54 protein-coding genes and 1 pseudogene (2 of these 55 only partly in view) are annotated in these 57,671 nt (G+C 44.0%); 19 read left to right on the forward strand and 36 right to left on the reverse strand.

The genetic code is table 11. The features are described from left to right. Positions 1-1,129: the 5' portion of a TonB-dependent hemoglobin/transferrin/lactoferrin family receptor gene (locus tag ATB76_RS04075; RefSeq protein WP_061034695.1), read on the reverse strand. Its footprint begins 1,043 nt before the window's first position; the window shows 1,129 of its 2,172 coding nt (coding positions 1-1,129); its start codon is at positions 1,127-1,129; the stop codon falls past the left edge of the window. A 235-nt stretch (positions 1,130-1,364) separates the two neighbouring features. Between ATB76_RS04075 and ATB76_RS04080 the strand changes: the two genes are divergently transcribed. Further along, on the forward strand, positions 1,365-2,252 hold the full coding sequence (locus tag ATB76_RS04080; RefSeq protein WP_045405336.1) for a LysR substrate-binding domain-containing protein: 888 nt from the start codon (positions 1,365-1,367) through the stop codon (positions 2,250-2,252). Between the two features lie 156 nt (positions 2,253-2,408). Here ATB76_RS04080 and ATB76_RS04085 read toward each other — a convergent pair whose 3' ends face one another. Further along, a complete protein-coding gene (locus tag ATB76_RS04085) occupies positions 2,409-5,042 on the reverse strand; it encodes a bifunctional acetate--CoA ligase family protein/GNAT family N-acetyltransferase (protein ID WP_061034696.1) in 2,634 nt (877 codons plus the stop codon). A 236-nt stretch (positions 5,043-5,278) separates the two neighbouring features. Here ATB76_RS04085 and ATB76_RS04090 point away from each other — a divergent pair, with 236 nt between their 5' ends. From ATB76_RS04090 to ATB76_RS04110, 5 genes and pseudogenes are all read left to right on the forward strand, one after another. Then, positions 5,279-5,848 carry an SPOR domain-containing protein gene (locus tag ATB76_RS04090; protein WP_061034697.1) on the forward strand — a complete coding sequence of 190 codons (570 nt, stop codon included), beginning with the start codon at positions 5,279-5,281 and terminating at the stop codon, positions 5,846-5,848. A 151-nt stretch (positions 5,849-5,999) separates the two neighbouring features. Further along, entirely contained in the window at positions 6,000-6,989 is a 990-nt protein-coding gene (locus ATB76_RS04095; protein ID WP_038877884.1) for a D-alanine--D-alanine ligase, read from the forward strand. A 128-nt stretch (positions 6,990-7,117) separates the two neighbouring features. Next, positions 7,118-7,501 (forward strand): DUF3319 domain-containing protein, encoded by a 384-nt coding sequence (locus tag ATB76_RS04100; protein WP_038870724.1) that lies wholly within the window; start codon positions 7,118-7,120, stop codon positions 7,499-7,501. 4 nt (positions 7,502-7,505) lie between these two features. Beyond that, on the forward strand, positions 7,506-7,817 hold the full coding sequence (yciH, locus tag ATB76_RS04105; protein WP_038870723.1) for a stress response translation initiation inhibitor YciH: 312 nt from the start codon (positions 7,506-7,508) through the stop codon (positions 7,815-7,817). Between the two features lie 450 nt (positions 7,818-8,267). Next, positions 8,268-8,607, forward strand: a pseudogene (locus ATB76_RS04110) (phage protein); the annotation flags it as partial. Here ATB76_RS04110 and ATB76_RS04115 read toward each other — a convergent pair. Together ATB76_RS04115 and ATB76_RS04120 are read right to left on the reverse strand one after the other, a co-directional pair. Next, complete coding sequence (locus ATB76_RS04115; RefSeq protein ID WP_061034698.1) at positions 8,608-10,308, reverse strand: AAA family ATPase; 1,701 nt, start codon at positions 10,306-10,308, stop codon at positions 8,608-8,610. Between the two features lie 516 nt (positions 10,309-10,824). Then, the gene (locus ATB76_RS04120) at positions 10,825-11,544 is read right to left on the reverse strand and encodes a hypothetical protein (RefSeq protein WP_061034699.1); all 720 of its coding nucleotides are present in this window, start codon (positions 11,542-11,544) and stop codon (positions 10,825-10,827) included. 517 nt (positions 11,545-12,061) lie between these two features. On the opposite strand from ATB76_RS04120, the gene ATB76_RS28060 reads away from it, so the two are divergent. After that, a complete protein-coding gene (locus ATB76_RS28060) occupies positions 12,062-12,448 on the forward strand; it encodes a hypothetical protein (protein WP_146075610.1) in 387 nt (128 codons plus the stop codon). A 178-nt stretch (positions 12,449-12,626) separates the two neighbouring features. Here the strand turns inward: ATB76_RS28060 and ATB76_RS27080 are convergent, their stop codons facing one another. From ATB76_RS27080 to ATB76_RS04160, 9 genes are all read right to left on the reverse strand, one after another. Continuing rightward, positions 12,627-12,782 (reverse strand): YoaH family protein, encoded by a 156-nt coding sequence (locus tag ATB76_RS27080; protein WP_080774323.1) that lies wholly within the window; start codon positions 12,780-12,782, stop codon positions 12,627-12,629. A 42-nt stretch (positions 12,783-12,824) separates the two neighbouring features. After that, complete coding sequence (locus ATB76_RS04125) at positions 12,825-13,946, reverse strand: conjugal transfer protein TraF (protein ID WP_038877386.1); 1,122 nt, start codon at positions 13,944-13,946, stop codon at positions 12,825-12,827. 59 nt (positions 13,947-14,005) lie between these two features. After that, a complete protein-coding gene (locus tag ATB76_RS04130; protein ID WP_038870714.1) occupies positions 14,006-14,887 on the reverse strand; it encodes a DUF2861 family protein in 882 nt (293 codons plus the stop codon). A gap of 9 nt (positions 14,888-14,896) precedes the next feature. After that, a complete protein-coding gene (gene vxrB, locus ATB76_RS04135) occupies positions 14,897-15,559 on the reverse strand; it encodes a response regulator transcription factor VxrB (protein WP_038870712.1) in 663 nt (220 codons plus the stop codon). Next, positions 15,534-16,955 (reverse strand): sensor histidine kinase VxrA, encoded by a 1,422-nt coding sequence (vxrA, locus tag ATB76_RS04140; protein WP_161625078.1) that lies wholly within the window; start codon positions 16,953-16,955, stop codon positions 15,534-15,536. The genes vxrB and vxrA overlap by 26 nt, the downstream gene beginning before the upstream one ends. Positions 16,956-17,175: 220 nt before the next feature. Next, the gene (gene pntB / locus ATB76_RS04145) at positions 17,176-18,570 is read right to left on the reverse strand and encodes a Re/Si-specific NAD(P)(+) transhydrogenase subunit beta (protein ID WP_038877385.1); all 1,395 of its coding nucleotides are present in this window, start codon (positions 18,568-18,570) and stop codon (positions 17,176-17,178) included. A gap of 12 nt (positions 18,571-18,582) precedes the next feature. Next, on the reverse strand, positions 18,583-20,139 hold the full coding sequence (locus tag ATB76_RS04150; protein WP_061034700.1) for a Re/Si-specific NAD(P)(+) transhydrogenase subunit alpha: 1,557 nt from the start codon (positions 20,137-20,139) through the stop codon (positions 18,583-18,585). Between the two features lie 435 nt (positions 20,140-20,574). After that, a complete protein-coding gene (locus ATB76_RS04155) occupies positions 20,575-20,856 on the reverse strand; it encodes an HlyU family transcriptional regulator (RefSeq protein ID WP_038877383.1) in 282 nt (93 codons plus the stop codon). A gap of 50 nt (positions 20,857-20,906) precedes the next feature. Next, on the reverse strand, positions 20,907-21,275 hold the full coding sequence (locus tag ATB76_RS04160) for a late competence development ComFB family protein (protein WP_038870703.1): 369 nt from the start codon (positions 21,273-21,275) through the stop codon (positions 20,907-20,909). A gap of 255 nt (positions 21,276-21,530) precedes the next feature. Between ATB76_RS04160 and ATB76_RS04165 the strand changes: the two genes are divergently transcribed. Further along, a complete protein-coding gene (locus ATB76_RS04165; RefSeq protein WP_061034701.1) occupies positions 21,531-22,775 on the forward strand; it encodes a GGDEF domain-containing protein in 1,245 nt (414 codons plus the stop codon). 45 nt (positions 22,776-22,820) lie between these two features. Here the strand turns inward: ATB76_RS04165 and ATB76_RS04170 are convergent, their stop codons facing one another. From ATB76_RS04170 to ATB76_RS04180, 3 genes are all read right to left on the reverse strand, one after another. Beyond that, positions 22,821-23,795 carry a Solitary outer membrane autotransporter beta-barrel domain gene (locus ATB76_RS04170; RefSeq protein WP_052486864.1) on the reverse strand — a complete coding sequence of 325 codons (975 nt, stop codon included), beginning with the start codon at positions 23,793-23,795 and terminating at the stop codon, positions 22,821-22,823. A gap of 129 nt (positions 23,796-23,924) precedes the next feature. Next, positions 23,925-24,887 (reverse strand): Solitary outer membrane autotransporter beta-barrel domain, encoded by a 963-nt coding sequence (locus tag ATB76_RS04175; protein WP_104030005.1) that lies wholly within the window; start codon positions 24,885-24,887, stop codon positions 23,925-23,927. 23 nt (positions 24,888-24,910) lie between these two features. Further along, positions 24,911-25,870: a diguanylate cyclase gene (locus tag ATB76_RS04180; RefSeq protein WP_038877400.1), complete on the reverse strand. Its 960-nt coding sequence runs from the start codon at positions 25,868-25,870 to the stop codon at positions 24,911-24,913. Between the two features lie 184 nt (positions 25,871-26,054). Here ATB76_RS04180 and ATB76_RS04185 point away from each other — a divergent pair, with 184 nt between their 5' ends. Further along, positions 26,055-26,492: a DUF3069 domain-containing protein gene (locus ATB76_RS04185; protein ID WP_038870697.1), complete on the forward strand. Its 438-nt coding sequence runs from the start codon at positions 26,055-26,057 to the stop codon at positions 26,490-26,492. Between the two features lie 74 nt (positions 26,493-26,566). Here the strand turns inward: ATB76_RS04185 and modC are convergent, their stop codons facing one another. From modC to ATB76_RS04205, 4 genes are all read right to left on the reverse strand, one after another. Further along, positions 26,567-27,673 (reverse strand): molybdenum ABC transporter ATP-binding protein ModC, encoded by a 1,107-nt coding sequence (gene modC, locus ATB76_RS04190; protein ID WP_061034702.1) that lies wholly within the window; start codon positions 27,671-27,673, stop codon positions 26,567-26,569. Then, on the reverse strand, positions 27,670-28,359 hold the full coding sequence (modB, locus tag ATB76_RS04195) for a molybdate ABC transporter permease subunit (protein WP_039977772.1): 690 nt from the start codon (positions 28,357-28,359) through the stop codon (positions 27,670-27,672). The genes modC and modB overlap by 4 nt, the downstream gene beginning before the upstream one ends. An 11-nt stretch (positions 28,360-28,370) precedes the next feature. Then, positions 28,371-29,123, reverse strand: coding sequence for a molybdate ABC transporter substrate-binding protein (modA, locus tag ATB76_RS04200; RefSeq protein ID WP_061034703.1), 753 nt, complete (start codon positions 29,121-29,123; stop codon positions 28,371-28,373). 90 nt (positions 29,124-29,213) lie between these two features. Beyond that, positions 29,214-30,665, reverse strand: coding sequence for a cobyric acid synthase (locus tag ATB76_RS04205; protein ID WP_061034704.1), 1,452 nt, complete (start codon positions 30,663-30,665; stop codon positions 29,214-29,216). Between the two features lie 163 nt (positions 30,666-30,828). Here ATB76_RS04205 and ATB76_RS04210 point away from each other — a divergent pair, with 163 nt between their 5' ends. Both ATB76_RS04210 and ATB76_RS04215 read left to right on the forward strand, forming a co-directional pair. Then, positions 30,829-31,200: a NirD/YgiW/YdeI family stress tolerance protein gene (locus ATB76_RS04210; RefSeq protein WP_038877375.1), complete on the forward strand. Its 372-nt coding sequence runs from the start codon at positions 30,829-30,831 to the stop codon at positions 31,198-31,200. A gap of 166 nt (positions 31,201-31,366) precedes the next feature. Continuing rightward, positions 31,367-31,897 carry a hypothetical protein gene (locus tag ATB76_RS04215; RefSeq protein WP_038870690.1) on the forward strand — a complete coding sequence of 177 codons (531 nt, stop codon included), beginning with the start codon at positions 31,367-31,369 and terminating at the stop codon, positions 31,895-31,897. A 95-nt stretch (positions 31,898-31,992) separates the two neighbouring features. On the opposite strand, the gene ATB76_RS04220 is transcribed toward ATB76_RS04215, so the two are convergent. The 3 genes from ATB76_RS04220 to ATB76_RS04230 all read right to left on the reverse strand — a co-directional run bounded on the left by ATB76_RS04220 (position 31,993) and on the right by ATB76_RS04230 (position 34,883). Continuing rightward, entirely contained in the window at positions 31,993-32,670 is a 678-nt protein-coding gene (locus tag ATB76_RS04220) for an ATP-dependent zinc protease (protein ID WP_038870689.1), read from the reverse strand. A gap of 12 nt (positions 32,671-32,682) precedes the next feature. Continuing rightward, positions 32,683-33,870 (reverse strand): amino acid aminotransferase, encoded by a 1,188-nt coding sequence (locus tag ATB76_RS04225; RefSeq protein ID WP_061034705.1) that lies wholly within the window; start codon positions 33,868-33,870, stop codon positions 32,683-32,685. A 155-nt stretch (positions 33,871-34,025) separates the two neighbouring features. Then, complete coding sequence (locus tag ATB76_RS04230) at positions 34,026-34,883, reverse strand: AraC family transcriptional regulator (protein ID WP_061034706.1); 858 nt, start codon at positions 34,881-34,883, stop codon at positions 34,026-34,028. A gap of 152 nt (positions 34,884-35,035) precedes the next feature. Between ATB76_RS04230 and ATB76_RS04235 the strand changes: the two genes are divergently transcribed. Further along, on the forward strand, positions 35,036-36,421 hold the full coding sequence (locus ATB76_RS04235; protein ID WP_039977765.1) for an MATE family efflux transporter: 1,386 nt from the start codon (positions 35,036-35,038) through the stop codon (positions 36,419-36,421). Between the two features lie 120 nt (positions 36,422-36,541). Here the strand turns inward: ATB76_RS04235 and nrdG are convergent, their stop codons facing one another. Next, on the reverse strand, positions 36,542-37,012 hold the full coding sequence (gene nrdG / locus ATB76_RS04240; protein ID WP_045420358.1) for an anaerobic ribonucleoside-triphosphate reductase-activating protein: 471 nt from the start codon (positions 37,010-37,012) through the stop codon (positions 36,542-36,544). 84 nt (positions 37,013-37,096) lie between these two features. Then, on the reverse strand, positions 37,097-39,217 hold the full coding sequence (gene nrdD / locus ATB76_RS04245; RefSeq protein ID WP_061034707.1) for an anaerobic ribonucleoside-triphosphate reductase: 2,121 nt from the start codon (positions 39,215-39,217) through the stop codon (positions 37,097-37,099). Between the two features lie 308 nt (positions 39,218-39,525). On the opposite strand from nrdD, the gene ATB76_RS04255 reads away from it, so the two are divergent. Continuing rightward, positions 39,526-40,389: an endonuclease/exonuclease/phosphatase family protein gene (locus ATB76_RS04255; RefSeq protein ID WP_061034708.1), complete on the forward strand. Its 864-nt coding sequence runs from the start codon at positions 39,526-39,528 to the stop codon at positions 40,387-40,389. Here ATB76_RS04255 and ATB76_RS04260 read toward each other — a convergent pair. The 3 genes from ATB76_RS04260 to ATB76_RS04270 are packed head-to-tail and all read right to left on the reverse strand — an operon-like array spanning position 40,386 to position 41,561. Then, positions 40,386-40,826 (reverse strand): YeeE/YedE family protein, encoded by a 441-nt coding sequence (locus ATB76_RS04260; protein WP_061034709.1) that lies wholly within the window; start codon positions 40,824-40,826, stop codon positions 40,386-40,388. The genes ATB76_RS04255 and ATB76_RS04260 overlap by 4 nt on opposite strands. Positions 40,827-40,840: 14 nt before the next feature. Continuing rightward, positions 40,841-41,257 (reverse strand): YeeE/YedE thiosulfate transporter family protein, encoded by a 417-nt coding sequence (locus ATB76_RS04265; RefSeq protein WP_346393696.1) that lies wholly within the window; start codon positions 41,255-41,257, stop codon positions 40,841-40,843. A gap of 10 nt (positions 41,258-41,267) precedes the next feature. After that, the gene (locus ATB76_RS04270) at positions 41,268-41,561 is read right to left on the reverse strand and encodes a metalloregulator ArsR/SmtB family transcription factor (RefSeq protein WP_005435229.1); all 294 of its coding nucleotides are present in this window, start codon (positions 41,559-41,561) and stop codon (positions 41,268-41,270) included. Between the two features lie 151 nt (positions 41,562-41,712). On the opposite strand from ATB76_RS04270, the gene ATB76_RS04275 reads away from it, so the two are divergent. After that, complete coding sequence (locus tag ATB76_RS04275) at positions 41,713-43,416, forward strand: FAD-dependent oxidoreductase (protein WP_061034710.1); 1,704 nt, start codon at positions 41,713-41,715, stop codon at positions 43,414-43,416. A gap of 66 nt (positions 43,417-43,482) precedes the next feature. Here the strand turns inward: ATB76_RS04275 and ATB76_RS04280 are convergent, their stop codons facing one another. The 5 genes from ATB76_RS04280 to ATB76_RS04300 form a co-directional block, all read right to left on the reverse strand. Beyond that, positions 43,483-43,701 carry a DUF6500 family protein gene (locus tag ATB76_RS04280; RefSeq protein ID WP_005446898.1) on the reverse strand — a complete coding sequence of 73 codons (219 nt, stop codon included), beginning with the start codon at positions 43,699-43,701 and terminating at the stop codon, positions 43,483-43,485. Positions 43,702-43,800: 99 nt separating this feature from the next. Then, positions 43,801-45,027, reverse strand: coding sequence for a carbohydrate porin (locus tag ATB76_RS04285; protein ID WP_061034711.1), 1,227 nt, complete (start codon positions 45,025-45,027; stop codon positions 43,801-43,803). A gap of 111 nt (positions 45,028-45,138) precedes the next feature. Continuing rightward, entirely contained in the window at positions 45,139-45,771 is a 633-nt protein-coding gene (locus tag ATB76_RS04290) for a DUF3299 domain-containing protein (protein WP_061034712.1), read from the reverse strand. A 79-nt stretch (positions 45,772-45,850) separates the two neighbouring features. After that, entirely contained in the window at positions 45,851-47,182 is a 1,332-nt protein-coding gene (locus tag ATB76_RS04295) for an amidohydrolase family protein (RefSeq protein ID WP_038877362.1), read from the reverse strand. Between the two features lie 277 nt (positions 47,183-47,459). Continuing rightward, the gene (locus ATB76_RS04300; RefSeq protein WP_061034761.1) at positions 47,460-48,458 is read right to left on the reverse strand and encodes a helix-turn-helix transcriptional regulator; all 999 of its coding nucleotides are present in this window, start codon (positions 48,456-48,458) and stop codon (positions 47,460-47,462) included. A 396-nt stretch (positions 48,459-48,854) separates the two neighbouring features. Between ATB76_RS04300 and uhpT the strand changes: the two genes are divergently transcribed. The 5 genes from uhpT to manA all read left to right on the forward strand — a co-directional run bounded on the left by uhpT (position 48,855) and on the right by manA (position 55,231). Next, the gene (gene uhpT / locus ATB76_RS04305; protein ID WP_038870657.1) at positions 48,855-50,252 is read left to right on the forward strand and encodes a hexose-6-phosphate:phosphate antiporter; all 1,398 of its coding nucleotides are present in this window, start codon (positions 48,855-48,857) and stop codon (positions 50,250-50,252) included. A 183-nt stretch (positions 50,253-50,435) separates the two neighbouring features. Further along, complete coding sequence (gene uhpA, locus ATB76_RS04310; protein WP_005435246.1) at positions 50,436-51,044, forward strand: transcriptional regulator UhpA; 609 nt, start codon at positions 50,436-50,438, stop codon at positions 51,042-51,044. Continuing rightward, positions 51,044-52,543 (forward strand): signal transduction histidine-protein kinase/phosphatase UhpB, encoded by a 1,500-nt coding sequence (uhpB, locus tag ATB76_RS04315; protein WP_061034713.1) that lies wholly within the window; start codon positions 51,044-51,046, stop codon positions 52,541-52,543. Before uhpA ends, uhpB begins: the two co-directional genes overlap by 1 nt. Positions 52,544-52,548: 5 nt before the next feature. Next, a complete protein-coding gene (locus tag ATB76_RS04320; protein ID WP_038877356.1) occupies positions 52,549-53,889 on the forward strand; it encodes an MFS transporter in 1,341 nt (446 codons plus the stop codon). A gap of 118 nt (positions 53,890-54,007) precedes the next feature. Beyond that, positions 54,008-55,231, forward strand: coding sequence for a mannose-6-phosphate isomerase, class I (gene manA / locus ATB76_RS04325; protein ID WP_061034714.1), 1,224 nt, complete (start codon positions 54,008-54,010; stop codon positions 55,229-55,231). A gap of 67 nt (positions 55,232-55,298) precedes the next feature. Here the strand turns inward: manA and ATB76_RS04330 are convergent, their stop codons facing one another. The 3 genes in view from ATB76_RS04330 to ATB76_RS04340 are tightly spaced (at most 29 nt apart) and all read right to left on the reverse strand, a layout consistent with a single transcriptional unit that may run on beyond the window. Then, a complete protein-coding gene (locus ATB76_RS04330) occupies positions 55,299-55,958 on the reverse strand; it encodes a potassium channel family protein (RefSeq protein WP_038877347.1) in 660 nt (219 codons plus the stop codon). Beyond that, on the reverse strand, positions 55,955-57,076 hold the full coding sequence (locus ATB76_RS04335; RefSeq protein ID WP_061034715.1) for an AI-2E family transporter: 1,122 nt from the start codon (positions 57,074-57,076) through the stop codon (positions 55,955-55,957). Before ATB76_RS04335 ends, ATB76_RS04330 begins: the two co-directional genes overlap by 4 nt. Before the next feature lie 29 nt (positions 57,077-57,105). Continuing rightward, on the reverse strand, positions 57,106-57,671 hold the 3' portion of the coding sequence (locus ATB76_RS04340) for a DUF2955 domain-containing protein (protein WP_045405367.1). It continues 448 nt past the right edge of the window; the window shows 566 of its 1,014 coding nt (coding positions 449-1,014); its start codon lies beyond the right edge, outside the window; the stop codon is at positions 57,106-57,108.

The raw sequence follows: 57,671 nt of genomic DNA on the forward strand, positions 1-57,671 counted from the left end.
CATGAATAGCATTGTCCGTGGTAATCACTTTATCGAACTGTGCATCAAACTGGAGCGATTTATCTTCAGCTTGGCGCAGGCGAGTTCGGTCACCTTCGTAACCAATGTAGCCTAAATGATCAGTCACGTTAGAGAAGTTAGAGTTTTCGCTTTCTGTAACCTGATAGTTCAAGTCTAGCTTCATTCCGTCGAAGGCTGGGTTAGCTTTCGTTAACTCGTAGTTAATGCCGTAGCGCGTACGTGTCGTCTCATCACTGCTTTTTGCATCAGCATAAGTGACACCAGGCATAGGGCCAAAGTTTAGTGTGTAGTTACCACTGCGATTGTTTTCATCGTACTGGTAATTGTAACGCTCAAAGACGACACCAATTTTGTTCGTATCATTTAGTGTGTAGTAGGCTTTAGCAAGAATGTTGTTTAGGTCTTTGTCTGCAGGGTTTTCTAATCCGCGATCACTACCATCAATATCAGAACCGTCACCGTAAGTTTGTCGCTCGCTACCGGTAGCGTATGTACCCATTAATAGCGTTTCAAGGTTACCTTGGCGCATTGCCCAAGTTAATGTGTTCTTGAATTGCTCATCAACAGAGTAGTAGCTTGATTTAATACCAAAGCGGTTTTCATCACCGTCTGTTTTCAAAACGTCTGATGGATCTTTCGTCTTTAGAACAACCACGCCACCCATTGCATCTGAACCGTAAAGGGTTGAAGATGGGCCTTTGTTGATCTCGATACTTGTGAGTGTATCAAGCTCAATCGCGTTTGGATAAATAGCTTGTACAGCGCCACCACCTGGGTTGAATGGAGTGGCTTGCTGAACACCATCAACAACGATTTTAACTCGATCGCCTTCCATGCCTCGAATGTTAAAGCCAGAGATGCCAAAGCGACCTGAAGTGGTAGCTTCAACGCCCGGAGTGTATTGAACTGCATCATACAGATCTTTAGAAAGAGAGCGCTCGATATCTTGAGAAGATACCGATTCAACAGAAGCTGAAACATCATTGATGTTTTGCTCTGTACGGGTAGCGGATACAACCACTTCATTAAATGTTGAAGTATCATCTGCGTAAGCACCTTGAGAAAGGGCAACTAGAATAGAGGCTGACAAAATTGATTTTTTATACATTGGCTTCAATACCTTAAATCCATAATAGGCAATAACAACGTGCGGTATCTTAGTTTATCTAAATGGTAATTACTATCATTACCATTGCTATTTAATATTGTTTTTGTCAAAAGTAATTTGTGCTACGCCAAAGGTAGTCTTTAATTATCAATCTGTTATATTGTTTAAAGTCATTTTTTAACATGGTATTTCAAATGCCACTACTGTGATTAAAATCACATAAAAGGAAGTTCATGTGCAAAGCCCAATCACTTTAGAAGCACTTCATATCCTCGATGCGATTGATAGAAGGGGGAGTTTTGCTGCCGCTGCGAACGAGCTGGAACGAGCTCCTTCTTCTCTCAGTTACCAGATCCAAAAGCTTGAACAAGACCTTGATATCATCATCTTCGATCGTTCAGGTCACAAAGCACATTTTACAGAAGCCGGGAAACTGATCCTTGAAAGTGGTAGAGCAATTCTTCAAGCAAGTGAAAAGTTAGTAAATGATGCGACCTTGCTGGCTAACGGGTGGGAGTTAGACATTACTGTCGCTTTTGATGGCATCATTCCCATTTCCAATTTTTTCCCGATGGTGGATGCTTTGGCCAATGTGAGTAGTACGAGAGTGCGCTTGCAAGAAGAGATACTTGCGGGTAGTTGGGAATCATTAAATACAGGCAGAGCTGATCTATTAGTGTGCCCAGCACTTGATACACTTCCTCATGATGTGAAAGCGGAAAAGATCGGTAAAATGAGCATGGTTTGGGTTGCCGCGGCTGATCATTACGTACATAAGCGCAATGGCGATTTCGATGATGCGGCGAGAGAAAAGTACCGAGTGATAGCAATCGCCGATACGGCAAGAGAGCAACCAGCGCTATCTATCAATGTTATGCAAAAGCAGCCCAGACTGACAGTGACAAACTTTCCTGCAAAAGTAGAAGCATTGGCTTCTGGACTGGGTATAGGGACGCTTCCCAGTCAAGTCGCACAGAGTATGATTGAGAGCGGGCAACTAAAACGTATCGAAGGTACTGAAGAGCAACCCATCGAGATAATCCTTGCTTGGCGCAGAAACGCCATGGGAGAAGCGAAGTCATGGTGCGTTCAGTATTTGAAGAAAAACTGGAAATTAAAGTGACCTTGTCACGCTTGTGGCTAATAACGCAGACGCTTAGAAATCAATAGGGACGCGCACAACGTCCCTTGTTTTTTCTGTCAGATTCGAGGGTTGCTGTGCACATACTCTATCCGCTGTGACAACTTTGAGCTCTTAAACCATATCGGCATAGCAAGGCTAATTTAACGGCAAAACCATATCTGCAGTGCCATCAGCAAACTGAACATCAAGTTCGAAGCCTAAACTTTGTGCTAGAGAAAGCATGCCTCGGTTAGTCGGCATTGTCATTCCTGACATCTGTTTGGTCCCTTTGACTTGACAATAACTAATGATTTTCTGCATCAGAACTTTACCGAGCCCTTTACCTTTCAAGTCAGACCGAACCAATATTGCAAACTCAGCATCGCTATTGTCAGGTGTAATCAACGCTCTTGCTACACCGATGATAGAAGGTCCATTCTCATCAAAAGCAACAGCAACAAACGCCATTTCACGGTCGTAATCAATCTGAGTTAGATTCGCAAGCGCTTCATGATTAAACTCGCCAACGTCCGAGAAGAAGCGATTGTACAAGTCTTCCTTTGACACACTATTAATAAACTGTGCATGGATGGGTTCATCTTCTGGCAAGATTGGGCGAAGTAAGATTGGTTGCCCATCTCTTAACGTGACGGTTTCCACAAACTCTGCAGGGAAAGGGCGGATAGCCAAACGTTCTTGAGCATCCCCTTGGTACTTCCTGAGCGTTAAGTCGGCATCAATGATGGTAAAATCACTACCTGATGCAAGCACTGGATGAATATCCAGTCTTTCTATTTCAGGTAGCTCAACCGCCATTTGTGAGATTCGAACTAGGAATTTAGACAACTCGGTAATGTCGATGGCATCTTTGTGTTTTTGTAATCGTATTTTGCCAGATTTGAGTGCTATCACGATTAAGTAGCGTGCCAAATTCATATTTAGAGGAGGCAAAGCGGCAACAGCATCTTGGGTGATGTTCCAATCTGAACCGCCTTGACCAAGCAGAATTACGGGCCCAAATACGCTGTCTACTACAATACTTACCCGCAGTTCTTCCGCACTACCAAGCTTAGCCATGCCTTGTACGAGAAGACCCTGAAGGTTTGCAGATGGATAACTCAGTTTCGCTGTATCAAGGATTGCTTGTGCTGCACTTGATACTTCTTGGCTGTTCCTTAGGTTCAACGCAACGCCATGAACATCAGATTTATGAGGAATGTCGGGAGAACGCAGTTTTACTGCTACTGGATACCCAATATTTTCTGCCATATGAAGCGCTTCTGTTACATCAGAGGCAATCCAAGTCGGTAGCATCTTAAAGCCAAACTGTTCGAATAATGGACTTGTCTGGTGCGTATCGAGAACTACTGATTTTTTATCCAGTAGTTGGTCATTAACCCAATCACGGGCAAGATTGACGCTGCCTGAGTGCAGTGGTTCTGCCGTCGTTGGTGTTTCCATCAGCTGTTTTTGGTTGCGTCTGTACTCGACTAAGTGCATGTATGCGACGACCGCACTCTCAGGTGTACGGTAGGTGGGAATACCGGCCTGAGTAAACGCCAAACGTGCTTCTCTAGAGGTTTGTTCGCCAGACCAATTTGTCAGGATATTGAAATGCTTGTGCCTTGGGTGTGCTTGAATCGCTTCAATAACGGCATTCGCGGTATCCAATGAATCTGATACCGCTGAAGGGCTGTGCATGATCAAGATTGCATCAGTACAATCATTATTCATGATGGCATTGATCGTATCGACATAACGCTTTTTCGTCGCGTCTCCAGCTAAGTCGATAGGGTTGATTCCTCGCCAATTACTGGGCAAAGCGGCTTGTAATTGGTTGATTGACTCTTCATCAAGAGAGGCGAGTTTTCCCCCAAGTTCTAGTAACGTGTCAACGGCCATCACTGCGGGCCCGCCACCATTCGTCACAATGGCGAGGCGCTCTCCGCGAAGTGGCACCGAATGAGTGAGCGTCTCTACAGCTGCAAACAATTCATGTGTATTGCCAACGCGCAACATACCAGTTCTACGTATCGCAGAATCATAAATGATATCTAACGCATCGATGCTTTCTTCATCTAAAGAGCGAGCTTGTTTAGAGCGGCCAGCTTTTAAGACCAAAATTCTTCGGTTACGTGAGGCAGCTCGAGCAGCGGACATGAAACGTCGAGCATCTTTAATTGAATCAACGTAGAGCAAGATTGCCTCGGTTTTTCCATCCATACTTAAATAGTCGAGAAGTTCCGCAAAATCGATGTCTTGACCTTGTCCAATAGAAATGAAGGAAGAAAAACCGATGTTCTTGTCGTTGGCCCAATCAAGAACGGTCGTACATACTGCTGCCGACTGTGAAATAAAAGCTATCTTTCCGGGTCGGGCAGCAACGGGAGAAAAAGAGCAATTGAAGTTATGCCAAGGCAGAATAATGCCAAGACTATTTGGACCTAAAACACGAATATTCAGCTCTGAAATATCGATGCTTTCAGCGTCGTCAGAAATAACAATAGCGAATGCAGTACCACGAGCATCAAGGTCTTTTAAAAGCTGTTTATTACGAGAAACGTTTGTACAGAGGATCGCGATATCAGGTGTATAGGGTAGGGAAGCTACGTTCGGATAAGCAATGACACCAGATACCGACTTGTATTTTGGTGTGACTGGCATTATGGCACCGCCAAAGCCACTTTGGAGTAAATTACGCATCACAATTTGCCCAGCTCGCAGCTCTTTTTGTGATGCGCCGACCACTGCAACAGAATTCGGTTTGAAGAGTTTTTGTAGTTTGTTCATTGTTACTCCTTGGCCATAGACGTCGAAAGCGAGTGGTTAGTCCTTATACAATCATAAACGAATAACTTTCTGTTTAAATATGAATAAGCCAGACATTGGTGCAAATCTAAACCATGCTTGTAGAGTTTGTGTCACTCATCACATCAAATTCAAAGATTATTGTGTTTGGTGCTTGATAAAATAGCCTGCTATCGGCATGATTTATCGTAATATTTGTTCAGAGCGTTTGTTACTTCATGAAAAAAATCGCAATCATCGGCTTGTCAGTACTACTTTCTGCTTGTGCCACGGAAACTTACATCACTGACGTGACATCAGAAAGTTACCAAGAAGACTACCAATCTCAGGCTGTCTCTAAGCCAATTATGTCTTCTGAAAACGCAGTGGTAGAAAAAGACGTAGAGCCTACCGTTGTCAAAATGACTGCGAAGCCAGAAGAGAAGAAGGTGGTTAAATTAACCCCTAAAGATCAAGCTAAGCCAGTTAAGATCATTCCACCAAGTAAAAAGCAAGCGAGCATTCAACGCTTTGGTTACACCATCCAAGTTGTTGCCGTCGGCAGCCAAGCGAAAGTAGACCAATTCGCGAGTAAGCTTCCACAAAACAGCCAACCTATTTGGGAAAACTACAAAGTAGTCAATGGCACTAAGTGGTTCTCAGTGCTTTACGGCGATTACGCAACTAGCGCTGAAGCACAACAAGCAATATCGACGCTTCCTGGGCATTTTCAGCAGTTGAAGCCATTTGTTAAGAGTATCGATGCCATTAAAAACTCGGCATACCCAACACTTAATAAACTCAACTAATAACACAAAAAGAAGGGAGCAAATTGCTCCCTTCTTTCTTTGGTTAAATCCTATTCGAACAGCATTCTTCACAGTAAAATTACTGTACGTTGCTAACCAAAAGTTTATCATACTGAATAGTATCTTTTTAAAATCACGGAAAGATTGATTCATGATTAAAAATATTCTTCTTCTATGCGGTGGTTGTTCATCGGAACACGAGATCTCATTATTGTCTGCAAACTTCGTCGAGCAGCAATTAAATTTGATTGAAAACGTTAAAGTAACGCGCGTAGAAATCAAAAATGAAGGTTGGGTAACAAACCAAAATGAGTTGGTTTACCTAGACTTGAACACAAAACAACTTTGTTCAGATACCTCGAGTTTAGCCGTCGATTTTATCGTTCCTTGTATTCATGGTTTCCCTGGTGAAACTGGCGATATTCAGTCCATGTTTGAAATCGCAGGCATTCCATACCTTGGTTGCGGTCCTGAGGCGAGCAGCAACAGCTTCAATAAGATCACATCTAAGCTTTGGTACGATGCAATTGGTATCCCAAACACTCCATACTTATTTCTGACTCGTAATGATGAATACGCCCACGAGAAAGCGCAACAAGCATTTGATAAATGGGGAAAAGTGTTTGTCAAAGCTGCTCGTCAAGGTTCTTCTGTTGGGTGTTACAGTGTCACTGAAAAGTCAAAATTACGACAAGCAGTCAACGATGCCTTCGGTTTTTCTGAGCAGGTGTTGATTGAAAAGTCAGTGAAACCACGTGAGCTTGAAGTCGCAGCTTATGAGATGGGTGGCCAACTGCACATTACCAAACCAGGTGAGGTAATCGCGCCTGATGGTGCCTTCTATTCTTACGATGAGAAGTACAGCAGTGCGAGTCATTCGCTGACAGAAGTTGAAGCAAAGAACTTAACAGAAGAGCAGGTGGATGCGATTCTTGAAGCTTCACAGACAGTCTTTAAGCAAATGAATCTTCGCCATTTATCGCGTATCGATTTCTTCTTAACGGAAGACAATGAAATCTATTTGAATGAGGTAAATACTTTCCCAGGTATGACGCCGATCTCGATGTTCCCTAAAATGCTGCAAAATAATGGTCATCAGTTCCACGAATTTTTAGCTGATTGTATTAATACTGCAAGCTAACTAACGTTACCGTCATTCGTTTTGTGGTAGAAATAAGAATAACCGAACTTTTGTAAGGCATTAGTGTTTGAATATTGTTCGGTTATAATTATGATTGTATCAAAGCATTAGATAGATGGCTCAGTGGTATGGCAATTTCAAATTATAGAGGTTTTAACCTGCAATCAGGCGGATCCGATGGTAGCGTTTGGAAGGTTAAAATCAAAAACCACGTTTTACAAGGCAGTTTAACGGCGGTAAAAAAGAGCATTGATTGGTGGTGTGATACCGCGTCTATTATCGACCCCAAAGAGTTTTCTTCTTTAGGTCAACGAACGCAAAGCACCGGCAACCCTCAATCTGAAGTATTTAATGGCTACACGATAAAGAACGATACAGGAGAGCCAAATGCTTGGTACTGTATGTTCAATGGCAAGTTGATTAAAGGTGCGAAAGCCGCAATTCAACGTCATATCGAAGCGTATTTAGTTGCAAAGCAAAAAGCGATGCAAGCACAACAGCAAAAGAAATAAGAGTATGTCTCTCGTATATTCAACAGAAACTGGTCGAATCAAACCTGAAGAAGAAAAAGTCGAACGTCCTAAAGGCGACGGTGTTGTTCGTATTCAACGACAAACTAAAGGTCGCAAAGGAAAAGGCGTTTGTATCGTCACAGGTTTGGATTTAGATGACGCTCCGCTAAAGTTGTTAGCCGCAGAACTGAAAAAAGTGTGTGGCTGCGGTGGTTCAGTAAAAGATGGAACCATTGAAATTCAAGGTGATGCTCGTGATAAAATCAAAGCTCATCTTGAAAAGAAAGGCATGACAGTTAAGTTGGCCGGCGGTTAATTTAAACTAAGCAAAAGATTTTAAAGAGCGTCTCAAACAGACGCTCTTTTTGTATCTGTGGTTTGTGTCCGCAAAAGTTGTAATGCGTATGAAACATACCAAAGAACAAGCAACGATTAGTAAGCTAAAAGACAAACGAGCTAATAGCAGAGCGAGCAATCGTAGATTGATAGATCCATATTAGCTATTTTATGGTAAATCACCATTATGTTTAATGAACCTAACAAACGATGTCTGAATTTGAAATCTGAGAGGGATAGAGACCCATGTATGGAAGATTTGGCGTACGTCTATATTTCATTTAACATAACACATATAATGCGCACTCAAGATGTTAGAGCAATTTAGTAATGTCCGGTTTTAGCCACTTTAAAATGTCCTCCTAAGATTAACAACATTGTTTGCTTTTGAGGCTTTAACCGATGTTGATTAACAACAAGCTGTCGCGAAACTAAGTCAACTGTTGTCCGTTGGCTTGAACGCACCATAACTGTTAATCCAATGGCAGAAAAACTTCTACTCATCAAATCACTTGGATACTTTCCTAATGATATTCGTTGGTCTGGTTTTCGTGTTTGTGAGAAACGCGCCATCATCACGCCGTCTGTTCGTGCGTTCAGCCCTAAAGAATTGGAAAGTTTCGTGTTCTGGCGTCGAGCATCGTCAGCTAGTCGAAAAACTTGGACATATAGACCAACCCAAGGTCTATCCTGCTAAAGAAAACGTTTTACCGTTTAAAGGCGGACGTCGAATGAAAGCCGCCGAGTGGAAACTAGGTAAGCTAAAGTGACTACCTTGCTGCGTATAGAGTTTCTAAATAATCTTGGTTATGTTCCGGCTCTTTAGATGCATCATCGATATTGAGGATGTATCTAAGATACTTTATGGCTTTCTTGTTCGAATCATCTAACTTCCAACCTTGGCTCTCTAAAAATGCACTATATGGCTTGCCAAGACTACTCTTGTATTTATAACCGTTAGCTGACTCAAACTCTGATTCGAAAGTGAATCGCGTTACCTTCACCTGATTTTGTTGAGAGTGCGTTACGGCTGACCAAATCGTTTCATTCAAAGTCCATGCACTATTTTTGTCCCCATTTTTGTCTAATTTGTCATCTACGTCATGTAGGATCCAGTGAGGTATTTTAAAATGCGTAAGTACCTTCTGGAAAAATGGGATGTTGTTTTTTGTTCCACAGTTCACGACGTGAATTGACTCATTAGCTAAACCTTCAGAAACCATTCTAGCTATCAAGGCTCTTATTGCCACAGCTTCTGTATCTCCTTCAACTAGGACGACTTTATCATTAAAAAATGCTTCACATACGTGGGGGTTAAAGTAGTTCAGCATCTTCATACAATCTCTTTCATTGCTATCGAACAAGTCATGCGATACCTGATGTAAAGTAACGACTTTATTCTCGTTTGTTGATGCTCTGACCAATGTTGTATGAGGTTTTGATAAGTCCACCATGATCGGTGCATGTGTTGCCGCTAGAATCTGAAATTCAGAGTCATTACCTAGTGCGTAGATAAGGTCTCGGATGCACCTTATTGCCTCTGGGTGTAGATATAACTCAGGTTCTTCAATTAAAAGAATTCTAGACTTGCTTTGAACTGTTGTAGCGTCAAATTCAAAATTTTGGGCTTTTCGCTGTTTCGCTCCTTTCTTTATTTCTTCAAGCTGTCTAGCAAGTCCCCTGAAGGCACTTACGATGAATTGCCTTCTAACTCCGTGTCCATGAGTCATAAAGTCCATTGATGGTTTTCCATCTTGTTCGATGCTAACTACGGTGCTTTTTTTAAACAACTCGGCAATATTAGCGTTGCTTTCACTTTCTAGTAAAAACTTTAGCGATGGGAATACTTCAGCTAACGCTAGGTTGAGGTTTTTTTGAATTTGCAGCGAATATTTGCTGCTCGTAATTTCTTTTTCTAGCGCACCGACTGCTTCTATCGCTGTTAAATAGACCGGCTCGTTTGATAATGCTTTTAAAATCGTTTCTTGAACTAAACTTTGGAGTAACGCTAAAATCTCCTCTGGAGATGTGCTACCTCTAATCCAAACTGGTGTTGGGCAAGCATTTTGTAGAAGAGTATCTATGCCTCCTGCACCACCTTTCCCCCAACCTTTCACTGGATCTCTGGTTTCTTTTACTCCTTTGGTATCTTCCGACACCCATGTCTTTCGAACTTTGGCTATGTCTTTGTCATCCCATAGCTTTGCTAAAGCCTTATGTTCTATATCGTCTTTATTTTCCGCTTGTATCCATGCTTCAATAACAATCGCTTTTGTATTGTCTTTACCATGAAAGTCAGTCAACTTTGCTTGCCTAGATGCTGTAACGAGCATGTCATAGGCTTCTAGAATCGTTGATTTCCCTGCGTTATTTTCGCCACAGACGAAGATTATGTTGTTATTATCAAACTCTACCTCAACTCCTTCACCAATACCTCGGAAGTTTTTGATTTTTAGTTTTATTAGTCTCATGTCATAACCTTTCGTTAGTCTCGTTCGGTGTCTAGCATTGTAAGTGATATGACAATTGGCTTATATGCATTTATTTTTATAGAAACAATAAAAGCCTAACCCCATCGCTAAGGTTCGGCTTCTCTGTAGGCTTCTTGATTTTGGTGGACGTCGATGAAAACGAATTGGAAGCCTGTCGAGGTCAATCGACCTGCTAAATGTATTGGGTCCCTGCCCGCTGTGTAAATAGTCATTAGTGTGTGGGGGCGAGTTTAACCCTTTATGCGTCAACATTACGCGAAGCTTTTAGAACCAATACGCTTTCTCGAACGTCTTGCAGTCCTTTGATGAGTAACAATCTGGTATTTCAGATTCATCCCCATCAGCGCAAACATCACAAGTGAATAAGACTTTAACTTGGGCTAGTTCTACCCAAGCACCCTACACTTCTATATGGTTTTGGCGATTTACTACGGATAGTGAATTACCAATATAAGCTATTTATCCCAGAGTGACTTGCCTTAAAAACAAAAAGGTTTAGCTGTTTTCAGTATCAAACAATGTTTTTGCCAAACCGGTGGCGACATGACTATCACGATGGGCGGTTTTGTTTTTCCAGTTCGAATTGTCATTCAAGAAATAGTTGTTATGGAACGCGAATAGAGCACGTTCTACCATTGAAGGAGTATTCTCTCCGAACTCTTCCATTGCCTTCTTTCTAAATGCGGTCACTAACTGCTCATTGGTGTATGCTTTTTCGAGTTGCTGCGTTGTTGTAAATCCAAGGGCACCGGAAATCTTGGAATCTACGATCATTAAAGGGAACGCACTGTCGTGGCTCCAAAAATAAGCATGCTTAGTTGCGAACGATTTGCCAATTCCGTCGAGCTTACAGAACTCATCTATGCACTTGATATTGCCATCGACTGCGAGTTGGACCCCAAGCATGTACTGTTCAAATGCTCTTACATCATCTTCTAGCACTTGTCGCGGGGCATCTTTCCCTTTCATTGGTACATAAAACAACCTTCCAGATGGACCACCCCAGCAATAAATGAGATCAACGATTCTAAGTATCGTTGATTTGTCGAATTGCTTTTTACTGATCATGGAAAAAATTTCGTCCATACAGGCATTTAAGTCACCATTGAAATGCATGTATTTTCTAGAGTTAACGTTGGAATAAGTTGTCTTTTTTCCTACGGTCTCATACCAGGTCGTGTACCAGAATTGATAATCGATTTCGGGAAACTTCACTGTCACTTTCCTTTTTTGGGTTACTGGTTGTGTCTGCGCCCGTAGTAACTAGTTTTACTCGGTTCTCGATACCATAGAGTTAAAAAAGCCGAACCCCATCGCCAAGGGTTCGGCTTTTTAGTTGGCTTCTCACTGATCATGGAAACGTATGTAGTAACATTTTCGAAGCCGTCTAGGTCAATAGACGTGCCTAAGGTATCGGTTCAGCGCACGTTGTGTAAATCATCATTAGTGCAGGTCTGAACTAGATCGAAAGGTTTAAGCGCTTATTAGATTCTACTTACATATTGTTTAGACACACTATACATAACTCGTCTCTCCTGCTGCTTTTATCTGGGGCCAACAACACTAACGAACTAAGTATCTACCATGCAGCAAAGGGCTTAAGAATTAACTGCAAACTTTACTCATCAATAGTTCACCCCATTTAGCATCTCACTTTCAATCCTATAACGTTACAGTGTAATACGTAAGTAAAATTGCGTTTATATCTCCAATGTAGGCCAGTGATCATTTTTTGAAAAAAGTTGCGCTCATTCCATCTAAATCTCACGTTGAAAAACACCGTTTACTCATTCTCTTTTTCTGTTTTAAGTACGGTTTCAGATTTGGTTCGGTTTTAGTCGGCAAGTACTCACTGTTTTCACAAGTACCATTTTATATGTCTAAATTTTCTGCCAATCAAAGTGACGGCGTCTCTTTTATGTTTTTGCAGAACATTTCACTATTGGATATGGCCATTGGACTCGTCACTGTAATTAAATTACAGAATGAGGTGGGAGCGTTTTATTGCTTGAATGATTATCCCGAGTTAAGTGCTTGTATTTTAGGGGTTATGTTTAATTTACTGTGCTTGTGCAGTGTTTTTGCCTGCATTTCAAAAGTGACAGTTAATGGTGGCTAGTAAAATTTTACTAACTTATTATGGCAGGTGTTTCTACTCCACTTTTGAACTGCTTGGTTACGTGGTAACGTTGAATTTGTTTAAGGTAGTGTGGTGAAAAGACGGGGAGCTGTTTGATTTAGCGATATATGTGAGGGGCGTAAAAAAGCAGGGTCTGTGCCCTGCTCTTTGTAATTTCTTAGTCTTGTTTCTTCGCGGCGTATTCTGCTCGAATTTGCTGGGCTACGATCTTAATCGCTTCTGCGGTACTGGTACCCTTCTGCATTAATTCTTGAATACGTTCTACAGCTTGTTGCTGTTCTTGATGAGACAGAGGTGGTAAATCGTCAAACATAAAAAAGCTCCTCAATATGAGGAGCTGACTATAACGGCTCGCTTAGTAGGTCGCAAGGAAATTAATCGAAGCACCCATTGCGTTTTCATTGGTATATTGCGCTGCAATATCAAGTTCGATTAAGTTCAAAGGTGACAAACCAATACCCGCCGTGATCGTTCCCTCGTCATCTGAACGAGCAAGGTTTTTCATGTATCCCCCACGCAGTGCTAGCTGACGAAGTACGTCAATTTCAAAACCGGCTCGAACCATTTGCGTGTTGTCATCAAAGGTAGAGAACTTCTTCTCTTCATTCAAATCGTAGTCAACGCTGAAGCTGAAGTAATCTGCGACATATCCGGCACCTACGGTGTAGACTGGTCGCATACTGTATTCGTAGGATTGAATGGTATCGCCGTTGTAGGTGAAAGATTTCGTTTTCACGTCGCGACCGATTAAGTTTTTCGCTGAAATACCTAAACGGTAAGGACCAAAGAACCACAATGCACCCGCATCAAGGTTAAACATGGTTTCTGCAGTTTCATTTTCACGCAAATCTTTGGTATCGAACGCAGCAAAGCTTGTTGCGTAAGAGTAAGTGTAGATGCGCTGTAGTTTTGGTGTAATACCAAACGACAAATGCTGATTCATGAAGTTGGTGTATTTAGCGAGGGAGATCCCCGCTTCTGCCACACCAATAGAGACGCCGCGCACGTAGCTATCATTTAACGGGTCACCACTTGCCGTGTCGATAGTCGGTTCAACGAAAGACTCGGTATATAATTTTCCGTAAGCTGTTGCAGATAAGAATTTATTAGGAATACCAACGGCGACGACACCACCAAGGTCAAAATCCATCTTTTGCCCGTTAATCGCGTCTAAGGAATTTACGATTTCTGTTGGATCGGTCAGCTTACCTATGCGTTCGATTTCGTCGATTAAACCGTCTTGATCGTTATAGTTAACGCCAAAACTTGGCACGATCATACCTGCATCATCATTACGACGGTAGATTGCCGTTAATGCCGGGTTAAAGAATGGTGCAGTTAGGTAAGAGGCTGATACGGTGCCGACTCCACCCATTGCGTCACTACGAGCTTCGATTGCGTAAGTGCCAGCAAAAGCAGCGCTAGAGCATAACGCTGCTGTGATGGTCGTGGTTAAAATTTTGAATTGTGTCTTCATACTACACTTGTGATTTCGTTCGTCCTGAACTTATATCGGCACAAGTGTAATTTCTTTAGCTATTCTTCGAGAGAAACATCATAAGTTCGGCTAATAGTTTGAGCCTGCTCAACAATAATGTCACCTTGCCAACGTCGACTGTTAATGCTCACAGCTAACACATATCGGTCATTAGGGATTCCATCTAATTCGAGAGAATTTGGGTAATTAGATTCGTATGTCTTTTTCCATACTTGGTCATATTGACCTTCGACATAATCATAAAGGCCGACTTCTAGCTGTGGTAGCGGACAATGTGGGTTCCGTAACGCGCTCTTCTCTACTTTCCAGTTCTCTTTTGAAGTCCAACGAACATATTGTGTCGAGTTTGAATCGCCTAAGATCACCCATGTACGGTAAGTACGTTTGTCTTTTGTCGTCACTGATAAGTGATATAAGCCCGCATCCAACTTGCCTGTTAGATTGTAGCGTTTTAAAAAGCTGCGTTCATTTGCCAGTTCTGCGCCTTCCGGTTGCTCTTCAAAATTGAATGAGCTGTCTGCAGAGATCGTACTGTCGACCCAACGGCGGAAAGAGATGTCTTCAATATCCGTTGTTGCACGCAGTTTAACGACAAGTCGATAAGTATCTCTGCCTGGGCTTTGGATGGTTTGTCGAATAACGTTAATGCCGCTTATCCAATCAGGAAGCGTGACACCTGTTAATGATTTGCCGCAGTCTCTAGAAAGTGATTGTGCTAATAAATCATTGAGGTGCGGTGTGAGTTCTTTGTTTGGTTCACTTTGCCATAGTTCGACAAGGGAATTGAACATGCCACCAAGGTCATCTTCGAGCAGATGCTGGTGAGCTTGTGTCAGTGGTGTATTAGTTTGAAACCAGTCCGTAGCTTGGACTGGTTTCACTAATAGCAATGAGAGAACTACAGGAAGTAGTGTTTTCATTCTTTGCCGTTACGCTTTCATCTTGTAACCAACGCCACGTAGCGTTTCGATTTCTAGACCCGGTAGCTTTTGACGTAACTGAAGTACGTGAGTATCTACAGTACGCGTTGTTGGGAAATGGTTGTAACCCCAAACGTGATCTAATAATTCATCACGTGTAAATACGCGACCTAAGTTAGATGCCAAGAACAGCAGTAGATCGAACTCGGTACGAGTCAGTGTGATCATTTCACCTTGGAATACGACTTCGCGAGTTGCGCGGTCGATCTCAAGGTCTTTGGTCATCACTTTGTCTGCATTACCCTGCTCCGCTGAATCTGGTGCGCGAAGTTGTGCTCGGATACGCGCAAACAGTTCCGCTTCTGCAAATGGTTTTGTTAAGTAATCGTTCGCACCAGAATCTAAACCCGCAACTTTATCTTTTACAGTAACCAGTGCAGTAAGAAGGATTACAGGGATATCTTTAATTTTTTTCCATTCAGGAAGAGATTGTACTGAGTCGCCGTCTGGTAGTTGGCGGTCCAGAATGACTAAGTCAGCCTTTTTCCATTGTGGCTCAACGTCTGAAATACGCTCCACATGTAAACACTCATATCCTGCTTGTTCCAGGCTTACTAACAGGCCGTCAGCCAAGTTTTTATCGTCCTCAACGAGAAGCAGTGTCTGTTTCACAAGGTATCTCCAATATAAAGGTTGTAGGTGGTCCCATTAGGGACATTTTTCCGCCCATGCGGCCTACCATTGATTCAACTATTGTTAATCCAAGCCCTAGTCCGCTCTTACTTACGAACGGCTTTCTTAGGTTTGCCCAATCTTTTGCAGTTAAACTGCCGGCGTCTATGACTTGGATAATGATTTTATCCGCACTGGTTTCTACACATAGTTCGACCGGTGCTTTACCGTACTTTAATGCGTTTCGTAGCAAGTTATCGATACAGGTTCCGAGCCAATACACGTTAACTTTAGCAGCTACATCTTCGTTTATTTTGAAAAGTACAGCGTTATCAAATTCTTCTTCAATCTTATATTCTAGCCATTCTGCAACAGAAGGAACCCAGTCTGTTGCAAGCATTTGGTTATCAGATTGCAAATAATCTTTACTTGCCTCTGCTAACTGGCGTAATCGGCGCGTATCTTCGCATAATCGACGAAATTCGTCGTAAACGGTTTCTGGAAGATGTTCGAACTCACGACGGAAACCTTCAACGGTTAAAGACAAAGACGCAATCGGCGTTCTTAGTTCGTGAGTAAGAATTTGCAGCACCAACATGCGACTGCGCATTTCTTCTCGTTTGCTGTTCCAGCGATACACTGCCCAGCCGATCACCAATAAGATGTTGGCAATCACAAGAATGATCATGCTGATCCGCAACACTTGCGAGTGATCTTCTACATCCCAACAAATGTTACCGCGTTTCACAAAGCAGCTTCGGCTTTCTGATGCGAGTCCGTAAGACAGACCAGCATTCGCAACGTTTTCTTGCCAAACATTTTTAGAGAAAACGAAGTAGTGATCACCGCGGCGTAGCCAAAGCTCCTTCCCTTCAATGAACATGCTCGCACCAGCGATGAGTGCGTTTATTGCATCATCATCCATGCTTTGCAAGCTTTCTAGCAGTTCGTCGCCATCGTCGTTAGTGCGCTCTTTAATGTGCATGTACTGTGCAAGCTTAGGGCGCAGTTCTGGATATTTCTCAGCGTAACGAGCTGCGTAAGTGCCGCCTCCTGGGTGAATTAACCCACTACGAGAAAACCAACGTGGTGTGAGTTGCGTTCCTTTACATAAGGCACGAGTAAACACCAAAGGTTCCGTAATTAAAGGACTTAACGGCAGTTTTCCGCGACATGTGTTCGCCAGGCGATACAGCTGTTGAATGTCTTTTAGCGGATAATCGGCCGTTTGTGGCAACATTGAGTCCGGTGAAAGCAATTTGGTTGGGTAGTTCGATTGCAGTATGCGTATATCATACGATTTAAGAGCCACTTCATAATTAAATAGCTCTGTAAACGTATCTATTCGTTCTGGTAATGAATCTGCAAATGCGCTTGCCGAGAAAAGTGGCAGCATTAAGGCAGAACGGAGCAAAAACTGTTTAATCAAACTGTTACCGGTACTTGTTACATTAGCCAGAACTATACATCAATCTAAAAACAAATGACATTAGGCAGCTTAAGGATTTGCAGTACTATAACATTGAAAGCCCACAAAAAAAGGCCAGCGAATGCTGGCCTTGATGAGTTTTAAAGCAAATACTTCCATTCGAAGCAGATGCTGATGTCCCCTACGCTTACAGTGCTTTGGAGATTGCTTCTACGCTCTCTTTCGCATCACCGAACAACATCGATGTATTCTCTTTAAAGAACAGTGGGTTTTGAACGCCTGCGTAACCTGTATTCATTGAACGCTTGAATACGATGACATTTTGCGCATTCCAAACTTCTAATACTGGCATACCAGCAATCGGGCTGTTTGGATCTTCCAGTGCAGCTGGGTTTACTGTGTCGTTTGCGCCGATGACCAGAACCGTATCTGTTGCTGGGAAGTCGTCATTGATTTCGTCCATTTCTAGTACGATGTCATACGGTACTTTCGCTTCAGCCAATAGAACGTTCATGTGACCAGGTAGACGGCCAGCTACTGGGTGAATACCAAAGCGAACTTCAATGCCTTGAGCTCGTAGCTTGTCTGTGATCTCATGTACTGGGTATTGAGCTTGTGCCACTGCCATTCCGTATCCTGGGGTGATGATTACGGACTTCGAGTTTTTCAGCATTTCAGCAACTTCTTCAGCTGATGTTTCGCGATGTTCCCCCTGTTCTTCGTCACTTGAAATCACTACTTCTTGACCGAAGCCGCCTGCAATTACGCTTACAAACGAGCGGTTCATTGCTTTACACATGATGTAAGAAAGGATGGCACCTGAAGAACCAACCAGCGCACCAGTCACGATCAATAGATCGTTTGCTAGCATGAAGCCTGCTGCCGCAGCCGCCCAACCGGAGTATGAGTTCAGCATTGAAACAACAACCGGCATATCTGCTCCACCGATTGATGCCACTAAGTGGTAACCGAATGCAAAAGCAATCAGTGTCATCAAGATCAGTGCGAACATGCTGCCGTCTGCTTTTACGAAGTAAATCATAAGCAGTGTTGAAACAACGATCGCAGCGAGGTTCATCTTGTGTTTGTGAGGTAGGTTAAGTGGTGAAGAAGAAATGATCCCACGAAGCTTACCAAACGCTACGATAGAACCAGTAAAGGTTACCGCACCGATGAACACACCAAGGAATACTTCTACAAGGTGGATAACGTGCTCTGCGTGAATACCAGCAAGATCTGTTGATACTGGTGCTGGTGGCTCTAAGTAGCTGTTGTAACCAACAAGTACCGCGGCCATACCCACGAAGCTATGTAGAATCGCAACCAATTCTGGCATTTCTGTCATTTCTACTTTCTTCGCGTAGTGGATACCAATACCACCACCGATCACCATCGCGATGATGACCCATGCAAAGCCTTCGGCACTTGGGCTGAAAATTGTCGCAATAAGCGCAATTGCCATACCAGCAATACCGTAGTAGTTACCATTTCGTGCTGATTCTTGTTTAGAAAGTCCCGCGAGACTTAAGATGAAAAATAGCGCAGCAATAATGTATGCCGCTTGTACTAATCCTGCAGACATTGGTAACTCCTATTATTTGTCTTTGCGGAACATTTCAAGCATACGTTTGGTCACGGTAAAGCCACCAAAGATGTTTATGCTTGCAATGAGAACAGCAATGAATGATAGGAAGGTAACTACACCATTACCTTGACCAATTTGCAGTAGCGCGCCCACTACGATGATGCCGGAAATCGCGTTTGTTACCGACATAAGTGGTGTATGCAGTGCGTGAGTCACGTTCCAAACAACGTAGTAACCTACCACACACGCTAATACGAAAACGGTGAAGTGTGATAGGAATGCAGCCGGAGCGACTGATGCAACCCAGCCAAACGCACCCAAACCAATAACCAGTGGTGCGAATTTCTTAACTGGTGATGTTGGCTCTTCAACTTTCGGCTCTTTTTTGACCGGTTCTTGGTTTTTTGCTTGTGGTTGAGCAGAAACTTGAATCGGTGGTGCTGGCCAAGTAATTTCGCCTTCTTTCACGACGGTCACACCACGTAACACAACGTCTTCAAAGTCGATATCGATGTTGCCATCTTTCTCTTTGCACAACAGTTTTAGAAGGTTTACAAGGTTGGTTGCGTAGAGCTGAGAAGATTGCGTTGGCAGACGGCCTACCATGTCAGTGTAACCAACGATTTTTACGCCATTGGCTGTCGTGATGACTTTGTCTTTTTCTGTATATTCACAGTTACCGCCATTGGCAGCCGCCAGATCAACGATCACGCTGCCCGCTTTCATGCTGTCGACCATTTCTTTGGTGATCAACGTCGGTGCTGGGCGGCCAGGAATTAGCGCCGTAGTGATGATGATATCAACATCTTTCGCTTGCTCAGCGTATAGCTCAGCCGCTTTCTTGTTGAACTCATCAGACATTTCTTTAGCGTAACCGTCACCTGAGCCTGAGTCTTCTTTGAAATCTACTGTCAGGAACTCAGCGCCCATTGATTCGACTTGTTCTTTCACTTCAGGACGAACGTCGAAAGAACGAACGATTGCGCCAAGGCTACCAGCCGCACCGATTGCTGCAAGTCCTGCGACACCTGCACCTGCAACTAACACTTTAGCTGGTGGTACTTTACCAGCGGCAGTAATTTGGCCAGTGAAGAAACGACCGAATTCATGAGCAGCTTCAACCACTGCTCGGTAACCGGCGATGTTAGCCATAGAAGAGAGTGCGTCTAATGCTTGCGCACGTGAGATACGAGGAACGGAGTCCATTGCGAGAACGTTGATGTTCTTGCTTGAGAGCTGTTCCATTAACTCCGCGTTTTGCGCTGGCCAGATAAAGCTAACCAATGTTGCGCCATCTTGTAACAATGCGATCTCATCGATGCCATTTTTTTCATCAACATGAGGCGCATTCACTTTAAGAATTAAGCCTGATTGCCATACTTCGTCGCTAGATACAATTGTCGCCCCTGCTGCTTCATAAGCCGCATTGTCGAAACTGGCTAGCACCCCCGCTTGTGATTCGATTGCGACATCGAACCCCAACTTAATTAACTGCTCAACCGATTTAGGTGATGCAGCTACTCGCGATTCACCCGCGAGTATTTCTCTAGGTACACCGATTTGCAAAACGCATACTCCTTGTATACATATCAATAATTAGTCCCAAAACAGAGCGTTGCTCTACTCTAATTCTTTTTTATTTCTATCTGTTTACTACGCAAGAAAACGCAAACGAATGATGGTGTTTTGGGTCACCCATTTGCACAGTCAAATCTTGACTAACAGCCCTGTTATTCTTCTGTTTTTAACGAACGTCCATCATGACTTCAAGTATTTTGTAATAAAAATACTAAATTTCATTACATATAACGCTAAGTAATGAATAATTCTCTACTTCGCGCTGAAAAATAACAACGATTAGCGCCACTAGACAGAGGTCTAACCAGATGAATGTTAAGTGGTTAATTTAACAGGTAATTAAGCCATAAAAAGAAAGAGAGCCATCAGCATATACACTAATGGCTCTCTTGGAGATGATTCGAATCAAGTTGCAGTGAGTTCTTAATTGAAGATTTTTTCACCCATTTGGTCGATGAACATCTGCGCTTTTTTCAGCATCAGCTCATTGGCGTCTTGTTCTGATCCTATCAAGTCGGAACGAATAAAGCGGTGGGTTTTCACTTCTCCATCGAACTCTTTCTCAATCCGTCCTGCAATGCGGTACTGACCACCTTCTGAAATACTCTCTTGGTAAATCAAAAAGCCTTTATATTCGACGGGGTCTACGGTTTTAACTGCGGCAGTTTTATCACCACCACCAAACAAGCGCGAAAAGAATCCCACAATTCCTCCTTGGGTATGCCTTATCTATTTAAGACTGATTAAGACACTCATTACTTAATGTTGACGTTGAGAATTGGCTTCTCAAACCAATCCAGTTCTTTGTCTTCATCATAACTGGTATGCGAGAAAATTACAGGTACATCATTGTTACGATTCGTGCGTCGATCTTCTTGTACCATTGCTGCTGCATTTTCTACCGCGATATAGACACTATCTTTAAACTGCGTCAGTTTACGTTCAGGTAGAGCAGACAGAAAATCGATATCATGGCGGATATAAACTGGTTTTAATTGGATCAGCGCCAAGCAAGCGATGTCAGCTAACTGTTCATGATCAAACTGATCGACGTATCGCTCTGAAGAGAGTTCTTGCCCTACGAGGGTCTCCATATAATTGTGTACATCTGAACTGATTTGCATCGATTTTTCTCCTTTGCTCAACACTACGAAATTATAGCAGTCACAACTATCATGCAACTTGTTGATTGGTCTTAATTTAATCAACCTCTCTCTTTTTGTAATCATCGACTGTAAAACACTTGGAAAATTCGCAAATACACGTATTCTTGTTAGTTTTGAAAGCGTCAGAATATATACTGCCCACACACGGTATTAATTGAATGCTTAATGTAACTCTTTAGATATACTCAACTATTTGCAGGTGATTTGTAGTAGATGGCTTCATCTTTAATGACCTCTCCAGGCTTTCGGTTTCTATTTCCAATAATACTGTTGGGTATGATCAGCTTGGGTATGGATAGCATCATTCAGATGACTCAGTCTAACTGGGGCATTGCGTCGAATTTGCCATATATTTTGTTGGGCTGTGCACTGTTAATGTGTTACTCATTCAAGCAAGGTCGCGAGTCTATGGTTTGCATTGCCATGCTACTTGCCTACTTCGTAATCCAACATCGCCTACAAGTTCCGCTTCAAACGGGAACTGCGCTTTTAGAGCTCACCATTTTAGCGAGTCTTTTACCCGTCTCTTTCCTAGCGGTGTTTCTGTTCAATAAAGAAGGTTTCGATTCCAAAGCCACGTTAGCCTACATTTTTGTGCTGGTTATGTTTGTCTTTTGGTCCTATGTGACGCTGACCTATTACATAGAAGGTGGATTCGATGAGTGGACCAATGGCATCTTGTTTATTGTTCCCAAGGTTTCCAAACTTCCTCTAGTACTTGTGCTCTATTGCGTTGGTATTGTGTGCTTCCTTGGCATTTTGGTGCTGAAGAAGAATAAGATTATTCACGCGATGACTTACTCTGCGATGGTGTTAGCCTCGGCGACGTTTATCTTCTTCGACGTCCAATATATCTCTAGCACCATGTTTACACTAACGGGCCTATTGATCATCATTTACTCCACATCGGCGAGCCATCAACTGGCTTTTACTGATAGCTTAACGCTCATTCCTAGCCGTCGTGCGTTGGATCTGGACCTTAAGCATATGGGACGTAAGTTCACCATTGCGATGCTGGATGTTGATCATTTTAAGAAGTTTAATGACACCTACGGCCACGACACCGGTGATGATGTGTTAAAGATGGTGGCTTCGCGCCTAATGAAGACACAAGGTGGAGCAAAGGTGTATCGTTTTGGTGGTGAAGAGTTCACCATTGTCTTTAAAGGTAAGTACACCGAAGACTGCGAAGCTCATGTGGAAGAAGTTCGCGAATTGATTGCTGAATATGAAATGATTCTACGCGATCAAGACAGTCGACCTGATGACAACAAACAAGGCCGCAAAAAGCGCGGAAGTGCTGATTCAAAGAAAAAGACCGTATCTGTCACTGCGAGTTTTGGGGTTGCAGACAGCCGTAGTGCACGAAACCCAACTGACGTGATTAAACTTGCTGATGACGCCCTGTATAAAGCCAAAAAAGCGGGCCGAAACTGTGTGAAGTTCTGCCACGCTTAATTGTCTTATTTTCTGCTTACAAGAGTCGTTGAAATCTGAAAAGCGTTAAACTTGGTTGAAGAACATGACCAAACTACCCCCTTTAAACGCACTGCCATAGTTGAGACTCATCCCTACACCTATGTTCACCACAAATGGGATTTTAATCGGTGGTGTCATAAGCCAACCCATACTCGCTTCGTAGTAGTGATCCGTGTTTAACGGTTTCTTGGTATCGCCACCTATATCAACTCGGTTGAAGCTGGTATAAAACGACTGAACCATGTTTTGCCATATCGCTAGACGGTGAAAGACCTTTACGCCATTAACCCAATACCAGCCTTCAGGGTTAATTACGTTGTCACCTTTTCCGAGGTTGACACCAACGCCGTTAAAGTAATGTGGTGAAGACCAAAAGTACCATTGACCAAAATGACCATAAGGGCTGTATTTTAGTGTCGCATTAACCTCGCCGACCATTGCTAACGCGTTGGTATTGACATAAATACCATCAATTTGGTCACGATAATCCTCCAACGTATCACTACGATAAGCGTAATCATTTTGGTAGTACATGATGTGCGTTCCCGCCGCTGCGCCCAACGTAATATTGCGATTTAAATAAGCCTCTTGCTCAACTTCTAAGTAGCCACCCAAAACAAGCTCATCAAGGTCGTCAGGAGTGTCGGCATTTAACGCGGACACTTTTTGTTGAGAAGAAAGCAGGTAGCCTCGCCCGTTCACTTTTGTCTGGTATGGGGAATAACGGTAATTGCTCGCCGGAATACTGAATGGCAACGACAATACGGAGATTTTCTTCCGAAGGTCGACGGATTCGTTATCACCTAAAGAATCATCATCGAGATTGAGGTATTCGTTAGGGTCAAAGTTTGAGAAGCCAAAGGTGAACACATCACTGTCTGAAAGGACAATGCTGGAGGCGAAGTTATAATCGAACTCTTTTTGCAGCTGCTTTTCAACGGTGCTGGAATAAGATGAAGTAGAAGCGAAACACATCGCTAAACAAGCCAACTTACGCATAACTTTTATAGGTTTGTTATTGTCGTTCCATGACTTGGTTTATGTGCTTATGTTCCTATTAAGCAAAATGGGGCGCGATTTTGGCTCGCCGAGTGAGGAAATGCAATGGTTTTCTTTGCCATTGCGGAATTACTCCTGATTAAAGAACAAAACAAGGCTTCCGCCTTTTAGTGCACTGCCGTAATTGACGGACAGGCCGAGACCTATGTTATCAATCCATTCGCTTTTAAACGGTGGTGTCATTAACCAACCAAAGCTTGCTTCATAGTAGTGTGAGGTATTCATCGGTTTACTCGTATCACCGCCAACATCAACTCGATTGAAACTGGTGTATACAGACTGGACGGTTCTGCCCACTTTGGTGATGTCGTAAAACAATTTGACGCCGTTCACCCAATACCAGCCTTCTGGGTTTCCTATATCGCCATTATTTCCTTCGCCCCAACCCATTCCATAAAAGTAATGTGGCGACGACCAAACGTACCATTTCCCCCAATTTTCATTTTCGAGGTACTTGAGTTCTGCGTTGACCTCTCCGACCAACGCCCAAGCATCGGTATTGAGGTAAACTCCCTCTATATAAGGCTTAAGGTTATCGAGCGCATCACTACGGTAGGAATACTCGTTGCGGTAATACATCAGGTGAGCTCCGGCGGCGCCACTCAATGATAGATGTTCTGTGAGTTGGTTTTGTTGTTCAATTTCGGTGTAAGACCCTAAGATAAGCTCTTTGTTTCGATCGGGCACTTTGTCTTCATTGACAGTCACATCTTGGTCGATACCTAACGCATATAATCGACCTTTGAGATTATATTTAACTGGGGCAGTTTTATCTTCAGAAAGAGATAAGTGATAAGGGAGTGTGGACAGCGCAACCTGTTTTCTCAGGTCGACAGAGTCTTGGGTACCAATATCTTCATTATCAATATTAAGATATTTATTGGGGTCGAAATCATGAAAGCCTAACGTAAAGACATCACTGTCAGAGAGCACAATGCCAATCGCGAAGTTGCGCTCAAACTCTTTTTGTAGCGTTTGCTGGACGGGGTTTGCGTGACAAAAATCAGAGATAAGTGACATTGTCACAATGATGGTTTTGCAATTAAGCTTCTGAATCAACTAGCATTTACCACAGTGTATGTATTTCTTCCTAGAGACTTTGACGAATAAAGCGCTCTATCTGCCGTTGCGTACAATTCTGCTATGTTGTCTTTACCTGTGGGTTGAAAGGCAAAGACCCCTTGTGACACTGTCACTCTATTTGCAATACTAGAGTATGCATGTGGATAGTCGAGGAAGTACATGGCCTCTTGCACGCGTTCGGCTTCCCTTTCTGCAGTTTTCGCATCCGTGCTATTGAGAAGAATGACAAATTCTTCCCCACCATAACGCCCGACATACTCTCCAGAACGACAGAACGTTGCTTTGAGTTGATTTGCAATCGCTTGCAGACAGCGATCCCCTTCTATGTGCCCATAGTTGTCATTGAACGGCTTAAAGAAATCAACGTCGAGTAAGATGAGGGCCATTGGCATATGATGGCGGCCATGCCAAGCAATCATGGTTTCAAACTTTTGATCGATATAGCGGCGGTTATACAACTTCGTCAGACCATCTTCATTGGCTTGCTGTTGTAATCTTGAGTTCATCTCTTCTAGTTGTGCCGTCGCCTGTTTCAGTTCTCGTCTCATGTGAGCAATACGTTGCATTGCCATCAACTTAGAATTAAGAACAAGCTTGTCGACAGGTTTGATGAGGTAATCATCCCCGCCGGCCTCAATAGCTTTGGCGATCATTTCTGGTTCCTCATGGCTACTGAGGAAGATGATTGGGATCCAGTCCGGGAACGTTTCTCTGATATGAAGTGATACTTCAAAGCCATTCATGTCTGGCATAGCGATATCTAGCAGAACCAGTTCTGGGTCGAAGCTTTCATAAGTATTTAATGCTTCTAGACCACTTCCAACGGCTTTAACAATATGACCTTGTTGTTTCAAACGGATAGCCAACTGCATTCGATCCAGCTGAACGTCATCAACCAGTAGAATGCGCATCGATGTCCCTGTCGGTTGCATAGCGCGTCCCATTCTTTTGTAAGTCTTTATTAAACATATATCATACTCACGAGATTGTTGCATTACGCCACTCATTTAGTGCTATATTTTTTTGTTAAGTGGTCACGGAATCAAATGCTTCTTATGGTAGCTATTTGATGCATTTGGTATTAATATTCCCGCCTTTTGTAACGAGAGACACACCATGTCAGAAGCAACTAACAACGAAAGCAAAAAAATCGATCTAGAAACCATTTCTCCTGAACTACGTAAAGTTATCGAATTTGACGAAGTTCCAGAGCAAATGTTCGAGATGGTTACCTCTATCCATGAAGTGTCTGAAGAAGCTGTTCGTGCGTCTTGGGACGAAATGCCTGCAAGTGCACAAAACATTCTGGACAACTTTGAGCAATTCCACGCTCTAGTAACGGTTGGCCAAGCATTCGCTGGTCTAAACGTAATGGAAGAATTCCCAACGCTTAATCTGCCTGAAAATATGACAGATGAAGACAAAGAAGACTACCGTTCTCAACTTCTTGACAATGTTCTTCACAACTGCGTGAAAGACATGGTTAAGCAACTTAAGAAAGCGCGTCGCGATCCTCTTCTTAAGCGTGAATTTAAAGAAGTATTTGTGAAGTAATTCTTCCCATTTACTTCAGTTAAGTTAAAGGCCGCAATTGCGGCCTTTTTTATTTCGTATAATCTGGTTACGTGCTAGTGATGCGCCAACGAGATATCTCTCTGCGTTACACTGACCCCTTTTACTTGTGCGTACACCATGTCACCGACTTTTAAATTCAAATCATCCAACGCCCAAGGCGTAATGGTCGCCCATAAGTGGCAGTCAGTATCTAACTTCAGCGATACCGTAATACTTTGTTTGTCTTCGCCAGCATTGAATTCTTCAATGGATGCAACGGTCGCTGACAGTACATTACGAATAGACGTCGCAACTGGTTTTTCCAAAGCTATAGAGACATCATTGGCACGCACTTGCAGGCGAATTGACGTATCTGGCTCACCATCGACCTTTTGAACCCACAAACAAGCCTTTGGTGCGAGCTTTACGCACGTTAACGCGTATTTGTCATGATGGGTCGCAATTTTGCCCTCAAACAAGCTACTGTGATCGGAAAATGACTGCCATGGACGCATCGCATGAGACGCCCACACTTCTTCAAGCTTACCTGACGTCATGATTCGTCCCTTGTCGAGAATCGAAAGGTGTTGGGCCAAGCGTAGGATTTCTTGCAAGCTATGCGTAACGTACACGATCGGAATGTTGACCTGCTCAGACAACTCTTCTAAAAATGGCATGACTTCTCGCTTACGTGGCATATCTAAGGAAGCCAAAGGTTCATCCATCAAAAGCAGATTAGGCTTAGAAAGTAGTGCTCGCGCAATGGCTACACGTTGCTTTTCACCGCCCGACAAAGAAACTGGGAAGCGTTTTAATAGTGGTTTAATAGCAAGTAATTCTGTGACCTTATCGAAATACTCTTCATCTTTTTCTATAACACCATAGAGCAAGTTTCCTTTTACTGAATAATGCGGAAACAAGCGAGAATCTTGAAATACATAACCAATTTTGCGCTTATGCGTCGGTAGATTAATACCCGCATCACTATCGAAAAGGATGTGCTCGCCAATCGCCACTTTGCCTTGCTGTGGTGTAACTAATCCACTAATAACGTTAATTAGAGTCGTTTTTCCGGCGCCGGAACGACCAAATAGCGCACTTATTCCGTTACGCGGTAACGACAGATTAATGTCAAAGTTGGTTTCACCAAGTGATTGTTTAAATTGAATTTCTATACTCATCGCTTGGCCCCCAGACGCGCTGCGGCTTTACGATTTAACCATTCTGAGATCATTAACGTCGACAGAGCTAAGGCAATAGAAATGATGCACAAGCGCGCGGCCTCCATTTCAGCACCAGGCGTTTCTATAAAGTTGTACATAGCTAGTGGGATGGTTTGCGTTTCCCCTGGTATGTTCGAAACGAAGCTGATAGTGGCACCGAACTCTCCTAAACTGCGTGCAAACGAGAGCATGGTACCAGTGATGATTCCAGGAATAGTTAACGGAAGCGTAATTGTGACAAAGACTTTTAACGGCGACGCTCCGAGGGTTGACGCTGCGTGTTCTAATTTGGGGTCAACCGTATCTAAACTCAATCGGACCGAACGGACCATTAATGGTAAGGCCACGACGATACAGGCGATGACGGCCCCCTTCCAGTTGAAACTGAATATTAAACCAAAGTGTTCATATAACCACCCACCCAAGTATCCTTGACGACCGAGAGAGATCAGTAGCAAATAACCAATAACCACAGGAGGTAATACGAGTGGAAGATGAATCAAGCTATCTAATATGGACTTACCGATAAACTCTTTTCTAGACAGTAACCAAGCGAGAGCTACGCCTATTGGAATCAACCAAACGACGGCATAGGTGCCGACTTTTAGGCTTAGCATTAAGGCTTGGTATTCAAGTTCTGACACTCTGATCCCTTTTATTGAAAACCGTAATGAGCAAAGACTTGTTTTGCTTCATCCGACTTCAAGTACTGGAAGAATTGTTTTGATTGTATTGAGTCTTTCACAATCGCGGCTGGGTAAACGATGTCTGCGTGGGTATCGCTTGCAAATTCTCCAACTATTTTCACCTTAGTTGTCAATTGTGCATCCGTTTTGTAGACCACTCCCAACGGGGCTTCCGCTCGCTCTACTAGCGCAAGTGCAAGACGAACGTTCTTTGCTGGAGCAATTTGACGTTCTAGTACTTTCCACACGCCAAGGTTAGTTAAAGACTCTCTTGCATACATTCCGGCAGGAACGGACACTGGATTGCCTAGAGCAAGGCGGTTGCCGTCCAGTGCCTCATTCCAAGCATCAGCATCAGAGAAATCAAATGTTGCAATACTGCTATTTTGCGGCGCAATGACAACGAGGGAATTTTGCACTAAATTAGTGACATCGTCACTCTTTACGACTTTTGATTTTACTAGGTAATTCATCCATTTAGTGTTTGCAGAGATAAACACATCGGCCGGTGCGCCATTTAGAATTTGGCGAGCAATGGATGATGAACCACCGTATACAGGTGTGACTGATACATCGTATTTTTGCTCGAATTTTTGAGCAATATCATCAATCGCATTAGTCATTGACGACGCTGCATAAATTTTTAAGTCAGTTGCCGCGTTTGCTGCTGATGAAACGCTCAATATTGCCACTAGGCAAGCATGAATTTTCCATGCTTTCATAAAAACACTCCGGTGCTAGACAGGCAGAAGATGAATGAGTGGAAAGCAATCTCCACTTTTATTTATGCTTCAGACAGTTAAAAACTGGTTTTATTTGAACAGAAAGTCAAGATTCATATGTTGTTCTATCGCATCTGCAATTCGATTAATGCCCTGTTCTTTGAGCTGTTCAAAGTCTTGTTGTTTGATTTGAGTGCCGTTTACCCATTCTGAAACAAGGCTCAAGACATCTGCCTCATCGAAGAATCCGTGTAGGTAGGTTCCCATGATTTGGCCACATTCACTAAGCGCGCCTTCTGCTTCGCCAGAATTTAACTTGATAGGTTGAGCGCCCTGCACTTCACTTCTTCCCACATGGATTTCATAACCTTTCACATTAGCTTTTTTGCCGTTAAGAGAAAGCTCTGCTCGTGTGTTTGTAAGTTGTTTGCTATTGGTTAGAGTTGTGGTGATGTCTAACAAACCAAGGCCTTCACTACGACCAGGCCGGCCCTCTACGCCATTTGGGTCATCAATTAAGTTGCCAAGTATCTGGTAGCCGCCACAGATGCCAATGACTTTGCCGCCCAAGCGAATGTGGCGTTGAATGTCTTTGTCCCACCCTTGGCTACGTAGATAATCCAAATCGTCTCGGACTGATTTAGTACCCGGCAAGATAACGAGATCGGCTTTATCGATCTTCTCACCTTTGCCAACGTAGCGAAGGTTAATGTCTGGATTTAGGCGCAAAACATCAAAATCAGTATGGTTACTAATGCGCGTTAAAACTGGTACCACAATATTGAGTTTCACTTGTGAAGACAGTTCTTGCTGCGCCGTAATGGCATCTTCTGCTTCGAGGTTTAATCCGTGAAGATACGGCAATACACCGAGCACAGGCTTGCCCGTTCTCTCTTCTAGCCAATCAAGACCAGATTCAAGCAAGCTGATGTCGCCACGGAAGCGATTAATTACGAAACCTTTAACGCGCGCTTGTTCAGATTCGGATAGCAACGCTAGTGTCCCGTAAAGATGGGCAAACACGCCACCGCGGTCGATATCTGCAATAATAATGACGGGAACGTCTGCTTCCTCGGCAAATCCCATGTTGGCTATATCATTTTCTCTTAAGTTGATTTCTGCTGGACTGCCAGCGCCTTCAATCATCACGGATTCGAATTCTTCGGTCAGTTTAGAGAAAGAGTCTAATACCGTGCCCATTGCGACTTTTTTGTAATCGTGAAAGCCGACAGCGTTCATATTGGACAGTGCTTTACCTTGTAAGATAATTTGAGCGCCCGTATCGCTGTTTGGCTTAATCAACACAGGGTTCATATGAACCGTAGGCTCGACGTTGCAGGCTTGCGCTTGAACGGCTTGAGCACGTCCAATTTCACCTCCATCTTTCGTTACTGCACTGTTTAAAGCCATGTTCTGCGGCTTGAACGGGGCAACTTTTATCCCTCTACGAGCTAATACACGGCATAAACCTGCCACAAGGACGCTTTTTCCGGCATCTGAAGTTGTGCCTTGAACCATTAATGAAGGGATTGGTGATTTCATGAACGTTTAATAAGAGAAAAAAGAAGGTGAACAATCATAACGTTATCTCAGCATAGGACTCAAGAAAATGAATCGAATATGAATGTTCGAATCAGTAATGGTTCAAATAAGGTTTGTTTTAATAGCACCATCAAAACGAACACTTTAATAGAGAAACCAAATTATGAAAAACACTGTTATCGCTACTATCGCTGCACTTGCTATCGCTCCTACTGTTGCAATGGCTAAAGACCACAACCACGGTCAATCAAGCATTCAATTTAATGGTCCTGTAACGATTGAAAAAGTCGATGCATTGATTAAAGACTCAAGCATGTTCACTGAGAAAGACGTGGTCGTAGAAGGCAACCTACTTCGTCAAACACGCTCAGACCAGTTTATCTTTAGCGATGGCTCTGGCGAGATCATGGTTGAGTTGGACGACGACATCCGTCTAGCGACACCAATTGACCAGACTACAAAAGTTCGTCTATTTGGTGAGTTTGAAGGCGGTAGTAAGCCAGAGATCGAAGTTGAACACTTAGTGGTGATGTAAGCACTGCTCTCTTGCCGCTTAATTGGGCGTCATCACCATGATCATAAGCACTCTGTCCTAGTGTTTAAGGTGACGGGAAACACCTGAAATGATATTTTGTAAATATTGGTCTGCATTTTGCAGACCTTTTCTTTGTTCGTATTATTTTTCTTGCCCGGAGACACCCATGCTAGGTAAAGCTCTAAAGGTTGCTGCCTTTGGTTTGTGCGCTGTTTTGCCACTTTCTGCTCACGCAAACAATTTCAACTACAACACAATGGAATTCCGCATGGGTACCAGCCCAGGTACGTTTGGTGGGGAAGTCACAACCTACTTTACTGAAAATACGCATTTTATTGGACGTGCTGATAGTGAATTCAGTGGTGATTGGGATGTTGCAGGCGGTATTGGCTTCAATGGTCCTGCAGGCCAATTTGCTGATATTTATGGTCAAATGTTGGTTCACAACATCAAACAAGACAATGGCGACGGTGATGAGTGGAAAACAGAAGTAAACATCGGCACTCGAGTCTGGTTTATGCAGAACATTGAACTACATGGTCGTATTGGCCAACTGATTGACAACGATGACTCTAAGACTATCTATAACCTAGGTGCACGTTTTCACTCTACGCAACAACTGTCGTTGGGTGCGGATTTAAAAAATAACGGTACTTACGGCCAACAGCTTGTTTTATCAGCACGCTTTGCTTACTAAGTTGTTAGACATTAAAGTTCAATAACGCATTGATATTATGTAAAAAAGCCTCTCGAATGAGAGGCTTTTTTTTGCTTGCTACGTGAAGCAGAGATTTACTTGCCGCTTGGTTTGTTTTGAACATACTTCTTAGATACGTCTACAACAGCAACGTCGCGGAAGAAGCTTCGACCAAGTAGGATTGGGAAATTCATGTGGCCTCGCTCAGCCAGTGTGAATTCCGTTTTCTCTTTTAGGTCACCAACTTGAATGTAAGCCACAACAACAGCGCGCTTATCTACTTCTTCTGAAGAGGATTGACGAACTTTTGCCCAACGTTCAACAGGTAACTTGAACTCTTTGCTCGCTTTACCATTAATATCGATTTTGAACTTAACCCAGTCTTTACCATCTCGTTCAAACGGCACTATTTCTGTCGCACTGATTGATGATGTGGTTGCACCGGTATCGACGCGACCTTTAAATGTTTGGTCAATGTCTGGTACATAAACCCACTCTTCCGAACCAAGGATCAACATGCCATCAGGTGTTTTCTTTGCCTGCGGTGGTTTTGCCGGTTTAGGATCAGGTTTCTTCTCGGGCTTAGTTTCCGGTTTTTGTTCCGGCTTCACCTCGGGTTTTGGGTCTACTTCTGGTTTTACATCCGGTTTTTCTACCGGCTGCTCCACGACTGGTTTTTCTGGCTCAACAGGCTCAGTGGTCGTCGGTGTCGACGTACAAGCAATAAGACCGCCGCTCATCATTAGCGGCAGAATCAGTTTCCAGTTCTTCATTAACTCTCCCAATTAACGTTGAGATATTTTTTGGATCGCGTCAGCAACGTAAGGAATATGAGTTTCGGTTAAACCAGCGATGTTGATACGACCATCACCGACACCATAAATGCCATAATCTTCACGCAGTTGCGCCATTTGGTTTTCACTAAAGCCTAGCACAGTAAACATGCCTTTGTGACTCTCAATGAAATCAAATTGATCTGTATTATGGTTGTTTCTCAATTCGTTACACAAAGTTTGACGAAGATTCAACAAGCGCTGCTGCATTTCGTTCAATTCTTGTTTCCAAACGGAAGTGAGGCTTGCATCTTGAAGAATGGTTTTTACTAATGCTGCGCCGTGATCTGGCGGCATAGTGTATGTTGAACGTGCTAGCGTAAGCAGTTTACCTTTCGCATTCGCCACATCTTTTGCATTCTTGCCGATCACAATCGCTGCACCGGTACGTTCACGGTACAAACCAAAGTTTTTAGAACAAGAAGTCGTGATCAGCATTTCTTCAACGTTGTCAGCCATAAAGCGAAGACCTTTTGCGTCTTCTTCTAAGCCGTCACCAAAACCTTGGTAAGCAATATCTACGAATGGCGTAAAACCATTTTTTTGAGAAAGCTCAGTGATTGTCTGCCACGCTGAAAAATCAATATCTGCACCCGTTGGGTTGTGGCAACAACCATGCAGAAGTACTACATCAGAAGGACCAGCTTTAGAAAGGTCTTCGAGCATTTTTGCTGTATCGACTTGCTTGGTTTCTGAAGAGAAGTAATGGTAGAACTTAACTTTCAGCCCAGCCGCTTCCATCACTGGTTTGTGATTTACGTAGCTAGGGTTTGAAATCCAAACCGTTGTATCTGGTTGTGCGACCTTCATTAGGTCACCCAGCATACGCAATGCACCACTTGCTCCAGGCGTTTGAATAGCAGCAACGCGATCTGTGGCTGATGTTCCCGTTAGAAGGAGGTCGATCATGCTTTGGTTGAATTCTTCACAGCCTGCAAGACCAACATAAGACTTAGTCTTTTGGTTCTCAACGACCACTTCTTGTGCCATTTGAATGGCTTTCATGATTGGTGTTTCGCCAGCGCTGTTTTTGTATACGCCAATACCAAGGTCAACCTTGTTAGGGCGTTCATCGCCGCGGTATGCGACGGAAAGAGATAAAATAGGATCTAATACAGGAGTTGGTAGATTAGAAAGCATGAAAGTCATAACCCTTTGAAATTCAAGTATCGAACCTCACGGTAACACTTTCGTTAAAAATGGCGAAAGGATTTTTAACGGATTTCATCAATTAGAGGACAAAATACTGGGAACGAACGCGTTTTATGATCTCAATCGGTTATAAAAGGAACGATTCACTCATCCGAGTTTAAGTCAAGTTTACCATTCTTTCTAAATTCACGTGGGGTCATGCTCGACCAGGCTTTAAAGCGGGTACTGAAGTTCGCACTAGTAGGATACCCCACGATTTCACCAATGTGTTGAATTGACCATTCTGTCGAACGCAACAATCGAGCTGCATATTCCATCCGCATGCGTGTGAGATGTGCTATCGGACTTCTTCCAAATTGTTGCTGAGTTAAACGATGAAGGTGCGGCTCAGAACAAGGATATAACGCTGCGAGTTGTTCAACTGTCCAATCTTTATGAAGTTGCCGTTGCACTAGATCGAACACACGTCGTAGTTTTAATTGATTACGCGAAAGGGAATCTGAGTGTGGCATATTTAGCATAAGCTCTAATTGAGCAACACTGTGAGCTCCTACCTCACCTCCGTAGTCAATAGGCAAGTTGATACTGCGCAGTAGCGTTTGAATGCAGGAATACAGCACTTCTGGTGCAGGGGTCAGTTGGTATTCGATCTCTTCATTAACCATTGGCCATTCTTTATCTTGTGAAAGGAAAACCCAAGCGATTTGCCATGTTTCATCTTCCATCCCAAATCCATTTTCCGTTCCAGCTGGAACAATTACTAATGACCCCGGTTCTAACTCATATCGACATGCCCCGCTCTCTAGCCAACCTCTTCCACGGACGGTGTATAACAACATGTGCTTTTTTTGGTTTTTGCGATAAACGGAAAAAAAATCTCGGCAAGTAGCGATTCCACATTGGACAATACCGCGTTCTTCAAGCGCAAGTACACGGGTATGATCGATGAATTCTTGATAGGTTTTATCTGAAATGGTGTAGCGTTCTTGTTTTTCTTCCATGATTCATCGACTCACTAAGGTACTTTCGTCTCGGAGTTAGAGTAACTCCCACAGAGACTGGATAGTTTCGCAAAACTATTGGATGTCTTTGAAAAATACACCGCTAAATCATGTGGATAAACTACTCGCATTATTCTTAGAGGAGAAATGCGATGCTCTTAACACGTCAATACATAGACAAAGCATTTTGGAAAAAACTGGTTGCGATTGGCGTTCCTGTCTCGCTCCAATCTATGCTGTTTTCGTTGCTCGGAGCCGTGGATATCTTCATGGTTAGTCAACTTGGTGAGTCCGCTACCGCTGCGGTGGGTGTCGGTAACCGAATCTTTTTCTTTAACCTTGCTGTGGTGTTTGGTTTGTGTGGGGCTGTAACGGTTTTAGCCTCTCAATATTATGGTTCGGGGAACCTTGCGGGAATAAGACGAACACTCGCTCAATCTTGGTTTATTTCGTTGGTCGTGACCTTGCCGTTTATCTTGTTGTATGTGGTTTACGACAAAGAGATTGTCTCTTTTATGGCGGACGACCCCGAGTATGTTGGGTACGCGAGGGAATACTTGGTGGTAACTGGATTGAGTTTGATTGGCACAGCTGTCGTTGTTCCCATTGAATCGGTGTTGAGATCAGTCGGTGAAGCTAAGATGCCGACTTACGTCAGTATTGCTGCCATTGTTGTAAACATCTTCCTCAATGCAGTTTTGATCTTTGGTTTACTTGGTTTTCCACAATGGGGCGTGTTTGGCGCAGCAGTGGGAACTTTGATTTCTCGATTCTTTCAAACGGCGATTCTGGTTTATTTCTTCTGTCGTCGATACGCGTATCTGCTCCCTACCCGTTCAGATTGGCGTGAAGGTACAATAAAGAAGTATCGGAACAAATATTTCAAAGTCTCTATGCCAATGCTGATCCACGATGCGTTGTGGACCGGCGGCCTGATTATCTACAGCATCATTTACGGTCAATTAGGCGTAACCGAACTGGCGATTATCTCTTTCCTATCGCCGATTGAAGGCGTATTGATTTCAACCTTTATGGGATTCGCTGTTGCCGCGTCTGTGTTGCTTGGGAATGACATTGGCGCTCAGCAATATGACCGTGTTGAGAAGACCGCTTGGTGGTATGTCTTAACCAGCGCCGTGCTCGCAACTGTGTTGTTTTTTGCTGTGTGGGTTAGCTCGCCTTTAATATTGAATTTACTGGAAATGAGCCCGCTCACAGACACACAAATGGCGCTGAATGTATGTTTAGTACTTGCACTAGGCATGATACTGCGTGTGTTTAACATGGTTGGTATTGGGGGCGTATTAAAGAGTGGCGCTGATATTCGCTATAGCATTTTCATCGACACGTTTGGTCAATGGGCGATTGGTATTCCGCTTACCTACTACACTGGAATGGTGTTAGGTTTACCACTGCATTGGGTGCTGATGTCTCTACTGGTCGAAGAATTGGTAAAAGGCATTCTAACAACTCACCGAATTCAGTCTAAGCGATGGATTAATAACATGGTTGATGATGATTCAACTGTGACAGCGTAACTGAAGTGTTGTGCTATAGTAAGATCACAACAGCGCGACTCATCTATCGAGCAAAGCTTTAAAAGAACTCACACCAAAAGGGCACATCCGAATTATACGAATGTGCCCTTTTCATATCGCTTAAAGCTCAGTGAATCGATGGATAATTTGATTCGAGCTGCCTCGCCATTCTAGATTGAGGTCTCGTTTATCTTGCTCGTATTTGCCATCGATTAATGTGTTGATGTACTGAGTCACTTCGCGCTGTGCATCGTCTAGTTCTTCAAGCGTGTAACCTGTCCAAATCCAAATGTCTTTGCCTGGGCACTCTTCTCTTACGCGTTTTACAAGCTTAAGAATGTGCGGCACGTTCGCTGGATGCAAAGGATCACCACCAGACAGAGATAAACCACGGCGTTTGATACGCGTGTCGTTTAGGTCTGCAATGATTTTGTCTTCCGCTTCTTGCGTGAATAACACACCAGAGTCCAAGCGTTGCGTCGACTGGTTATAACAGCCGCGGCACTGGTGTACACAGCCAGACACAAATAGCGTGCAGCGTGTACCTGGTCCGTTAACAACGTCAATTGGATAATATTGGTGGTAGTTCATAATCGTGCCTTGTTTTGCTGGCTAAAAAGAAAATCAACCCACGACAGGTTGATTTTCATTATTGGGTTTGAGCTTAAGTGAACCTTACAGGTGCTTAACTCGACGCTTCACTTCTTCTTGCTTACCGAAGTTAAACGGACGTGCATCTGGGCTGCCTAAGTAGCCACAAACACGACGTGTTACTGACACTTTGGTTGAATCATGGTTGCCACAGCTTGGGCAGGTGAAGCCTTTACTTGTACAGTCAAACTCACCGTTGTAGCCACACTCGTAACACTCATCAATTGGTGTGTTTGTACCGTAGTAAGGTACGCGGGTGTAACTGTAATCCCATACGTTTTCTAGTGCTTCAACGTTACGTTGCATGTTCGGGAACTCGCCGTAACAGATAAAGCCGCCGCTTGAGATTTCTGGGTAAGGCATCTCAAAGTCGATCTTGTCGTATGGGTTTACTGTTTTTTCAACATCTAGGTGGAAGCTGTTAGTGTAGTAACCCTTGTCCGTTACACCTTTGATTACGCCAAACTCTTTCGCATCGATACGGCAGAAACGGCTACATAGGTTTTCACTTGGCGTTGCGTATAGGCTGAAACCGTAACCGGTATCTTCTGCCCAGCCGTTTACTGTGTCTTTCAAGTGCTTAATGATAGCTACTGCTTTTTCGCGTAAAACAACGTCGTCGTAAACGTGCGCTTCTGTACCGAATAGCGCGTTGATTGTCTCGTGTACACCGATGTAACCAAGAGAAATTGACGCACGACCGTTCTTGAAGATATCTGCGATTGAGTCGTCTGCTTTCAGACGAACACCACACGCGCCTTCCATGTAAAGGATCGGAGCAACGCGTGCTTTCACGTTTTCTAGACGAGAGATACGTGTTTCTAGCGCTTTACGAGCAAGACGTAGGCGATCGTTTAGAAGCTCGTAGAACTTCTCTTCACTGCCGTTTGCACGGATAGCGATACGAGGAAGGTTCAAACTTACTACGCCAAGGTTGTTACGACCTTCGTGAATCAGCTCGCCGTTTTCTTCGTAAGTACCAAGGAAGCTACGACAACCCATTGGCGTTTTGAATGAACCCGTTACTTCTACTACTTTGTCGTAGTTAAGGATGTCTGGGTACATACGCTTGGACGCACACTCAAGCGCAAGCTGCTTGATGTCGTAGTTTGGGTCTTCTGATTTGTGGTTCAAGCCATCTTTGATGCCGAATACCAGTTTAGGGAATACCGCTGTTTTACGGTTCTTACCTAGACCTGCAATACGGTTCTTCAGAATAGACTTCTGGATAAGGCGTGATGCCCAGCTTGTACCAAGACCAAAACCGAACGTAACGAATGGGGTTTGACCGTTCGCTGTGTGTAGCGTGTTTACTTCGTATTCTAGAGATTGGAACGCGTCGTAACACTCTTTCTCTGTGCGCGCTTTTGCGAACTCTTCTGGCTCAGCAATGTTCCACTCTTTTGCGATCTCTAGGTGTTTCTCGTAGCTTGTCATTACGTACGGTTCTAGTACTTCATCAATACGGTTGATGGTTGTACCACCGTATATGTGGCTCGCTACTTGAGCAATGATCTGTGCCGTTACTGCTGTTGCAGTCGAAATTGATTTAGGAGTATCAATCTCAGCGTTACCCATTTTAAAGCCGTGCGTTAGCATGCCTTTAAGATCGATAAGCATACAGTTAAACATTGGGAAGAACGGAGCGTAATCCAAATCGTGGTAGTGAATATCACCTACTTCGTGCGCTTGAACCACATCGCGTGGAAGGATGTGTGTCTTCGCGTAGTGTTTCGCTACGATACCAGCCAACAAGTCACGTTGAGTCGGAATCACTTTACCGTCTTTGTTCGCGTTCTCGTTGATTAGATCTAGGTTGCTTTCTTCAATTAGACCTTCGATTTCGCGAGTTAGTGCACTTTGCTTCTCACGAGCGATGTCGCGATCGTGGCGGTATTCAATGTAAGAACGAGCTAGGGCTTTGTAAGGACCTTGCATGAGTTCATTTTCGACTAAGTCTTGAATCTCATGAATGTGAACTTCATCGTGATCCTGAAGCTGTAACTCAACTGCCAGAGCAACATTTAGTGCATAAATGGCGACATCTTTGTCTTTGTTTTCCGCTGCAGCTTCTACTGCTGCTTGAATACGATCCCTGTTGAACGGAGCTCTTGAGCCGTCACGCTTGATTACGATTGGTTTCACTTTTTCTCCTTACCCCAAAATACTCACAGACTTATCCACAAATACACTATATGGGGTTATTTCTTATTCTGATGACACAATATATTGTGGCGTATTTAACGAGAAGCACCAATTGAAAACATTGATTTTGATCAATAAAAAATGGGTAGCGAACAAGAACAAATCGATCTTATTGGCGTTGATCTCAGTTGCGAAGAAAACTGTGAAAATTGCAAAATTGGAGCGAAATCCACTTGCTTTTTTTAGAGGTCTTATAGGATAAAGGATGGAAAGGAATGCGCTAAAAGATAGGAGTGCGATAGACCAAAATGCGATCACTTTTTGTTACGACGATATTACTTTTTAGTTCTTTTTCATTTGCTCAAAATTCCGTCAACTTAACCAGCTGGAATATAGAATGGTTATCTATAAGTGGTGGTAAAGTTTCGAGAACACCACAAGATTTTGAAAAACTGACCCACTATGTGGATAACACACAAGTTGATATTCTCGCTTTTCAAGAAGTCGAAAGTGCAGCTGCAATCCAAAAAACGGTTGGTAATGACTTCACTATTTATTTGTCTGATCGTGCGAGCACTTCTAATCGACATCTTCAGTTCAACGATACCAACCAGTACACAGGTTTCGCGGTACGCAATGGCGTAAACGTATTGGACAAGCCTGACTTTTCTATCACACGAGGCAACAGCAAGCTCCGCTTCGCCAGCTACCTTGTTTTGAATCCTAACCAAGACAACGAAACTCACCTACTCTCTGTACATCTAAAAGCGGGTTGTAGTGGTGCGTATCGCAATAACCGCGATTGTAAGATAGTGAAACAGCAAGGACAGGCACTAGCAAAGTGGATAAAAGCGCGCGAGGACAACAAACAACACTATGTGGTGCTTGGCGACTTTAACCACAATTTGGGTTATCGAGGAGATTGGTTATGGGACGTGCTATCGGACAATACCGATGCTAAGTTAGTGACCAAAAATACCAAAGCGGAATGTAAGGTGCGTTCTAATCGTAATCCGAATAAAACCCACCAATTCCGCTCGGTGATAGACCACATTATAGTGAGTGGTGATTTAAAGGCGTCGTCTGGTGTTCAAACCGTTTTCAAAACACAAGATGTACTCGACTACAAACTGAGTGACCATTGCCCGGTGTCTACGACGCTCTCTTTTTAATGACGAACCACTCTTTTAGCGGTGAATGACCCAACCAACATTGCCGCTATAAAGAGCAGAACTTGTATGTTGCCAGTGAAAAGGCTGGCAACCGCAGGACCAGGACACACACCCAGTAAGCCCCAACCAATACCAAACAGTGCTGCACCACCAACTAGCTTTTTGTCTATCGTTTTAGAAGTTGGACATAAAATCTCATCACCAAACACAGATTCGCTTCTTGGCTTTATTAATAAAAGATAAGCAGGAACGAACACCGCAAGTGCTCCGCCCATAACGAAGGCTAAGCTTGGGTCCCATGCGCCGGTAATATCTAGGAAGCCGATCACTTTTGCCGGATCAGCCATACCGGAAATCACCATACCCATACCAAAAAGCGCACCAGAAAATGCGACAATGGAAATTTGTTTAACATTTTGCATAACGTCAGTTTTCATAACGACACTATTCCTCACGATACTAGCAAGACGGTTAGCATGGCTGTCGCCATAAAAGTACACGTCGCGACAACAGAACGGACAGAGAAGCGCCCCATTCCACAAATGCCATGTCCACTCGTACAACCATTACCGATACGAGTACCGACCCCAACAAGTAAACCTGCAACGACAACTAAGATAAGAGAACTGCTGTACTCAGTTGGTACATGCCCGCCAAGGGCATAAACAGCAAACACACCGCCCAATGCCATCGCAATTAAGAAGACAATTCGCCAAACGCGGTCTGCATTCTCAATCGCGCCATTTAAGATCCCGCTGATTCCCGCTGTCTTACCTGTGAATAGCATCAGTATTACCGCTGATGCGCCAACCATGACACCGCCTAAAAGCGACATCCAAGGAACTTCAAACATAACAACCACCAATATAAAGTCTGAATTATTGCTTACAGAAAACTTGGTTAAACGCTTCGATCAGCGGAGCGACTCTCCCATCAGAAATCGAATAAAACACCTGCTGAGACACCTTTCGAGCTTTGATGATGTCGTGTTTTCTCAATACGGTGAGGTGTTGTGAAAAGGCTGATTGGCTTAATGTTGAGCCTTCAAACAGTTCACCGACTCCTTTTTCGCCTTCAATCAGCTTGCACATCACGATTAAGCGCTCTGGATGAGCCATAATTTTAAGTAGCTCACTCGCTTCGGTCGCGCTTTGTAGCATACTGTCGCCCATTCTTATGTCCCTTCATCAATACGTTAAGTTTTATTAGATATTACTAATTAATATTATTAAGTCAATGCTAATGTAGATAAATTAACATTAGACGTGGCTAATTTATTTAAGTAAGGTGTAGGCGTTTTCAATCATTCAGTAGGAGAAATCCATGAGCAAAATCGTGATTATTGGTGGTGTTGCTGGCGGTGCATCTGCAGCAGCTCGCGCTCGTCGTCTTAGTGAAGACGCAGAAATCATCATGTTTGAACGCGGTCCATTTGTGTCATTTGCAAACTGTGGCTTGCCGTACCACATTGGTGGCGATATTCAAGAACGCAGCAAACTGCTTCTTCAAACGCCTGAAAGCTTTTTAGCTCGTTTCAATGTTGATGTTCGTGTGATGAACGAAGTGGTTTCTATTAACCGCCAAGATAAAACGGTTACGGTTAACAACCTACTTGATGGCTTTGAATACCAAGAGAGCTACGACTTCCTTCTACTTAGCCCTGGTGCAGGTCCAGTTGTGCCGCCTATTCCGGGTATTGATAACCCGTTAACGCACTCGTTGCGCAATATTCCAGATATGGATCGCATCATTAAGACGATCGAAACCAACAAAGTAGAACATGCTACAGTCGTTGGTGGTGGTTTTATCGGTTTGGAAATGATGGAAGCCTTCCACCAGCTTGGCGTAAAAACCACATTGGTTGAAATGGCGGATCAAGTGATGACGCCCGTTGACCGAGAAATGGCTGGTTTTGCTCATGCAGAAATTCGTGAGAAAGGCATCGACCTGCGCTTAGGCGTTGCTCTATCTTCTGTTGAATATATTGCGAACCAATCTGTCGCTAACAACGAAGCGGGTGAAGATGACACGCACCAACACCTTCAAGGAAAGCTGACACTGTCTCTAAACAATGGTGACCAACTTGATACCGATATCCTAATCATGGCGATCGGTGTTCGCCCTGAGACAAAACTTGCACAAGAAGCCGGTCTTCAAATTGGTGCGCTAGGCGGTATTTACACCAACGAGTATATGCAGAGCAGCGATCCTTCTATTTATGCCGTTGGTGATGCGGTTGAAGAGAAAGACTTTGTCACTGGCGAACAAACACTTGTTCCGTTGGCAGGTCCGGCAAACCGTCAAGGTCGTATGGCAGCAGACAACATGCTTGGCCGCCAAGAAACTTATCAAGGTACACAAGGCACGGCGATCTGTAAGATCTTTGATTTAGCCGTTGCTTCTACTGGTAAAAACGAGAAGCAGCTTAAACGTGAAAACATCGCTTATGAAAAAGTGTATGTCCACACAGCTAGCCACGCGAGTTACTACCCTGGCGCAGAAACTGTGTCGTTCAAAATGCTGTTTGATCCATTAACCGGAAAGATTTTAGGTGCGCAAGCAGTAGGTAAAGACGGCGTTGATAAACGTATCGACGTAATGGCAGTTGCGCAGCGTGCTGGTATGACGGTAGAACAGCTGCAACACCTTGAGCTAACTTACGCGCCACCTTATGGCTCAGCGAAAGATGTGATTAACCAAGCGGCTTTCGTTGCGAACAACATCATTAAAGGTGACGCAACAGCGATTCATTTTGATGAGATTGACAACCTGTCAGAAAACCAGGTGCTGCTTGATGTTCGTAATCCGGGAGAATTGGAATCTGTAGGCTTCATTAAAGGCGCGATTAATATTCCTGTCGACCAGCTTCGCCAACGTATGAATGAACTGCCGAAAGACAAAGAGATCGTGATTTATTGTCAGGTCGGTTTGCGCGGTAACGTCGCTTATCGTCAACTGGTCAACTCAGGGTTTAAAGCACGTAACCTACTTGGCGGTTACCGTACTTATAAGTTCGCACAAGCTTAATCGCTGATTCTAAAAATCTAAGGTTTAGGGCTGAAAATAAAAAAGGGGCACGTAATGTGCCCCTTTCTACATCTCGGATTCGACTAATTGAATAATCTTGGTCGCTTTTTCGAAGTGATCGAGTTGATGAGTTTGAATCCACCAAGTCGCCGCTTCCATCAATAACTCAGGATTGTCATTCTTATTGGCGAAAAAGGCATAAAAGGACACACCAACATTGTCGCCTTTCTGCTCTATTTTCTTCTTACACACCTGAATGATTTTGTCTCTTAACGCGATGTTCATTGCCTTTCCCTTTCTCTTCGCAATAGCAAAATTAACCCAAAACAAGAATAACTGTATTTATATACAGTTATTCTTAATAAGGCAAATAAACATAATCATCTAGATGAATATTCTCGCGCGAAGACCTAATACCCAAGTGCTGCTTTTGTTCGAAAATGCTGGGTCTTTAATGTATTGAATATCAGGGGTAATTTGAATGTAGTCGTTTAACTGCATGTTGTAGTAAAGCTCGGCAGTGAACTGTTCAGAGTCATCCACACCATAGGCTTGCTCTAGGTTATCGTTAACATGGCTCCAGTTAACAGCGAAGCCGAGGTTGTTGGTTGGCTTACCTAAACCAAAATAACCAATCCCCACCGTTAGGGAGCGATCATAAAGCGCCACATCACCTTCCGAAAAGCCACCACGAACAAATGGCATTAATTGCTCTGTAGCAAAGTAGCTTGCTGAAAAGTTAATACCCTGTCCGCTGTCTTTATTCGTTAGGTTATGTTGCGTGTCGCCATCTAAATGCCAAGCCGTTAGGTGAACATTATCGGTATAGATTTGGTCTTGTGACGCCGTCCAACCTAGCTCGAACGTGGTAAACAATTTATGATCGTTGAATAAGGTATCGAAGCCATCAAATGGCTCATCTGAACGCCCTTTACCATCAGCGACACCTGCAACCATATAGAAGTTATCAGTCAGCATGTGTCCCACGGCTAAGCCGAGAATCCCATCATCCGGTAGACCAATCGAGCCTCCACCAGTACTGAATGCAAGGTTAGTAAATCCGGTCCAAGGGCTTGCCAATGCATAGGCATCAACGTAGTCAGTCGTATCTAGGAAACCCACCATGAAGGAAGTTTTGCCATCATTCAGTTTTTGTTTCCAGTATAGGTTGGTTAGACGAGCTCCTTGATCGCTGTATGCTGGACCAATCATGCCTGCATAACCAAGCCCATTTCCGATAAAGCTGAACTCTTTTGGTGACAAATCGTTGTAAGCATGGCGATGTTCGACTTTCCAAACCAGACCGCCTGTATTGCCAGAATCAAGACCGATCAGATCCCAGCTACCATAAAAGCGAGCAACACCAGCACTTGCCGTATCTTCACCACCAATTTGAGGGGTTGAGGCCGTTAGTCCAAGGAATTGATAATCCAGACCGAAAGTAACATTGTGTTCTTCAGCTAATGACTCACGCCATGAGCGTTTTTCTCGAGCATTTTCTGCAATAGTATTGTCTACCGTATCAGGGCTACCAAAGTTCGCCGCGTTTACCGATGACGCCATTACAAGTGAAAGAGCGATAAAACTAAGCTTGGGAACAGTTACTTTCATGTCTGGGTTCTCATTAAATTGATTTCTAGAAAGAGATTTTAATGATTCAGAGTTTTGAAAATTGCCATTAAGCGACAGCTCACTGCTTTATGTCATTTCGATAATAGACTCTTATTGGTAAGGTCGGATAGAAACCTCGTCCATTTGGTAGATAGTTTCTACGTTCGCAGCACCATCAGAGTATGAAACGTCTGCTTTGGTCTTTTTCACGTGCAGATCCCCTTTCACCCAAATCGGTTCGTAAAGAGAAGTCAGTTTCAAACCTTTCGGGTAATTAACCAACACAATCTGGTTTGCTGGAGGTGGTGGTGTATGGATACATGCGCCCATGGTTGGAACAAGGAAGAATTTTGTGACAACGTCATTGTTAAATTCTACTGGCGTTACAAAGCCTGGAATTTCATAAGTATCTTCGGTAAGTGTTGCGTTTGGCATTGATGCCAACATACGACGATGTTCAGTAATTTCGTTTCGCTTTTTGAACAACCATTCAATGTCTAAGTCGTCAGCTTTTAAACTGTCCTCTAACTCTTTCATGGTTTGCTTCTGTTGCTCATTAAGATTTTGAGAATCGCGGTATCTTGCAAGAGAACCAAGTTCGAAAAGCTGTTGATCGGTAAGTTTTACAAATGGGTCTTCAATTTGAGGAACATTGACTGGCAATAATTGCTGCCAACTAAGTTGGTCGGCGGATACATTTGATGAAGCCAGCAAAACTAAGCCAGCTAATAGGTACTTCTTCATACGTTCCCTTGAATCGTTCTTTGTCTTTTAGAGAAAAATTTGGGGACAGCCTTCGTCCCCAAATAGTCGAAAGAGTTTACTACAAGGTGTTCTTGTGGATCTTGCCGTCTTTCATAATTATTTTGAATTTATCTTGGTAATCGTTAAGAACTGTGATGTCTTGCAAAGGATTTCCATCCACCAGCACCACATCGGCATAAGCCCCCGGCTCTACAACTCCGAGCTTTCCGTATTTATATGGATTCATACCACCCGACCAACTAAGCACTTCTGCTGCGTTCGATGTGCCCATCTTCATGATTTGATAAGGGGTAAATCCGACTTTCTCCATCCAAACCATGTTGTCTGCTTGGCGCGTATTGTAAGACGGGCCAAACATATCGCCGCCCGTTACAATCAACAAGTCGTATTTACGCGCCCACTCAAACATCTGTTTCGCGCCTTCGTTTACTTTGGTCGCTTTGGCTTTTTGATCGGGACTGAAGAAGGTGATCTTTTCTGGTTCTGCAAAGGCTTCAAGAGACATCACTGCTTGAGCAGATAGCGCTACGCCCTTCTCTTTCATTCGTTTGATAGTTTCCTCAGAGATAAGGAAATTATGTTCGATAACTTTCACGCCAGCATCAATGGCGCGATTAACCGAACGGTCATGATAAGCGTGGGCCATGACATAAGTGCCATAGTCTTCCGCTACGCCCACAATCGCTTCCATTTCTTCTTTGGAGAATTGCGTCATATGGATTGGGTCAAACTCACTTGCGACGCCGCCGCCAGCCATGATCTTGATTTGAGTTGCCCCCGAGCGAAGGTTCTGACGCGCAGCACGGCGAGCCTCTGTTTCACCATCAACGATATAGCCAAAGCCGTGGCGTTCGAGATCGTCAACGCGTCCTGGTACATCATTGAAGCTGCCGGTATCTGCGTGGCCGCCTGTTTGACTCAAGAAACCGCCTGCTGGGAAGAGTCTTGGGCCTTCTAGCAAACCATTGTTGATGGCTTTTGCCATACCAAGAATATTACAGCCTGCGTCACGAGCCGTCGTAAAGCCTTGGTCGAGGTACTGCATCATGGAAACGTGAGCACGTGCACCCATCGCCATTTGGTCGTAACCATCTCGACCTACCAACATGCCTTCCTGAATACACATGTGTGAGTGCATGTCGATCAAGCCAGGGATCATGGTTAAGCCTTCGCCATTAATCGTTGTGGTTTGCTTGTCGGTTTTTATCGGTTTAGCCGAAATCTCTTTGATTAAGTTATCGACAACCAATACGTTCTGGTTTTGCAGTAGCTTTTCATCCGTGCCATTGAAAACATCGACGTTGGTAAACAGCGTTGAGGCTGCATTGGCATTGAGGGCGAACGCACAAGATAGCGCAACTAAAGAAAGGTTCTTCTTAGAAATTGTCATTATTACACCTATGTTTTTGGATAGTTGGGGTCCATTTCCTATAACCTCCCTGTTTAAACAGCGGCGTTATGAGGGCGTCTATTTCAGTGATCACCAAAAACAACTGATCAGATAAAAATACATATGAAACAGACGACTTACGTTAAAAACATAGAAGTCATAATGACGACTTTCAAGGTGGTTTAATTGCCTTTACACGACAACATGCGGACATTGTTATAGAAATGTGAGTTGAGACGAAAACCTCCGATTATTCAGAGGTTTTATGTGTAACTGATTAAGACAAGGATTGACGGTACGCTTTAGGCGTGAGATTCATCATTCGCTTAAACGCACGGGTGAAATGAGCAGAATCGGAGTAGCCTGTTTTGAGCGCAATATGGGTGATACTCAGGTCTCGGTCCGCTAAAAGCTCTAGCGTTTGTTTCAGCACCAAACCTTCGATCACTTCTCTATACGTCGTATCCTCATTTGCTAGCCGCCTTTGTATGGTGCGAGCATTCATGTCAATCAACTCGCCAGCAAACTGGATAGAGATCTTACCCATCGAGAGATAAGGCGTGAGCGCCCTTGCTAAGGCATCGCTGAACTTATCATCCTCACCACGAAAACTTGTATTTGGCGCCGTTTGAGATGGTGTGAAAGCAATCGGATGGTTAATCCATTCATTAGGAATTGAGATTGCAGTAACCGGTCTACCTGTAAAGAACTGCGCACTCTTCATACCCGGCAACAGATTGAAAGGTTCGGCTTCTACATCTTGAATTCCGACTTCTGCCAATCGCCATTGGGCGCCAACTAGCTTTTTGAGCAACTCATTCATGAACATCGCGGAGAACATTTCTGCGTAACGGAACCAGTCCCTTTCTGCGTTCTGTTTTTCTCTCACTAGCCACCATTTCCCGCCGCGCGATTGAACAGAAATACTGACGTTATCAGAGATTTGTTTAAGCAGTTGGGATACCTCTTCTAGCGCTGCTTTTAGCGAGTGAGTTTGAGTAATTTGATTCGCAAATCTAGGCACATAGATGTCGTGACAAAGCATCCAAGTAAGCAAGGCAAACTTCTCTGGTGATGCACGTTCCCCCAACGTTTGGAAGACTGCTTTTAGCGCGCTCTCGGGAACAAACGCGTCAAGGGGTTGGTTAAACAAGATATCCTGTGGCATTCGGGCGGATTCAAGTAATGAGTGAATATCTCCATCAAGTTCATTTAACATCGTGGCAAAAAGCTTTACTTCTTCCGAGTGAACCAAAGGAATATCTGTATTGGGCATGCAAGCTATCATCTTAAAATACCAAGGATTATTCTAGTTTATGCACAAACTTCCGAGCTGTCATTAATAGCAATCTAAGTGCAATTTGATAATGAGAGGCGACTCACTCTGAGCAGAAGAGCCAACACACATTGGTCTTCAACATAGAACATTGCCTGTTCAAATACTTGCCAATTCACGCCACAGATACGTTCTATTAACTTTTAAAGCGCTATTTATACTTCTATGAATGTGATGATTTTCACGCTTTCTTAATCAACAATCGTTTTCTAGGAATTTTTCCTAGTCGATCTAAGCCCTCCTCTCATGTGGTTCAAAAGAGGACTCTCTACAATCGCCGACAGTTAAAAGAAAGCGAGCACGCAAGTGCATCACACAAATGCAAGAGAGTTCACGATGTTAAGATTCCTTGAACAAGTCCGAAAGCCTACCCTCGACCTTCCTGTCGAAGCACGTAGAAAAATGTGGTTTAAGCCATTTATCCAATCTTACCTAGTGGTATTTATTGGCTACTTGACCATGTATCTGATCCGTAAAAACTTCAACGTCGCGCAAAATGACATGATTTCAACTTACGGCTTGTCGATGACAGACCTAGGCTTGATTGGTCTCGGTTTCTCGATTACTTACGGCATCGGTAAGACCGTAGTCTCCTACTACGCCGATGGTAAGAACACCAAGCAATTCCTCCCTTTTATGCTTATCCTTTCTGGTCTGGCAATGCTTGGTTTCAGCTTCAGCATGGGTGGCGGTAGCGCGAGCTTGTTCATGATGGTCGCATTCTATGCACTGAGTGGTTTCTTCCAAAGTACTGGTGGTCCTTCTAGTTACTCGACCATCACTAAGTGGACGCCGCGTAACAAGCGTGGTTCTTATCTAGGTCTTTGGAACATGTCTCACAACGTAGGTGGTGCGGGTGCCGCAGGTGTAGCTCTGTTTGGTGCAAACTACTTGTTCGACGGTCACGTAATCGGCATGTTCGTGTTCCCTTCTATTATTGCGATCATCGTTGGTTTCATTGGCATGCGCTTTGGTAACGACTCTCCAGAAGCATATGGTCTAGGTAAAGTTGAAGAGCTATTTGATGAAGCAGTCAGCGAAGAAGACGAAGCGGCTGAAGAAAATCAAATGACCAAGAAAGAAATCTTTGTTGAGTACGTACTGAAAAACAAAGTTATCTGGCTACTTTGCTTTGCAAACATCTTCCTTTACATCGTGCGTATCGGCATCGACCAATGGTCAACGGTCTACGCTTACCAAGAACTCGGTCTATCAAAAGAAACAGCAATCTCTGGCTTTACCCTATTCGAAGTGGGTGCGCTTGTGGGGACTCTGATGTGGGGTTACCTGTCTGACCTTGCGAACGGTCGCCGTGCGCTAGTGGCTTGTGTTTCTTTGGGTTTGATCATCGTATCACTTGAGTTCTACCAACACGCAACGAGCGAGTTCATGTACCTAGCGTCGCTATTTGTTCTAGGCTTTCTCGTGTTTGGTCCTCAACTGCTTATCGGTGTTGCTGCGGTTGGCTTTGTTCCTAAAAAAGCAATCAGTGTTGCAGATGGCGTAAAAGGCACATTCGCTTACCTAATTGGTGACAGTTTCGCGAAACTGGGTCTGGGTATGATTGCAGACGGCACGCCAATCTTTGGTCTAACGGGTTGGAAAGGCACGTTTGCTGCCCTAGATACCTCCGCAATGATTTGTATTGTTTTGCTGGCTTTCGTTGCTATCGCGGAAGAGAAAAAGATCCGTCAAAACAAGAAGAAGCTTGAACTCGCAGAAAACCAAGCTTAATCAAACAGCGCGCTTTGCCAGCCAAAGCGCGCTAGATCATTAAATAAACTTGGTCAATTTAGTATCATAGTAGGTTTTTATTGAGCTCTCTATACCAAAGGTGCCAAAGGATTGTCTCCTATCTCGCGCCAATTGGTATTGAGCTCATTTTCGTTTGTGTATTGCTGAAGTTTGGTATTTAAGATGATTAACGTAGCGCTTGTCGATGACCATGTCATTGTTCGTTCTGGATTTGCTCAATTGCTGAGCCTTGAAACAGACATGAATGTTGTAGGTGAATTTAGCTCGGTAGCAGAAGCTCGAGTGGGATTACCTGCGTGCAAGCCAAATGTAGTTATCCTAGATATCTCGATGGCAGACGAAAGTGGGCTTACCCTACTCTCCGAAATCCCTTCCGGCATTGCTTGTGTCATGCTAAGCGTGCATGACTCTCCGGCAATGGTTGAAAAGTCACTTAAACTCGGCGCAAAAGGTTACCTAAGTAAACGTTGTAGCCCAGATGAGTTGATTCAAGCAGTCAGAACCAGTGCTTCAGGCGGTTGTTACCTAACGCCGGATATTGCGCTGAAGCTCGCCACACCAAGTGACAAAGCGGCGACGCTGACTCAATTGACTCGCCGAGAAAACGAAGTGTGCCAATTGCTGGCTCGTGGCTTGGATGTGAAGTCTATCGCCACTGAGCTTGGCTTAAGCCATAAAACGGTTCACGTTCACCGTGCAAACGCCATGGATAAGCTTGGCGTGAAGAACAACGTTGAACTGGCCAAGCTGTTCTCGCAAGAGTCGTTTTAATGCGTAGCTACACCATCACCTCCATTTGCGGTTTATTCATGACAGGATGCTCGTGGTTCTGTCTGTGGGTGATCGCCTATTACTTTGTGAACGATGCAGAGCTTGCGATCTTGTTGTTCCCCTTCGCGTTGCGTTTGGGATTAACACTGCACACGCGTACAAAGTATTGGGCAACGATTTACCTTGCCGAATGGGGGCTGACCGTTGCACTCGCTCTACTTCTTGAACAGCCACAATGGTTGATGGTGTTGGTGGCCAGCGTGTTGAGTATTCCAGTGGTTTACCTTGCTAAGCGTTATTACAAAGGCGATCAGAACCAACATTTAGCGGTGATGGCGGTCGTGTTGCTCGTGACGTCTTGCATTAACGTACTTGCGGTTGGCTATCATGTTCAATCTGCCTATATGGCATGGTTAGCGAGCATTGCGGGCGGTTTGTTGGTGCTGCCGATGTGTTACTTGCTCTGGAATTATCTCTTCCAAAGCCCTTGGTCACCGCTGACCTCGAACTTATTAGCCAACGAAGTTCAATTCAAAGTTCGTCATATTCTGCTTTATAGCGTGCTGTTGATTGCCAGCATTTTGGTTCAAACCAGCTTGCCTGATGAACTGGCTCGATTTGCACCTTTCTGTATGGCGATCCCAATCATCGTCTTGGCACTGAGTTACGGTTGGCAAGGTGCACTGCTTGCGACCATGTTAAACAGTATTGCCTTGATCGCTGCACGAAGCGGTGTTTCGAATCTGGAAATCACTGACCTTCTGTTGTCCCTTTCGGCACAAACCTTAACGGGCATCATGCTCGGTTTAGCGGTGCAGAAACAAAAAGATCTTAACCAAAAACTGCGTGGCGAATTGTCGAGAAACCAAACTTTGTCCCGACAACTCATTCAAGCGGAAGAGTCGGTACGTCGTGACGTGGCAAGGGAGCTGCACGATGAGATTGGTCAGAACATCACAGCTATTCGTACCCAAGCGAGCATCATTAAGCGGGTTGATAATGCCGAAATGAACACACGCTGTGCCGACATGATCGAAAACCTATCACTCAATGTTTATGACACCACCAAACATTTGCTGAGCAAACTGCGTCCGAAAATGCTCGACGATCTGGATTTGAAAGACTCTGTTCACCAGTTAACCCGTGAAATGGAGTTCGACAATCATGGCACTCGCGTTGTGCTTGATTGGCAAGGTGACTATGAGTCTTTGGGCGACACGCTGAAAGTCACCCTATTCCGTTTGTGCCAAGAAGCGTTAAACAACGCTGCCAAATATGCGAGTGCGACGTCTATTGTTATCGAGCTGTCTATTGACGAGAACATTTCGTTGAACATCGCTGACAACGGCATTGGTTTCAAAACCGAAGACTGCATGAAAGGCATGGGCGTTCGCGGCATGCAAGAACGTGTGCAAGCGCTTGGTGGAAAAATGTATATCTACTCTTTGAACGATCATGTGGATGGCACACAAATCGCCATCACATTACCTAAGGTGTAACGAGCATGTTTGGATTATTTCAGTCTCCGAGCTACAACCAAGCTCCCCTTAGCAAAGACCAAGTGGATGAACGTTATCGTTATTGGCGTCTGCACATCATGCTGGGCATGTATCTTGGTTATGCGGGCTTTTACTTCACTCGTAAAACCTTCAACTACGCCGCACCCGCGATGATCGCTGATCTGGGTCTTGATAAAGCCGATATCGGTATGATTGGTACGCTTTTCTACATTACCTATGGTTTATCAAAGTTTATTTCGGGCACCATTTCCGACCGTTCTAACCCTCGCTTTTTCATGGGTGTCGGTTTAATCGCGACGGGCCTTATCAATATCGCATTTGGCTTCTCTAGCTCTTTGGTTGCACTCGCAGCCCTGTGGGTGATGAACGCTTGGTTCCAAGGTTGGGGCTGGCCTTCGTGCTCTAAGTTACTTACGACGTGGTATTCGCGCTCAGAACGTGGCTTTTTGTGGGCAATTTGGAACACGGCTCATAACGTAGGTGGCGCGTTAATTCCCCTACTCGTTGGTTTTCTCACATTCCATTACAGCTGGCGAGAAGGCTTTATCGTACCGGGCGTAATCGGCGTGATTCTTGGTGTGGTTGTGTGTTGGCGTTTGCGTGATAAACCGACCACTCAAGGGCTACCAACGGTTGGTCAATGGCGAGATGACAAGTTAGAACTCGCTCAAGAAAATCACGGACAAGGTCTGAGTTATAAAGAAATCCTCAAACAGTACGTGTTCAACAATAAGTACATTTGGTTGCTCGCATTTAGCTATGTTCTGGTTTACATCGTGCGCACCGCTATCAATGACTGGGGTAACTTGTACCTAACAGAACAACATCACTACAGCCTAATCAATGCTAACGCTGCGCTGTCGATGTTTGAAATCGGTGGCTTTGTTGGTTCTCTAGTGGCTGGTTGGGGCTCGGATAAATTGTTCGGTGGTAACCGAGGCCCAATGAACCTATTGTTTGCCGCAGGTATATTCCTATCTGTCGCCGCACTGTGGTTGATGCCGTTAACCAACTTCGCGTTCCAAGCGGCGGGATTATTCTCAATTGGTTTCTTTGTGTTTGGTCCACAAATGTTGATTGGCATGGCTGCAGCGGAATGTTCACACAAAGATTCTGCTGGTGCAGCAACCGGCTTTGTTGGTTTGTTTGCTTACATGGGTGCCGCACTTTCTGGCTACCCATTGGCATTGATTCTTGAAGAATACAGCTGGACTGGATTCTTTATCACCATCTCGGTATGCGCAGCCGTTATTGGCTTGCTGTTGTTACCGTTCTTGCAGGCTCAACCTTCGAGAAAGCCGCTCGCTCCCAAGCTTAGGTTGTAGACATCTGATTGTAGAAGCGACTTCTACACCTCTTAGGGTGAGTTAACCGCTCACCCGTCCAATCTCCACTATTTTTTGCTTCCGATTCAGTTCGGAGGGTTTTCTACGGGTAAAATTCATGAATTCGAATACTATTTCATCAAAATGCTTCTTCAAAATGGACAATAAAATCCAAAACTACGACTGGGGAAGTCGCACTGCTATCCACGATTTGTTTGGTTTTGCTAACGAAGTTCAACAACCTCAAGCCGAAGTTTGGATGGGCACGCATCCGAATGGTTGCTCTATCGTTACACAAGGAAACACTACTGCTTCGAGTACAAATGTTTCATTATCAGAATTGATCAACCAGGATCCGTCAGCGTTTCTATCGCAAAGCACGGCAGAAGCCTTTGGTGATCTACCTTTCCTCTTCAAGATTCTTGCGGCGGATAAAGCCTTGTCTATTCAGGTGCACCCAAACAAGCAAGATGCGGAGCTAGGTTATGCAAAAGAACAACAGTTAGGTGTCCCGCTGAGCGCATTCAATCGTAATTACAAAGATGCCAACCATAAGCCAGAACTGGTTTACGCACTTACTGAATACCAAGCGATGAACGGCTTTCGTCCCTTTGATGAAATCATCGCTGAGTTCCGCCTGTGTGACATTCCTGAAATCAACAGCTACCTAGAACAGCTTGAGCGCAATCCTAACCAAGATGGGTTGTGTCAGTTCTTCGTAGAGATTCTTTCCATGGAAGAAGCACGCAAGATTAACGCCGTGGATCACTTATTAAGTTACGCAGCAGCCAACCAAGTACGCCCTGTGTGCGAATTGATTTTAGATCTTGCTGCTCAGTACCCGAATGACGTAGGTTTGTTTGCCCCATTACTGCTGAATGTTATTACGTTAAAACCCGGTGAAGCTATGTTCTTAAGCGCAAGAACGCCTCACGCATACATTAAAGGTACTGGTCTGGAAATCATGGCGAACTCAGACAACGTACTTCGCGCTGGTTTAACACCAAAACACATGGATGTGGAAGAACTGGTTAAGTGTACCGACTTTATTCCAAAGCCAATAAATACGCTGCTAACCAAAGCAGAAATCAAAGGCTGTGAGCATCACTTCCCTGTCCCTGTACAAGACTTCAAGTTCTCTGTCTTCCAAGAGCCAAAAGATCAAAAAGTTGAGATGAGCAGTGCAGAAATCTTGATGCCAATCGATGCGGACGTAACGCTACTTGCAGAAAGCGGCGAAACATTGGTGCTTGGCAAAGGGCAATCGGCTTTCATTCCTGCTTATGTAGGTAACTACACAATCCGTTGCGAAGATCGCGTCGCTCGTGCATTTAATAGCTAAGTTCATTTCCTCTTAAAACAAAAATGGCGGAGACTTTTCAGCTCCGCCATTCAAACCATTCATTTGTTTACTCACTCTGTGCTTGAGCCAAACGAATACTCACCAAACTTGCCACCATGATGGCCAAGTAAAAGCTCCCAACTATCGCCTCGAAGAAAACGAAGAACTGAGCCACTGGAACCGTCGGTGAAATGTCACCATAGCCCACCGTCGTCAACGTGATAAAGCTAAAGTACAAGGTGTTAAACAAGTTCGACAGCCAAGGTTTTGCTTCTAATCCAGTGAAAGAGCTTGGGAAAAACTCCAACACCAACAAGTAGATCACCGCCCACGCCAGTCCTAAGAGCAGATAGATACAAATCGAACCTATGATGTGGTTTGTCGTTACTGACTTGGTTAATACTACCTGCTTTAGCGCCGAGTATATGTGCGAAAACAAGAACACCAATAGTGCACTTAGCGTCAAAATGGACAGATCTAAATGCTCTAAAAACGACATCCCATAGGAGATGACGGCCACAATCAGTAACACGCCATACCATGTTCGGTTTGTTTTATTTTTCTTGTTGATGCCTGCAATCGAAACGCCTAGTGTCACCACCAAAAGAGCAAGAACAAATTCCTGCCCATCTGGATAAAACTGATGCATCACAGCACAGCCGAAAAACAACGCAATGAGTGCGAAAAACAAAAAGTAGAAGTTATCTTCCCTGGTCATCGGTTTCATGATGCCACCTCTACTTTGTCTTCCTCCTTCGCTTTTTGTTCAATGCTCAGTTCTTTGTTTGTTTCCGCGTCATCTTCATCTAACCAGTTCACCATCAATTGGTAAGTCAGGCTCAGTACCACGGCACCCACAAACAGACCAACGATACCAGACATTGCCATACCACCCAGTGCACCTAGTAACGTCACGAGCATCGGTGTGTCAGAACCACGACTTAGAAGAACAGGTTTCAGTACCGCATCACTCGCGCTCACCAAGATACACCAGACTAGGAAGATGCCGGCAACCAGTGTCGATTCAACGCTAAACACGTAAATAATCGCAGGAATCAACGCCAGAATTGGTGGTAGCTGAACAATCGCAACCAGAATCACGGCAACCATCCAAAGCGCAGCAGCAGGAACGCCAACCGCGACCATACCAACACCCGCCATGACAGATTGAATCAGTGCAACACCAATCACACCTTGAACCACACTGCGAACGGTCGACTTAGAAAGATCAATCAACGCTTCACCTTTCTTGTTGGTGAGGCGGTCAGCTAGCTTGGTAAAACCTTTCTGGCAAACTTCAGCATTGCTCATGAACGCACCGGCAATCATGGTCGAAATGATGAACTGAATGAAACCACCACTTACCGAGCCCACGATAGATGCTGCTTGAGAAAGGAAACCTTTTACTTGTTCGCCATAATTAACTAGGAAGCCTTCCATGTTGGTCGATGCGTAGTTAACCGCAATGAACAGCTTGTCACCCACGACAGGGATCTCTTTTAGGCTTTCTTGTGGCTTCGGTACAACTAAAGTGCCATCTTGCAACCCTGTGACGACCTCGGTACCACTGGTATAAAGGCCGGATGAGAGCGCGATAAGGGGGATTAAAAGTAACAACACTCCAATAGTGCTGAGGAGCGCACTCGCCTTACCTTTCGAGATACCTAAGCGATTGTGAAGGGACATCATGACTGGGTACAAAGCGATGGCAATAATGCCGCCCCACACAACCAACATAATGAATGGACTGAGGATAGAGAAACACCACCAGATCAGTAACGCTACGGCTCCGATCTTGATAGCGGCGTCTATCGCCTGTTTAGAGAAATCATTTGAAGCTTTCATAGCGTTACCTTTTCACTGTCTGTTAAGTGTTATGTTTGCAAAAACTTCCATTGTCGGGTTTCCAAAAAGAGTGATGCGAGGATCATGTACGTCCCGACCAACACCAATTGGAAGATTCGGATAAATGTATTGCTGTCGATATCGCCAGAGCTCATTAGCGTGCTGCCGATTAAGACAAGCAAGGTACTGAACGCCGTGGCGAATATCGGAGCCTTCTCTGGCACGGTGTAAATCTTCTTCCCTATCAATACCGCCAATAACGCAATAAAGGCGGTGTAAAAGAATATGCTTGGCACAATCGCGAGAATCGAGAAAGCCAAGATGGCAAGTATCCCGCCGATACCGTTACTGATGATTAAGAACGCGCTTAATTTGACTGACTTCTCTGACGTAATCATCAAAGACAGCAACGCGACAAACATCATAGTGAGCAGCGCTTCTGAAATCTGAAAGATAAAGAAGAAGCACACCACAGGAAACGAAATCAACATGGCTCGAAATGACGCATGCCAACGTTGTTCTCTGCCAATTGGTGGAGTCGCATAGCCAGCGAACTCACTGTCTGGCTCTGGAAGATAAATATGAACCAGAGCAA

The organism is Vibrio sp. MOR3 (genome assembly GCF_001557775.1).
Lineage (GTDB): Bacteria > Pseudomonadota > Gammaproteobacteria > Enterobacterales > Vibrionaceae > Vibrio > Vibrio jasicida.

Excerpts from the sequence above, each read along its gene's own strand:
- ATB76_RS04085 (WP_061034696.1), bottom strand. The coding sequence starts at position 5,042 with ATGAACAAACTACAAAAACTCTTCAAACCGAATTCTGTTGCAGTGGTC.
- ATB76_RS04090 (WP_061034697.1), top strand. The coding sequence starts at position 5,279 with ATGAAAAAAATCGCAATCATCGGCTTGTCAGTACTACTTTCTGCTTGT.
- ATB76_RS04095 (WP_038877884.1), top strand. The coding sequence starts at position 6,000 with ATGATTAAAAATATTCTTCTTCTATGCGGTGGTTGTTCATCGGAACAC.
- ATB76_RS04100 (WP_038870724.1), top strand. The coding sequence starts at position 7,118 with ATGGCAATTTCAAATTATAGAGGTTTTAACCTGCAATCAGGCGGATCC.
- yciH (WP_038870723.1), top strand. The coding sequence starts at position 7,506 with ATGTCTCTCGTATATTCAACAGAAACTGGTCGAATCAAACCTGAAGAA.
- ATB76_RS04115 (WP_061034698.1), bottom strand. The coding sequence starts at position 10,308 with ATGAGACTAATAAAACTAAAAATCAAAAACTTCCGAGGTATTGGTGAA.
- ATB76_RS27080 (WP_080774323.1), bottom strand. The coding sequence starts at position 12,782 with ATGTTTGACGATTTACCACCTCTGTCTCATCAAGAACAGCAACAAGCT.
- ATB76_RS04125 (WP_038877386.1), bottom strand. The coding sequence starts at position 13,946 with ATGAAGACACAATTCAAAATTTTAACCACGACCATCACAGCAGCGTTA.
- ATB76_RS04130 (WP_038870714.1), bottom strand. The coding sequence starts at position 14,887 with ATGAAAACACTACTTCCTGTAGTTCTCTCATTGCTATTAGTGAAACCA.
- vxrA (WP_161625078.1), bottom strand. The coding sequence starts at position 16,955 with ATGCTGCCACTTTTCTCGGCAAGCGCATTTGCAGATTCATTACCAGAA.
- pntB (WP_038877385.1), bottom strand. The coding sequence starts at position 18,570 with ATGTCTGCAGGATTAGTACAAGCGGCATACATTATTGCTGCGCTATTT.
- ATB76_RS04160 (WP_038870703.1), bottom strand. The coding sequence starts at position 21,275 with ATGCAAATCAGTTCAGATGTACACAATTATATGGAGACCCTCGTAGGG.
- ATB76_RS04165 (WP_061034701.1), top strand. The coding sequence starts at position 21,531 with ATGGCTTCATCTTTAATGACCTCTCCAGGCTTTCGGTTTCTATTTCCA.
- ATB76_RS04170 (WP_052486864.1), bottom strand. The coding sequence starts at position 23,795 with ATGCGTAAGTTGGCTTGTTTAGCGATGTGTTTCGCTTCTACTTCATCT.
- ATB76_RS04180 (WP_038877400.1), bottom strand. The coding sequence starts at position 25,870 with ATGCAACCGACAGGGACATCGATGCGCATTCTACTGGTTGATGACGTT.
- ATB76_RS04185 (WP_038870697.1), top strand. The coding sequence starts at position 26,055 with ATGTCAGAAGCAACTAACAACGAAAGCAAAAAAATCGATCTAGAAACC.
- modC (WP_061034702.1), bottom strand. The coding sequence starts at position 27,673 with ATGAGTATAGAAATTCAATTTAAACAATCACTTGGTGAAACCAACTTT.
- modA (WP_061034703.1), bottom strand. The coding sequence starts at position 29,123 with ATGAAAGCATGGAAAATTCATGCTTGCCTAGTGGCAATATTGAGCGTT.
- ATB76_RS04205 (WP_061034704.1), bottom strand. The coding sequence starts at position 30,665 with ATGAAATCACCAATCCCTTCATTAATGGTTCAAGGCACAACTTCAGAT.
- ATB76_RS04210 (WP_038877375.1), top strand. The coding sequence starts at position 30,829 with ATGAAAAACACTGTTATCGCTACTATCGCTGCACTTGCTATCGCTCCT.
- ATB76_RS04215 (WP_038870690.1), top strand. The coding sequence starts at position 31,367 with ATGCTAGGTAAAGCTCTAAAGGTTGCTGCCTTTGGTTTGTGCGCTGTT.
- ATB76_RS04220 (WP_038870689.1), bottom strand. The coding sequence starts at position 32,670 with ATGAAGAACTGGAAACTGATTCTGCCGCTAATGATGAGCGGCGGTCTT.
- ATB76_RS04225 (WP_061034705.1), bottom strand. The coding sequence starts at position 33,870 with ATGCTTTCTAATCTACCAACTCCTGTATTAGATCCTATTTTATCTCTT.
- ATB76_RS04230 (WP_061034706.1), bottom strand. The coding sequence starts at position 34,883 with ATGGAAGAAAAACAAGAACGCTACACCATTTCAGATAAAACCTATCAA.
- ATB76_RS04235 (WP_039977765.1), top strand. The coding sequence starts at position 35,036 with ATGCTCTTAACACGTCAATACATAGACAAAGCATTTTGGAAAAAACTG.
- nrdG (WP_045420358.1), bottom strand. The coding sequence starts at position 37,012 with ATGAACTACCACCAATATTATCCAATTGACGTTGTTAACGGACCAGGT.
- ATB76_RS04255 (WP_061034708.1), top strand. The coding sequence starts at position 39,526 with ATGCGATCACTTTTTGTTACGACGATATTACTTTTTAGTTCTTTTTCA.
- ATB76_RS04260 (WP_061034709.1), bottom strand. The coding sequence starts at position 40,826 with ATGAAAACTGACGTTATGCAAAATGTTAAACAAATTTCCATTGTCGCA.
- ATB76_RS04270 (WP_005435229.1), bottom strand. The coding sequence starts at position 41,561 with ATGGGCGACAGTATGCTACAAAGCGCGACCGAAGCGAGTGAGCTACTT.
- ATB76_RS04275 (WP_061034710.1), top strand. The coding sequence starts at position 41,713 with ATGAGCAAAATCGTGATTATTGGTGGTGTTGCTGGCGGTGCATCTGCA.
- ATB76_RS04280 (WP_005446898.1), bottom strand. The coding sequence starts at position 43,701 with ATGAACATCGCGTTAAGAGACAAAATCATTCAGGTGTGTAAGAAGAAA.
- ATB76_RS04285 (WP_061034711.1), bottom strand. The coding sequence starts at position 45,027 with ATGAAAGTAACTGTTCCCAAGCTTAGTTTTATCGCTCTTTCACTTGTA.
- ATB76_RS04290 (WP_061034712.1), bottom strand. The coding sequence starts at position 45,771 with ATGAAGAAGTACCTATTAGCTGGCTTAGTTTTGCTGGCTTCATCAAAT.
- ATB76_RS04295 (WP_038877362.1), bottom strand. The coding sequence starts at position 47,182 with ATGACAATTTCTAAGAAGAACCTTTCTTTAGTTGCGCTATCTTGTGCG.
- ATB76_RS04300 (WP_061034761.1), bottom strand. The coding sequence starts at position 48,458 with ATGCCCAATACAGATATTCCTTTGGTTCACTCGGAAGAAGTAAAGCTT.
- uhpT (WP_038870657.1), top strand. The coding sequence starts at position 48,855 with ATGTTAAGATTCCTTGAACAAGTCCGAAAGCCTACCCTCGACCTTCCT.
- uhpA (WP_005435246.1), top strand. The coding sequence starts at position 50,436 with ATGATTAACGTAGCGCTTGTCGATGACCATGTCATTGTTCGTTCTGGA.
- uhpB (WP_061034713.1), top strand. The coding sequence starts at position 51,044 with ATGCGTAGCTACACCATCACCTCCATTTGCGGTTTATTCATGACAGGA.
- ATB76_RS04320 (WP_038877356.1), top strand. The coding sequence starts at position 52,549 with ATGTTTGGATTATTTCAGTCTCCGAGCTACAACCAAGCTCCCCTTAGC.
- manA (WP_061034714.1), top strand. The coding sequence starts at position 54,008 with ATGAATTCGAATACTATTTCATCAAAATGCTTCTTCAAAATGGACAAT.
- ATB76_RS04330 (WP_038877347.1), bottom strand. The coding sequence starts at position 55,958 with ATGAAACCGATGACCAGGGAAGATAACTTCTACTTTTTGTTTTTCGCA.
- ATB76_RS04335 (WP_061034715.1), bottom strand. The coding sequence starts at position 57,076 with ATGAAAGCTTCAAATGATTTCTCTAAACAGGCGATAGACGCCGCTATC.